The sequence below is a fragment of the Pantoea sp. Ae19-2 genome, assembly GCF_059801205.1.
Map to the genome: position 1 here is coordinate 1841268 of NZ_JBCHWE010000001.1, position 57671 is coordinate 1898938.

Genomic DNA, 57671 nt, shown 5'->3' on the forward strand with positions numbered 1-57671 from the left:
TCATCGGCGGCGTTCACGATCGCTTCCGCCCGCTCGGCCGGTAATAAGCCCAGATCCCGGTTAACGCTCGCGGCGGCGCGCTTGGTCATTGCCAGCGCATGAACCAGCGCGACAGGCATTTTTTCTGTCGAGATGCGGAAGTGCTCCAGTGAGCGCTGTGTCTGAGCGCCCCAAAGTTTCTCAGCCGGTACATCAATTGGCCCCATTGAATCTTTTTCAACGCGATTGGCTGCCATGATTCTCTCCTTAGCACAGTTTTAGATAAGACTTAGCGTCATCGGTTGTCGATTAGCCCCTGTCTGACGCGGTTAAACTTACACAATTTTTTAACATCCTCCGAGCTTAGCATCCTTCTTGCGCGGGATATGTATTTTCCATGGCGGTTTCTGGTTTAATAAGCGCAGTCTTTTTCCGCCAGTAAGGCAATTAAAAAAATGAAAAAAATGATTAACTCCCTGCAAAATTATGCATGGGGCAGTAAAACCGCTTTAACCTCGCTGTATGGCATAGCCAATCCAAAGCAGTTACCGATGGCTGAATTGTGGATGGGTGCGCACCCTAAAAGCCCATCGACTGTGGAAGAACATGGCAAGCCCCGTTCGTTACGTGATGTGATTGCGGCCAATCCGCAGCAGATGCTGGGCGATGCCGTTGCTAAGCGCTTTGGTGAGCTGCCTTTTTTGTTTAAAGTGCTTTGTGCCGATCAGCCGCTGTCCATTCAGGTGCATCCCAGCAAACGCGCCGCCGAAGAGGGGTTTGCGCGTGAAAATGCCGCGTCAGTCCCTCTCAATTCCGCAGAACGCAATTATAAAGACGCTAACCACAAGCCCGAACTGGTCTATGCGCTGACGCCCTTCAAAGCCATCAACGGCTTTCGCGAACTGAACGAAATGGTTTCGCTGCTGAAGCCGGTAGCCGAGGCACATCCGCAGATCGCCCAGTTCCTGCGCCAGCCCACTTTGGCGAATCTTGCCCAGCTGTTTTCCTCCCTGCTTTCCCTTGAGGATGATGAAAAAACGCAGGCGTTGCGCGTACTGATGACCGCCGCACAGCAGCATCATGGCGAGCCATGGCAAACTATTAACGACATTGCGGAAGTGTATCCGCAAGACAGCGGCCTGTTTTCACCGCTGCTGCTTAACGTGATCACGCTGCAACCCGGCGAAGCTATGTTCCTGTTTGCCGAAACCCCGCACGCCTACCTGCACGGCGTCGCGCTGGAAGTCATGGCCAACTCTGATAACGTGTTACGTGCGGGCCTGACGCCGAAATATATCGATATCCCAGAATTGATGGCTAACCTTGCATTTAAAGAAAAGCCGGCCAGTCAACTGCTCACGCAACCCGAGCAGCACGAAAACAGCCTGCATTTCCCCGTACCCGTGGAGGATTTTTCGTTCTCTATTCATGCGCTTACTGATGAGCCGCTTTCTGTCCATCAGGACAGCGCTGCGTTGCTGTTTTGCGTTGAAGGCGAGGCGACGCTCGTCTGTGGTCAGCAGCAGCTGGTGCTCAAACCTGGCGAATCCTGTTTCGTGGCAGCCAGCGATCCGTCTCTGACCATTGCAGGTCACGGCCGTGTTGCACGCGTATTTAATGAGTTAAGCTGAGACGGCTGACGTCACCGCGCTTAACTGCTATTATTTCAATCTATTAGCTAAAAATGCCTGTGGGCGCTTTTTCATCCGCCGTTTGGCGCGGTCTGTCAGGCGGGTGAAATCAAGGATAAGGACGATTCAGCAATGAAAAAGACTCAAGTTGCCGTTGGTGTGGTAGTTGCTCTGGGCGTAGTCTGGACAGGTGCGGCATGGTTTACCGGCAAAAAGCTGGAAAGCAATATGGATCAGATGATCCAGAACGCCAATGCCCAGTTAACGGCGATGGCCCCGAACAGTCGTCTTAAAGTGAGCTATCAGGATTATCAACGCGGCATTTTCAGCAGTAAAATGAATGTGGTTATCCAGGCGAGCTCGCAGACGGAAGACAACCCGCTGCTAAAACCCGGCCAGAGCATCATTCTGAATGAACAGATCGATCACGGTCCTTTCCCGTTTGCCCAGCTGAAAAAATTCAACCTCATTCCCAGCATGGCCTCTGTTCACACCACGCTGGCAAACACCGATGCGGTAAAAAAACTGTTTGAGCTGACCAACAACCAGTCGTTTATCAATGCTGAAACGCGCGTGGGATACAGTGGAAGCACCGATACCGCGGTAAATATTCTGCCCATCGATTATCAAAATGCACAAACGGCGCAGCGCGCGGCCACCAGCGGCGGCACGGTGAATATCAGCGCAGATAACAAAGGCGATAAAGTTTCGCTGGACAGCGACATCGACAGTATTGCGATCACCAGCAAAAACCAGGTCGATCAGCCGGTCATGTTTACGTTAAACGGACTGAAGCTTAAAGCTGATACGCACCTGACCAGCGAAGGCGTTCGCATTGGCGATCAGTCAATCAGCGTGGATAAACTGGCTGCCGCCGTTAACGGACAGGACGCGGTGATCCTGAATAAGATGGTCGGTGATTCTGCTTTTGATAATAAAGCGGGCAAAATCAGTGGCGACATCAACTATAAAATTGATGGCGTGGAAGTGCAGAAACAAAATCTGGGCCAGTTCGCATTAAAAATGAAGCTGTCTCAGTTCGATGCGCAAAGCGTAAAAACCTTCTCTGACAACTACAACGCACAGCTGACCACGCTGATGAATCAGCCGGGCGTGGAAGATGATCCGGTTCGTTTCCAGAACGGTGTTCGTGCCATTCTGCTGAATAATCTGCCTACCCTGTTAAAAGGTGCGCCTACCGTTAGCGTTGCACCGCTGAGCTGGAAGAACGATAAAGGCGAAAGCACCTTTAATCTGAACGTTAATTTTAACGATCCGTCGACGGTAACGGGCGAGCCGCAGACGCTGGCCGCATCGGTTGATCGCGTGCTGAAAACGCTGGATTTAAAACTCTCTGTGAATATGCCAATGGCAACCGAAACCATGCGCCATATTGGCCTGGCTGAGGGCTATCAGGCGGACGACGCGCAGAAGCTGGCGGATCAGCAGGTCAAAGGCCTGGCAGCGATGGGACAGATGTTCCGTCTGACACAAACCCAGGACAACAATATCGTTACCAGCCTGCAGTATGCTAACGGCCAGGTAAATATGAACGGCGACAAAATGACGCTGGAACAGTTTATGTCGCGTTACATGCTGGGCGTGCCAACCAACGAAGGCATGCCAGAATAAGCGTTATCTTCTGGAATCAGGCGGCCTTTGGCCGCCTTTTTTATGCCAATGCCTGGCGGGTGTGCCGCTGCTGGTAAATTCATTCAGTGCCCATCACGCAACTTTGCGCAATTTATCAGCACCTGACTCACTTGTTGCGCAAATTGCTGGCGTTGTTGCGCAAGATATTTTTATAATGCTCTGCACTTTACAGATACTCGGACGAGTGCACTCCATGATTGATTCAAAACTTCCGCTTACCGACATTCATCGCCACCTTGATGGCAACATCCGTGCACAAACCATTCTTGATTTAGGCCGCCAGTTTAACCTGTCCTTGCCCGCCACTACGCTTGAAGCCCTGCGCCCGCATGTGCAGGTAACGGAAACACAGCCGGATCTGGTGAGCTTTCTGCAAAAGCTGGACTGGGGCGTAAAAGTGCTGGGCGATCTTGACGCCTGCCAGCGCGTGGCGCGGGAGAACGTGGAAGATGCCGCCAGAGCAGGCATTCATTACACCGAGCTGCGTTTCTCGCCGGGCTACATGGCGATGACCCATAATCTGCCGATTGCAGGCGTGGTCGAGGCGGTCATTGATGGCATAAAAGCCGGATGCCAGCAGCATGATATCGACGTGCGTTTAACCGGCATCATGAGCCGTACGTTTGGCGAACAGGCCTGTCTGGATGAGCTCAACGGTTTACTGGCCTTCCGCGACCATATCACCGCCGTCGACTTAGCCGGTGACGAGCTGGGTGCGCCGGGGAGTCAATTCCTCAGCCACTTTGCCCGCGCGCGTGATGCCGGTTTTCGCATTACGGTTCATGCTGGTGAAGCAGCAGGCCCGGAAAGCATCTGGCAAGCCATTCGCGAATTAGGCGCTGAACGTATCGGTCACGGCGTGAAAGCAATTGAAGATCGCGCGCTGATGGATTACCTGGCGGAGCACGCGATCGGCATCGAATCCTGCCTGACCTCCAATATTCAAACCAGTACCGTGTCCTCGCTGGCCCAGCACCCGCTGAAAGTCTTCCTGGAGCACGGCGTTCTGGCTACGATTAACACCGACGATCCTGCGGTACAAGGCATTGAGCTGGCCCATGAATACCTGCATGCCGCCCCGGCGGCAGGGTTAAGCCAGGCACAGATGCGACAGGCCCAGGAAAATGGCCTGACGATTGCCTTCCTGAATGAGGCGGAAAAAGCGGCCATTCGGGCGAAGGTGCAGTAAACAACAAGGCCGCTGATTCAGCGGCCTTTTTTTTGCGTATTGACTATTTTAAAGACAACGTCTGGCGTTTTTCTGCCGACTGTAGCCCTCGCTCAATCAGCTCCATCACCTGAATTGCCTCTTCAGCAGTGACCGGGTTCGCGCCTCGTCCGTTAATAGCATCACGGATCCCCGCATAGTAGGCCGGATAGTTGCCGGGCTGTGTCAGGCAGGTTTTCTCGGTCATGCTATCACCCTCAACCTGCGTTAGCGTGCCATCGCGCATGTCGTAGCCCCACTCTTCGCTCGGCGGAAAATCACCGGCTTTGAGACGATCTTCCTGCGGGTCCAGACCGTATTTCACGTAGCTACCTCGCGTACCGTGAACCGTATAGCGCGGTGACTCTGCCGCCGCTAACATGCTGGCATGGAGTACCACGCGTCGCTGCGGATAGGTTAACGTGGCGTGGAAGTAGTCGGTCGTTTGTGCGCCGGGACGCAGTTCAGCTAAATCCACATTGATCGCCACCGGTGGTCCAAACAGCTGCAGCGCCTGGTCCAACAGATGCGGGCCTAAATCGAACCAGATGCCGCTGCCCGGCCCTTTCATTTCACGCCAGCGTTGGCGAACCTCCAGCCGGAAGCGGTCAAAGTGCGATTCAAAATAGCGCACCTCCCCCAGCTCGCCCTCGGCAAGTAAGGCTTTTAGCGTCAGGAAATCGCTGTCCCAGCGGCGGTTGTGGAACACAGACAGCAACAACCCTTTGGCTTTGGCTAGCGCATCCAGCTCGCGCGCCTGTGACAACGTCACGGTAAAGGGCTTATCAACGACCACGTGCTTGCCCGCATTCAGTGCCGCTTTGGCCAGGGGAAAATGCGTATCGTTGGGGGTGGGGATGACAATCAGTTGTAGGGTGGGATCGTCCAACAGCGCCTGAGGATCGGCCACCACCTTTATGGAGGGCCAGTCGGCATTGACTTTGCTGGCATCGCTGCTGGAAATGGCTGCCAGCTCAACATCCGGCGTTCCCGCAATCAGCGGGGCATGAAATGTTTTACTGGCAAAGCCATATCCAATGAGTCCAACTCGCAGTTTCTCGCTCATTCCTTTTCCTCTCTATTCGCTAACCAGACTGATTTAAGACTAATAGTCTCGTCAGGACAAGGAGGATTCCCCTTAAAATCAGGAGACTGTGCTGCGGGCGACCGTCCAGGCGTGCTGACTGGCTAAATTATCGTGCACGTCCTGATTACGTCGACGAAAATCACTGGGGCTGACGCCCACACGTTTACGGAAGACGCGCGAGAAATAAAGCTGATCGTCATAGCCCACTTCGCGACCAATGCTGGCAATCGGCTCCTGCGTGGTCTGCAGCAGCAACTTGGCCCGTATCACCCGCTGATCTTCACGCCAGCGAAGCAAATTCACGCCCATCTGCTCACGGAACAGGTGCGCCAGCCGCGAAGGCGATAAGCAGACGTGGCGAGCCACTTCTTCAATTTTCACCTCGCTGGCGAGATGATTGTTCACATACTGGCAGGCTTCGATGATGCGCGGATCGCGAATTTGCTGGTGATTCCGCGGATCTTCCTCCACCGCACGCAGCAACAGGCGCTCCAGCAAATTCATCGCCAGTTCTTCGGCAAAGCGGCGTGAGGAGTTATGGGTTTGTTCAATGGTGGCAAACAGGCGATCGAATTCGCCACGCAGGGATTCGGGCAACCGCAGGCGCCCTACACCTTCCTGCTCATCCTGCCAGCGCAGCCAGTCATGCCAGTAAGCGCGCGGCCGGAAATAGACCCAGCGGTGAAACCACTGCGGGCTGTCGGGGGCACGACCGTAATAGTGGGCGGTTTTCGGCTGAAACAGCAGCATTTCACCGGGTTCACAATCAAAGGCTTTTTCGCCATCGAATACCCGGCCTTTGCCTTTGATGGTCAGGTTAAGAATATAGCCCTTCATGCCGTGCGGGCGATCGATAAAGAAATCCAGCGGACCATCCGCGGTGATAGGCGTTAAACCCGCCACCAGCCAGGCATTAAACGCGTATCCGGGCAGCAGGGGATTTTGCTGCTCTGCCGGTAATTCACGGTGATACATAATGTCCTCACTTCGTCGTTGAGTGATCACCAGCGGACGCCTTTCGCGTCCGCGGGAAGGTTTCACGCCAAATCAGACTTTATTTTTTTGTTTGTAGCGGTCAAATATCACCGCGGCTAACAGTATCAAACCACGCACAACATACTGTGAGAATGGCGAGATATTTAACAAATTCATCGCATTCTCGACGGTGCCAAGAATAAGCACGCCCGCCACCACGTAGGAAATTTTACCGATTCCGCCCTTAAGGGATACGCCGCCCAGGACGCAGGCAGAAATGACCACCAGCTCATAACCGATGGAGGTCATCGGCTGTCCGCTGGTCATACGGGATGCCAGAATGATGCCCGCCGCGGCGGAAACCAGACCTGAAAGGATAAAAATAATGATACGGGTCCGCACTACCGGCACGCCTGCCAGTCGCGCGGCTTCTTCATTGCCGCCGATAGCCAGCGTGTTGCGTCCAAACGTGGTTTTATTCAGCAGGAAGGCAAAAATCACCATGGTGGCCAGGGTGATCCAGATGGGGGCAGGCACGCCCAGCCAGTTGGCGAAGCCCAGTACAAAGAAGCGCTCGTCTTCGATGCCGACCGCTTTACCATCGGAGAAGATGTAGGCCAGACCACGCACGATCTGCATTGTCGCCAGGGTCGTAATCAGGGCGTTAATCTTCAGTCGTGCAATCACGAAACCGTTGATAAAGCCGGTCGCCATTCCAAGCAGCAGCCCGGCCCCCACGCCAATCCACAGGCTTTCGGTCATGTTGATGACCACCGCCGTTACTACGCCTGCACAGGCGATAACGGAGGCAACCGAGAGGTCGAAATCGCCGGATGCCAGACAGAACAGCATGCCGCAGGCGACCATGCCGGACATCGACATGGCCAGCCCCAGGCCTTTCATATTGATAAAGGAGCCGAAGTTGGGCACAAACACAGCACAGGCAATAAACAGCAGTGCAAAGACCACCAGCATGCCGAAATTGTCCCAGATGCGACCAAAATGCAGACCACGGCGTGGCGCTGCTGGCGGCGTATTAGATGTCGTGGATGAAGTCACGGTACTCTCCTGTCAGGCCACGGCGGCCGCTTGTGTCGTTTTAGGCATAGCCAGGCTCAGCGTCTGCTGCTCCGTAGCCTCGTCATGCAGTATTTCTCCGGCGATAGCCCCTTCACGCATGACCACAATGCGGTCAGCAAGGCCCATCACTTCCGGAAGATCGCTGGAAGCAAACAGCACCGCAATGCCCTTGTTTGCCAGCGCATAAATCAGGTTATAAATTTCGTGCTTGGCCCCAACGTCAATGCCGCGCGTGGGCTCATCCAGCAGGATCACTTTCATCTCCTCTGACAGCCAGCGCCCCAGAATGGCTTTTTGCTGGTTGCCGCCAGAGAGGTTCATGATCAGCTGATCGGCACTCGGGGTTTTGATGTTGAGCGAACGAATATGACGGTCAGCGTTCGTGGCTTCCCAGCCGTTTTTAATCAGGCATCCGGCGGTCAGGTTATGGCGACGGGCGCTGATGTTGATATTGTCGCGGACCGAATGTACCGGAATGATGCCTTCGGCTTTGCGATCTTCCGGGCAGAGCATCACGCCAGCACGGATAGCATCGATTGGGGCGCTGAGCTTCAGCGGTGTGCCATCCAGCAGCACCTGACCGCCACGCAGTCGTGTTGCGCCAAACAGCCCTTTCAGCAGCTCGCTGCGCCCTGCGCCAACCAGGCCAAATAAGCCAACAATTTCGCCCGCGTGCACATTGAGCGAAATCGGCGTTCTGACGCCCTTCGCTTCCACATTCTGCAGTTCGAGCCGCACGGCGCCTTTTTCACGCAGCGAATATCCATAAATGTCGCCCAGATTACGCCCGACCATCGCCTGAACCAGATCGTCGTGATGCGTGTTGGCCATGTCGGTAAAGGTTCGAACATAGCGGCCATCTTTAAAAACGGTGATGGCGTCGCTGAGGGCAAAGATCTCTTCCATACGATGCGAAACGTAGAGCACCACGCGCCCTTCTGCACGCAGCTGACGGATAACCCGGAACAGGTTATCGATTTCCCGTGCAGACAGTGAACTGGTGGGCTCATCAAACGCGATGATGCGCGCATTGCGCGCCAGCGCTTTGGCAATTTCCACCATCTGCCATTGCCCCAGAGACAGGTATTTCAGCGGCATGTCGGGATCAACGTCCATGCCTAAGTTTTTCAGTTGCAGTCCGGCTTCGTAACGCAGCAGTTTTCGGTTGACCAGCCCGTGCTTGTGCGGCAACTGACCGAGATAAATATTTTCTGCCACGCTCATTTCGGGGACTAAATGCAGTTCCTGGTAGATAATCGCCACGCCCGCGTCCAGCGCGTCAGTGGTGTGCTGAAAATTAACCGGCTTTCCTTTGATACGAATTTCACCGCCGCTCGGCAGATAGCTACCACTGAGGATTTTAAGCAGTGTCGATTTACCGGCACCGTTTTCTCCCATCAGCGCATGCACCTGACCACCGTGGCACTCAAAAGAGATGTCCTGTAACGCTTTGACGCCGGGAAAGGTTTTACTGATGCCATGAAACGACAGAAAGGCTGAATCAGTGTTCATGGTTTCTCCAAAAAATGGCGTTGATGATTCGGGCCACCGGCAGTTAAGGATTTATCCTGTTACCCCATTGGGTAACGCTGTAAACCCCCTGCTTTCTCTGTGGCCCGATAATGACTTTACCTGTGCTGCCTCAGCAGCCTGCTGTTACATCAACCCTTTCTTCGCCAGCTCGGCTTTAAAGTTGTCGCGGGTGATTAACACCACGTCGGTGACTTCAGTGAATTTCGGCGGTTCCTGACCTTTGCTCACCCAGTTGTAGAGCATCTGGCTGCTCTTATAACCGTGGATATCCGGGCTTGGCAGCAGAGATCCATAGAAGCCGGTTGCGTTGGCCTTCGACAGTTCACTCACCGCATCCACACCGTTAATACCGATACCGATGACGTCAGCGGCTTTAAAGCCCTGTCCTTCGGTTGCGCGCACGCCGCCCAGCACGGTGTTGTCGTTCATGCCGACAATCAACCAGTGTTTCACTTCCGGGTGCTGAACCAGCAGAGAGTTACCCGCATCGAATGCACCAGGGATATCATTGGACTTGGTCGGCACCTGGTAGATCTGTTTTTCCGGGAATCCTGCAGCTTTTAGCGCATCCATCGAACCCCCGGTACGACGACGGGCGGTATCCAGCTCGTTCGCCGTAATCGCCATCACCGCCGTGTCTTTTGCGTCCCAGCCGCGTTTTTGCATTTCTTTATAGAGTTCCTGACCCTGACGCTCACCAATCTTGGTCGCCGCCATCATTACTAACGGCACGCTATCCATGGGTTTGCCTTTGGCGTTGACGAACTGGTCATCCACCGCAATCACTTTCAGTCCGTAGCCCCGTGCTTTTGCCATAATGGCCGAGCCCAGCTTGGGATCCGGTGTACAGATAACAAAACCTTTCGCGCCGCTTGCCGCAAGGCTGTCTATCGCATTGAGGGTTTTCTCGCCGTCCGGAACGGCAATTTTGATGACCTCAAAGCCCAGATCTTTTCCGGCCTTATCGGCAAATTTCCATTCCGTCTGGAACCACGGCTCCTCGGGTTGCTTGACCAGAAAACCCAGCTTCATGGTCTCGGCGATAGCTGATTGTGACATAACCGCTGCCAGCCCAATGGCTGCCAACGCTTTAGTGAATTTATGCATGATGCTCTCCGGCGCTAGTTGTTTTATCGCTGTTAAAAACGAATTGGTGTAAACGCTACCAGTTAACTTTCTTTTAGGGGTACAGAAGTAAATCAGGACGTTAGCGCGAGCCGCGATGGTAGCCTGCTTAAACGTTGGCCTATTTTTAGCGGGAATGGAGAAGAAAAATGTAGAGCGGTATCACATCTTAAAATCACGACAGAATGATCCATATATTCAGCGAATTTAACCGTCTCTTAACTTTTGCAATGGATCACAATTTCACTGCTGATGGCAGAAAAGTGCATATTCTCAGCCAGCCGTGACTAACCGTTATTTCTTACACATCACAGGATAAGGAGGTTTATTCATAACAGGAGATTCAAATGCGTACTGAAGCCATCACCCTGGGACTGGACTTTGGTAGTGATTCGGTGCGTGCGCTGGCGGTGGATTGTCACTCTGGTCAGGAGCTGCAAAGTGCCGTGGCAAACTATGCACGCTGGCAGCAAGGCCTTTACAGCGATCCTCACAGCAACCGCTTCCGTCACCATCCACAAGACTATATTGATGCCATGGAGCAGGCCATGCTCGAGGTGTTAAATGCGTTGAGTGAAGAACAACGCGCTGCCGTCGTCGGTATCGGCGTTGACAGTACCGGCTCCACACCCGCGCCTGTTGACCGTGACGGCAAGGTTCTGGCGCTGCGGCCTGAGTTTGCTGAAAATCCAAACGCGATGTTTGTGCTGTGGAAAGATCATACGGCAATTGAAGAAGCCGAAGAGATCAATCAGCTGTGCCGTAGCGGCCGCTTTACCGACTACAGCCGTTACATTGGCGGCATTTACTCTTCTGAATGGTTCTGGGCAAAAATCCTTCACGTGACGCGTCACGATGCAGCGGTGCGCGAGGCCGCAGTCTCCTGGATTGAACTGTGCGACTGGGTACCGGCATTGCTCAGCGATACCGTTGCCCCAGAAAAACTGCGCCGTGGACGCTGCGCCGCAGGTCATAAAGCACTGTGGCACGGCGACTGGAACGGCTTGCCGGATGTGGAATTTCTGAATGCGCTCGATCCCCATCTTACTCAGCAGCTTGACTCTCCCCTGTTTAAAGACACCTGGACCGCGGATTTGCCGGTGGGCACGTTGAGTCCCGAGTGGTCACAGCGCCTGGGATTATCCCAGAAGGTGACGATTTCAGGCGGTGCCTTTGACTGTCATATGGGTGCAGTGGGCGCAGGCGCACGGCCCTACACGCTGGTGAAAGTGATTGGCACCTCCACCTGCGACATTCTGATTGCGGATACTGAGAAGGTGGGCGACCGCGCGATCAAAGGCATTTGCGGACAGGTCGATGGCAGCGTGGTGCCGGGCGCAATGGGTCTGGAAGCCGGACAGTCGGCGTTTGGCGATATTTATGCCTGGTTCAGTCGCCTGCTCGGCTGGCCGTTACAGCAGGCGGCGCAGCACCATCCTGAACTAAAACCGCAACTGGCAGAGATGCAAAAGTCGCTGATCAAAAACCTGACTGACGCCTGGGCCGCCAATCCGCAATTGGATCATTTGCCGGTGGTGCTGGACTGGTTCAATGGCCGCCGCACACCGAACGCCAATCAGCGCCTTAAAGGTGTGATCACCGATCTTAATCTCGGCACCGATGCGCCTGCCCTGTTTGGCGGCCTGATTGCGGCGACCGCATTTGGCGCCCGCGCCATCATGGAGTGCTTCGAGCAGCAGGATATTCCGGTTGAGAACATTTTGACCCTGGGCGGCATTGCCCGTAAGTCTCCCGCCATTATGCAGGCCTGCTGCGACGTGATGAATCGCCCGCTGGATATCGTCTCTTCAGATGAATGCTGCGCCCTGGGCGCCGCCATCTTCGCCGCCGTGGCCGCCGGTGTTCACCGCGACGTCGAGCAGGCACAGAAGGTGATGGCCAGCCCGATTGACGTCACGCTGCAGCCCGATCCGCAGCGCGTCGCGCGCTATCAGGAACTTTATCAACGCTATCAACAATGGTGCGTGACGGCAGAACCTCATTATGCCGCACGTTCCGCTTCCGCTAAGTAAAGGAGTGGTTTATGCAACAGTTCAACGTGTGGTTTGTCATTGGTACACAGCACCTCTACGGAGCGGAAACGTTACGTCAGGTTGAGCAGAATGCCCGTCAGGTGGTGGAAGGTCTGAATCAGGCGGGGCTGCCTGTGCGCCTGGCACTCAAACCGCTGGTGAAATCGCCAGATGAAGCGCTGTCGCTGTGCCGTGACGCCAGTCACGATCAAAACTGTGTGGGCATCATTACCTGGCTTCATACTTTTTCGCCGGCCAAAATGTGGATCGGCGGTTTAAACGTATTAACGAAACCGTTATTGCAGTTTCATACCCAGTTCAATGCCGAAATTCCGTGGGACAGCATGGACATGGACTTCATGAACCTGAACCAGACCGCTCACGGCGGTCGTGAGTTTGGCTTTATCGGCGCACGTATGGGCCTGCAGCACAGCGTGGTGACCGGCCACTGGCAGGATAAACACAGCCAACAGCGCGTGGCCAACTGGATGCGCGCCGCGCTGGCCAAACAGGCCAGTCAGCACCTGAAAGTGGCCCGTTTCGGCGATAACATGCGTGAAGTGGCCGTAACGGAAGGCGATAAGGTCGCGGCACAAATCAAATTTGGCTATGCCGTCAATGGCTGGGGCGTGGGCGATTTGGTCGAAGTGATTAACGGCGTCAGCGATGGCGATGTTAATGCACTGGTCGATGAGTATGAGAGCCAGTACCGCTTTACCGATGTCGCCGCCGTCGGCGGTGAAAAGCGGCAAAACGTTCTGGATGCCGCGCGCATTGAGCTGGGCCTTAAGCGTTTTCTGGACGATGAAGGCTGTATGGCATTCACCACCAACTTCCAGACGCTGCATGGCATGACCCAGCTACCCGGCCTGGCGGTACAGCGCCTGATGGGCCAGGGCTATGGTTTTGCAGGCGAAGGCGACTGGAAAACGGCCGCCCTGCTGCGCATTTTCAAAGTGCTGGCGGGCGATCGTCCCGGCGGAACCTCCTTTATGGAGGATTACACTTACCACTTCTCACCGGGCAACGATTTAGTACTGGGTTCACATATGCTGGAGGTGTGCCCGTCCATCGCGCTGGAAGAGAAGCCGCTGATTGACGTTCAGTTCCTGGGCATTGGCAACAAAGCCGATCCGGCACGACTGATCTTCTCAACACCGGCAGGCCGTGCCATCAATGCCAGCGTGATCGATATGGGTGACCGCTTCCGTCTGCTGGTGAACGTAGTGGACGCCATTGAGCAGCCCAAACCTCTGCCAAAACTGCCCGTGGCCCGTGCGCTGTGGAAAGCTCAGCCATCGCTGGCAACGGCCTCTGAAGCCTGGATCCTGGCGGGCGGCGCTCACCATACCGTGTTCAGTCAGGCACTGAGCCTGGATGATATGTATCTGTACGGTGAGATGCACGGCATTGAGGTGCTGGTGATTGACGAACATACCCAGTTGCCTGCGTTTAAGGATGCCCTGCGCTGGAACGATGCTTACTACCATATGAAGCGTTAAGACGGATAAGCCGATACGTGCGGGCCAGCTTGCTGGCCCGTTTTTTTTATGGCTTGCCGCCGACCTTATCAACTCAGGCGGTAAACCGTGAATCACCTGAGGTAATACAATCGGATCAGTATGCCTTGAGTCACGGCTTTGCTCTTCTTTCGTCTCTGTCTCGTTATGAGGTTCTGCGTCAATTCGAGCCTGTTTCTGTGCAGTCAGTAGGCTGATGCAAAAGGGTTATCTGGCAGCAGAAATTAACATACGGGCAAGACGTTCTTTGTACAAAAGGCACAGGCCTGGATCACTCATTGCCTGCCACGTAACAGCGGCAGGCAGATCTGGCATTTATTTTTTCAATAAACGTGGCAGTTGATTATCAAGCTCAAGAACACAGGCATCCATCATCTTTTGCGTTTCCTGGGTCACTTTTGCGTAATTGTTGGCCTTCCAGTCACTGAGCGGTGCTGTCGCCGGTTTCGGTGCACACTCTGATACTACATAGGCGCTGAGAATATTGCCGCCTTCCGGACGTTTATAGAACAGCACGCGGTAAGTTAAATCGTAGTTGCTGTTATTAGCCGACATATCGCTATAAACCAGTGACCATTGCGCCGCGGCAATGAACAGCGGCTGTGTATAAGCATATCCGTTGCCATTTTTATCGAGCCAGCTTTTTATTTTCACTACGGCTTTTGGGGTAAAATAGTGCGCCGTAGGTTCGGGCAGCGCATCAACAGAGGTGCCTTTATAACTGTTTTTGTCAAAGGAGCCGGTGCTGATTCCCCCACCTAACACTGCCGTTAGCACAGACATGCCCACACCCGCACCGGTACTCACCGGTGTGACTTCGCGCAGTTTTACGTCTGAGTAATGATTGTTATTCATATCCACTGGCGCATAAATCGTCTCAACAGTCAGCGTGCTGCCGTTATCGGCCTTAACGACCTGAGCATTATTTTTACCTGCGCATCCCACCAGAAAGACTAATGACAACGTACCCGTTATTAATAACTTGCTCATATTTATCGCATTCCCTTTACGTAAAAAGCCCTTGTTTCCGATTGTCTCTTTAAGGATTTCCAACCGGATTCCAGCTTCTATAACGGGTAAAAGGGAAAAAGCTTTAGGATTTTTTCATTAATTTTTGATGAATACTCATGGCTTAGTGTCGGTTAAGCATGATGGTGCGCGGGAACCTTCAGGCAGCTGACGGGCACCTGTGGTTCAGCAGTGCCCACGGATGCCCTCACAGAAGAGGCCTGAATATCACCCTTTCCATCACTGAATGACGGTTTACCACGTCACCGGCTTGCCAAAGCGATCCAGATACTCCAGCCCCGGTCGGCCCCGCTTGTGCTCGATGACGTTCACGATATCAGGCAGGGTTTCCTCAAGGCTAAAGGCCCCCTGTTCACCGCCCAGAGCCGTGCGAATCCAGCCCGGTGCCAGCAGTAATAAAGCCCGGTCCGGATGAGAGCGCGCCTGCCGTGCCGCATAGCTTCGCATATATTGATTCAGCGCGGCTTTAGAGCCGCGATACACTTCTCTTCCCCCTTTCACATTATCCCCCACGCTACCTTGACCGGATGACATGACGCCAATCAGTCCGTTGGCTCTGACCCGATCCTGACAGGTTTCAACAACCCGCATTGGCGAAAGCGCATTCGTTACCATGACGTGAATAAAATCTTCGGTACTGACCTCTCCAATCGTCTCACTCTGGTTGGGATTCGCCGTGCCGGCATTCACAAAAAGCGCGTCATAGCAACGATGCTGCAACCGCGATTTAAGCTGAGCGATTTGATCGGTATCGTTGATGTCCAGTTGTTCAATGGTAAGTGCATGCGGATAACGTGCAGACAAATCCTGCATAGCCTCGGGATGGCTGTTACGCACCGTTGCCGTCACTTCCCAGCCGCGGCTGAGCAGCTCACTGGTCATGGCCAACCCGATACCTCGTGAGGCACCTATTAATAACATTTTGGGCTTGTCGGCCTGAGATGATTGAAGCGTCATAAGAGTTACTCCTGCTGGTTGCGGAAATAACGACTTTAATGCGCAAAGAACAGTTGAGCCAGACGCACAGGATGCAATAATAGATTGCGTCTGATGCAAGGGTCTGACTCTATGCCTGATATTGATCTGAATTTACTCACTGCGCTGGATGCTTTGCTGACAGAGTGCAGCGTGACACGCGCAGCGAAACGGTTGGGGCTCAGTACCTCAGCCATGAGCCGCACATTAGGCCGCTTACGCCTGGCGACCGGCGATCCGCTTCTGGTTCAGGCCGGGCATAATATGGTACCAACGCCCTATGCCACTGAACTGGCCACGCGCGTCCATGAGACGACTATGGACGCGTTCGCCCTGCTGCGCCCCGCAGATAAACGCCTCGATCTTTCTACAACCGCGCGCAGCATCGTTATACGGGCGAATGAAGGATTTATCGATTTAACCGCCGCCGCGCTGCTTAACGAGCTTCGCCAGACCGCGCCCAGGCTACGACTCATTTTCGTCAATAAATCAGATAAAGCGCCGCAGGCGTTGCGTGAAGGCAAGATTGATCTTGAAATTGGTGTGCTGGGTACGGATGCGCCGGAACTCAAAACCAGGCTGCTATTCAGCGACCACTTTGTGGGCATCTGCCGACGCGATCATCCGCTGCTGGATAACCCAGGCGTGACGGCAGAGCGCTATGCCAGCTTTTCGCATATCGTCATGTCCAGAAATAATGCCCGCTCTGGGCCTGTTGACGCCGCGCTTGATGCGCTTCAACTGCGCCGGGACATTCTGATGTCCGTTCCGACTTACAGCAGCGCCATCAATATTGTTTGCCAGACAGACCTCATTGGGCTGGTACCGTCATCCGCGCTGGTCGGGCCCAATCGGCGCGCCGACCTGGTGCATTTCGACCTGCCTGTGGCTACACCGGTGATAAAGGTGCTGGCTATCTGGCATCCAAGACTGCACGCGGACCCGGTGCACCGCTGGCTTCGTGATACGATCGTCGCCGTTTGCCGCCGGGAGCAGGGTAAAAACCAGATGAATAGCGCGATGTGATACCGGGTCGACACAGAGACTCGCGATCTTGCAAGCCGGTATCAGACTTTTTTCCTTTCCGGGCTGACGCTTATAGCGCCCCATTCGCCTGGGGGGTGAAAATTCGTTATCATCAGCGCCTGTTCACGCCTCAGGCCCACTGATGTCTACGATCGTTGATACTTTTATTGCCCCGCCGTGCCATGAGGAGATACGCATTCTCTATCAGGACGACCATCTGGTGCTGATCGACAAGCCCAGTGGGCTGTTGAGCCTGTCAGGCAAAAACCCCCAAAACCTGGACTCGGTACACTATCGCCTGGTGACGATCTTCCCCGGCTGCACACTGGTGCACCGGCTGGATTTTGGCACCTCCGGGTTGATGGTTGTGGCACGTAACAAAACCATTAACGCGGCGCTCAGCCAGCAATTCAGCGCGCGCACGGTGGCTAAGCACTACAGCGCCCTGCTGTGCGGACATTTACCGGATGAAGAAGGCATCATTGATGCTCCAATCGCGAAAGACCCAGCCCGGTTTCCACGGATGTCTATTTGCGCCGAATGGGGCAAGCCTGCCCGTTCCCGTTATCGGGTTGTTGAGCGTTTTAACTTTAAACGGGATGACGCCAGTGTAATTCCCCTGACGCGCGTGACGCTGATCCCAGAAACCGGTCGCACTCATCAGTTACGTATTCACTGCCAACTGCTGGGCCATCCGATTTTAGGCTGTGACCTCTACGGGGGGCTTTTGCTGCCGGGCACGGAACAGACGCCAAGGTTAATGCTTCATGCCAGTGAACTGCAGTTTATTCATCCCGTTACCGGTGAGCCCTTTCACATCGTCAGCCCCAGCCCGTTTTAACGCAACGCCTTCACATGGGCGCCAGGAACACGGCTGACATTGTTGTGCCGGGCCGCTCCAGCCCGCAAACGCCTCTTGTTGTCACGGCTCACGGCACCAGTTTACTTAAGGTGCAGGTTGTTCAGAAAGTCGGTAATAGCCGCAGCGATCGCCAGGCCGTGCGTTTCCAGCGCAAAGTGTCCGGTATCATAGAAGCGAATCTCCGCATCGGGCAGATCCCGTTTCCACGCCTCGGCACCAGCCGGCAGGAAGAAAGGATCGTTTTTCCCCCACACCGCCAGCAAGGGGGGCTGAAACTGACGGAAGTAGTTCTGAAACGCCGGATACAGCGCCACGTTTGATGCGTAATCCAGCAGCAAATCGAGTTGAATCTCCGCGTTACCCGGCCGAAGAATGTGCAAACACTCAAGCGTGTAACCATCGGGTGAGACACGACTTTTATCGGGCACGCCCTCAAGATATTGCCATTTGATCGAAGCTGGCGTTGGGAAGTCTCGTAGCGCGTCACGGTTTTCCTGGCTGGGCTCCTGCCAGTAGCGCTGGATCGGTTTCCAGCCCTCACCCAGTCCTTCCTCATAGGCGTTACCGTTTTGAGAAATAATGGCCGTAATCCGTTCCGGATGACTGACGGCAAGCCGCCAGCCGACGGGGGCGCCATAGTCATGAACCATCAGCGCATAGCGCTCCAGCTTAAGCTGTTGCGTTAACTGTTCAATAGTGATTGCCAGCTGGCTGAAGGCGTAAACGTATTCGCCTCGTGCCGGAGATTCCGTGAAGCCAAACGCAGGCAGGTCGGGTGCAATCACGTGGTAGTGCCCGGCAAGATGCGGGATCAGGTCTCTGAACATAAATGAGGATCCCGCAAAGCCATGTAACAGCAGTATTGTCGGCCTGTTGGGATCGCCCGCTTCGCGGTAAAACACATTGACGTCGCCAACCTGTTCGTAGCGGTATTTTACGCCATCCTGTTGCTGTGCATCGTTAACGTCTTGCGTACGCAAACTGTCTGTCGTCGTAATGGATTTTGAAACCGCCATGATGTTTCCTTATGATGTAACCGTTAAAGTTGTTATTTGAAGGTTACGATCTTATTTGCTAACCTGTCAAATATGTTTTTAACAGTTACAGGCAGCTATGAATCCCGATCTCAACACCCACGACTTCCTTTTCCTGGCGGATAACCTCGCACTGGACTTTATCAATAGTGAATACGGCGTGGACGAGCAGCGACATGACTGTTTCAGCGACGATCGACGCGTGATGCTCTGGCTGGAGATGGCAGGGACCTTGCCGGATGGCGCGCCTTTGCAGGCACCTGATGGGCTGTTACATGAAGCGCGGGCGCTGCGCGACAGTGCACGTGCACTTGTCGATGCTGCGATGAATGGCTTATCTGCGGATCTGACTGTTCTTAACAGGCTCTATAAGGACGGGCGCCCGACGAAGCGACTGGCGTGGGATGATGACGCGCAGCGATACCAGATCGCGGTTAGCCACGAGGAGATAAGCATAGCCATCCTGCTTTGGCCGGTGGTCAACGCACTGGTCGAGCTTGTTGTCAGTGACAGCTTTACCTACGTGCGCCAGTGTGAAGCACATGACTGTATCCTGCTTTTCCATGACCTCAGTAAATCGCACCGCCGCCGCTGGTGCAGCATGGCGACCTGTGGCAATCGCATGAAAGTCGCGGCGTTTCGATCCCGAAAGCGATCGGATCAGGTTTGATTATTGCTGCAAACGGCGCGAGCCCTGCGGCGAGAGTGCGCAGCACTTTGCAGCAAGGCTCAGCGGTTATCCCGACTGATTGCAATCATTACCACATCAGATCATCGGGTACTTTGAAATCGGCATAGGGATCGTCTTCATCCTGGGCTTCCTGACTCAGCGCACTGTTTAAGACAATACTGTTGGCATCACGTTGGGCAATTTTATCAGCAACGCTCGCGGGAATAATGGCGTAATGGCTCTCTTCGCTGTTATCCACCTGCAAACGTGCGATCGCCAGACGGCCGTTGATAAGTTGTGCCTGGGTGGGCTTATCCACCATGATTTTTTTAATCAGGTTGTTATCTGTGAAGTTAAAACCGATATCACCCCGGGAAATGTCGATTTTGTTCATGTCAATCAGCTGCTTCACCTGCGCCTTGTACTCTTTTGAAAGCACAGCCTGCCGTTGTTGTTCATTGAGCTGCTTGTCACGCTCTTGCTGGGCTTTTTTGTTCTCTTCTACAGCTTCGCGCGCCTCGCGGGCCTGAACACGCGATTTTTTGGCCGTTCTCTGGACCTTGTCCATTTTCTTACTGGTGACTAATCCTGCTTTTAACAGCTGCTCTTGTAAGGTGAGTTTTGCCATCTTGTTCTCTGAATCTGATGAGGAATGGGCGGGATTATACCTGAGGCGATAGCAGATTGCAGACGCTGATGTAGTGCGCACTTAAGACTCGAGCGGACGTTGTATGCGCGAAGTCGTGAGGTTCCCCACGTCGGGTCCGGTATCCGTCAGTCGCTCATCCCCGGGTTAGCGTCCTGCAGATGCTGGCTGAGAGGGAGCCGGTGGTTCGCTAACACAATCGGCTATGCGCAACAGAGACGACGTTGAAGGAAGTCTGTAAGCTCATTAAGAGGCGCACTGGAATATATAACAAACCTGTTAGTCACAGGCGGGAAGGCGCGAAGAGAGATAAAAAGAAGGCATAAACGCCGCCAGCGCCCTGTCAGGCGAGGCACTGGCAGACAGGTCTGATGATGTCAGACCTTGAGCATTTTTACCGTGGCATCAATGTCTATCTCATCTTCAGAGAAGATTAGGGTTGCGCCCTGAAAGGTGGTGATGGCCAGTTTTTTCAACGTACGCATCTCATCGGCCTGGGCTGCGGATTTAGGTTTGATATTGTTCATCAAGATGCCCACAGACAGCACCGTATTTTCTTTATCGATACGGCTGCTGGCAGGCACTTCCTCGCTGAAGACCACATAAGACTTGATGGCAGTGAGCTTGATTCGCTCACCCGCGATAAAAATGTATTTGCTCTCTGGCAGGACTTTCACCGCAAAGGCCGACAGCCCTTTATTGTTGGTGGTGGGTTCAAACGTCACCGCCGCATCTTTCTTAATCAGATCAGGGTTGGCGACCTTAATCACGTGAAAATACCGGTTATCACCGTTTTCATCTTTGATAAAGCCAAAGCCTTTATCCTGAAACCAGGTTGTGATTGTTCCATTCATCGCCATTACCGCCTACCTAATCGTTTATCTACTCAATTTTTTCAGCGCGCAGTGTAAAACACAATGCGGGTGCAAACTACGTCTTTGGGCTAAGTGTGGCCGATAAATTTCGGCTCTGCACCTAAGCGTTACGGGCAGAGAGGTCGGGAAGACCATGAGGGCGTGGCTGGCGGCAGATGAATAATGCCGCCCTCCGCTGTGAATTGAGCAAAAACCACTCCGTTACCGGGTCAATAAGAAATTATCTGTTCGGTCACAGCGATATACTTCTTTAAAACAAATCAAAGAGGTTAATTGCATGATTTATCAGCCAAAATTTATCAGCTTCGACTGCTACGGAACGCTCATAAACTTTGAAATGGGGCCGACCGCTAAGGGGCTTTTTGCCGACCGGATTGCAGAACAGCGAATGCCTGCGTTTCTGGACAGCTTCCGTTTCTACCGGCTTGATGAAGTGCTGGGTGACTGGAAGCCGTTTTTTCAGGTCGTTGAAAACGCTATTCAGCGGGCCTGTAAAGCGCATGATGTGGCGTACCGCGATTCTGATGCACTCACTCTCTATAACGCGGTGCCGACCTGGCAGCCACATCCTCACGTTGTGGAAACGCTGGAATTGATCTCTCAACATATTCCGTTAGTGATTTTGTCGAATTCCATGGTGGATCTTATTCCCCACAGCGTCGCCCATCTTAAAGCGCCTTTTCATGCGGTCTACACCGCTGAAGCGGCTCAGGCTTATAAGCCGCGTGCACAGATTTTCGAATACATGTTTGACCAGTTGGGCTGCGGACCCGAGCAGATGATGCACTGCTCCTCCAGCTTCCGTTATGACCTGATGACGGCATCCGACCTTGGCTTTATGGCCAAAGCGTTTATCGATCGTGGGCATGAACCCGCCTTAGAAGGTTATGGCGTTGATCGGCTCACCGACTTCCGCCAGCTTGCCGGCCTGCTTGGTCTTTAATGCGTCTCTGGGTGCGGAGAAACGAGGAAATATGATGCCTGATGAACAGAGGCCCAAGGCGGTCGCACTCAGCACAGCTGCGCCAGCGCTTTCGCTGCCGGCTATCCAATCTTTAGTGTCTGAAAAATATGGCATTGAGGGCACCGTCCTGCCGCTGGCCAGTGAGCGCGATCAGAACTGTTGCATCGAGCAGGCCGACGGCACGCGCTATGTGTTAAAGATCAGTAATCCCTCTGAAGCGCTGTCCATCGTGGATTTTCAGATTGCCGCGCTTAATCACATCGCCGAGTCCGCGCCCGGGCTGTCCACGCCGCGCGTCGTGCGAACGCTAGAGGGCTCCCTGCGTGACAACGTCACTCTTGACGGAGGAGAAATAACGACCGTCAGAATGCTGACCTATCTAGACGGTATACAGGTTAAGGATACGGAGAGAACCCCAGCACAGCGTTGCGCGATGGGCACCTGTCTGGCCCGGCTTGACCTGGCTTTACAGGCATTCAGCCATCCCGCTGCCAGCCACGATCTTCTCTGGAACGTTTCAGCCGCGCATCGCCTGATGGATAAGCTGGAAGACCTCGTGGATCCCACCCGTCGCAGGCTGGCTGAAAAATTTATGACACGTTTTATCACCCATATCCTGCCGCGCCTTCCGGCGCTGAGGGCGCAGGTTATCCATAACGACTTCCATCTCTACAACGTGATGGTTGCGCCAGAGGCGCAGGATCGTATTACGGGCATTATCGATTTTGGCGACATGCTTTATGCCCCCCTGGTCGGCGAAGTCGCAACCGCGGCGGCCTTTCAGATGACAGGCAGCGTCGATCCTTTTGCCGGCGCCGCCCAGTTTGTCGGCGCCTACCACCAGACGCTCCCGCTTACCGATCTGGAGCAGGCGGTCGTGACCGATCTGATGGCGACCCGTCATCTGATTACCGTTTTGATTACCGAGTGGCGCGCGGTTCGCTATCCACACAATCGCGCCTATATCATGCGGCACAATCCAGCCGCGTGGGAGGCGCTGTCTTTAATGGCGGATCTGTCTCGCGATACGGCACGTGACCGACTGCTGGCTGAACTCTGAAACCGGAGAATTGTATGAAAAGCACGACAGATCTCAATATGGTAAACGCCTATATCCCCGGCCAGGTCGACGTGGGGCCGGTCACCGCCGCGATGATTCAACGGCGCGATGCGCTGCTCGGCCCAGCCTATCGCCTGATGTACGAGCATCCCTTACATATCGTGCGCGGTGAAGGCGTGTGGCTCATCGATCCTGAGGGCCGTCGCTATCTGGATATTTATAATAATGTCACCTCGCTTGGGCACTGCCATCCTGCCGTCACCGAGGCCATCTGTCAGCAGGTTCAGACGCTGGCAACAAATACCCGCTACCTGCACGACACCATTCTGGAACTGGCCGAACGCCTGCTGGCCACCGTGCCGGAAACCGCGCTTGCGCATCTGATGCTGACCTGCACAGGCAGTGAGGCCAATGACCTGGCTTACCGTATTGCCAAAGTTCGTACCGGGGGCACCGGCATTATTGTGACCGAGACGGCCTATCACGGCATCACGGACGCGGTGTCTCAGTTCTCGCCCTCTTTAGGCACGTCGGTGGATCTTGGCGCCCATGTGCGCCTGATTCCTGCCCCACGGCTTTATCATGCTGAGGGAGCCGATCTTAGCGAGCGCTTCACGCGCGACGTGGAAAGCGCAATCGCCGACCTGCAGCGTCACGGCATCAAACCCGCCGCGCTGATCGTCGATTCCTTGTTCACCAGCGATGGCATCTTGCCTGGTCCGGTGGGCTTTATGAAAGGTGCAGTTGAAGCCATCAAGCGGGCCGGTGGCGTGTTTATTGCCGATGAAGTTCAGCCCGGCTTTGGGCGCACAGGCGAGACAATGTGGGGCTTCCAGCGCCACGGCGTTATTCCGGACATGGTGACGCTGGGCAAGCCGATGGGCAACGGTCAGCCGATTGCCGGTCTGCTGGCCACCGCTGATGTGCTGGCGGAGTTTGGTCAACGCTCACGGTATTTCAATACTTTTGCGGGCAATACCGTTTCCTGCGCAGCCGCACTGGCCGTTCTGAAAACCATTGAAAGGGATGGCCTGGTTGCCCATGCGCGCGATGTAGGCAAACAGCTGCTTGATGGCATAACCGCGCTGGGTAAAAAGCATGAGGCGATCGGTGATGTTCGCGGTGCCGGCCTCTTCGTTGGCGTGGAACTGGTTTCCGATCGTCTGTCGCGCACCCCGGATCGCTGGCTGACCAGTCAGGTGGTGAACAGAATGCGTCAAAAAGGCGTGCTGCTGAGCGCATGCGCAATGGGCCACAACGTGCTGAAAATTCGCCCACCGCTGGTCTTGACGGCAGATCAGGCGGGAATGATAATCGATGTCCTCGATCAGTCGCTGACAGAAGCGACGGCCGCCAGGGCTTCCCAGTCTGTTCTGAGGTAATCACCTGACCATGACGCACACTAAACCCCTCGATCGTACCGATATCAGAATACTTGAGCATCTTCAGCGCGAGGGGCGGTGTTCGATAGTGGAACTGGCTGAGGCGATCAGCCTCAGCCCCAGTCCCTGCCTGGCGCGCACCCGACGCCTGGAGCAGAGCGGAATTATTTCGGGTTACGCCGCCAGGGTTACGCTGAACAAACTGGGTAATAACCTGGTTGTGTTCTCCGAAATCACCCTGAACAGTCATTACCCGTCCGATTTTATCAAATTCGAATCCGGCGCCTGTAAGTACCGGGAGATTGTAGAGTGCTACAACATCAGCGGAGGCTATGACTATCTGTTGAAAATCATCGCCCCGAATCTTCACAGGTTTCAGGACCTGATGGATCGTTTGCTGGACGATGAGATCGGTATTGCCAAATTCGCCAGCCGGGTCGTTCTTCGGCAACCCTGGCAGTGGCGCGAAGAGCCACTGAGCGAGATTGCAACCGGGCAGGCAAGCTGGTCGTAAGGCCTTGTGCAGTCTGACGGCACGTCAAATCACAGGAAATGCGCCTGACCGTTACCCGCCTGTCGATAAGACCCGAGTTCAGGCCAAAAGCGCGATTTGCCCCTCATCAGGGGCGGACATTTCTGTGAGGGGTGCCGACTGTACTGGACGGTTGTTCCCCCTTCCCGGTCCGGCTTTGAAAACATCCTGTATGTCCACGTGCCCCTGGTGTAAGCCAACTGCCAGGCACTGCGAAACAGCGCGCCAGCAGCAGAACGGCGTTGCGACCTGTCCATGTGGTAATGCGATCAAAGACATTGCCGTACGGCGCCTTGAAGCATCCAAAAACACCACCATGCAACGCATCTTTTCTGACAGCACGCCGATGCATCACACCGTCTCACGAGGCTTAAGGCCAGCATCGCCAACGGGATCACCGCGCCCGGTTTCTACGCCGTTTTTGGCTGATAAGAGCCCCTGTTGGAAGAGGGAGTGCAGTGCTATAGTGCCCTTTACGCTCAGCGCGCAGCAGAGACTGACGTAAAGGCGCTGATCGGCTTTCTGCACCCTGTTAACCCCGGCTTTTCGACCGTAGCTGAGGGTGACTTTAGGGATGAGCCTGATGCAGCGGTATTATCCGCAATAAACCAGGCCGAACGTTAAGGCTTTGAGCGGTGAAAATGATCATGCGATATCAGATGGCTGTCTTGTTGTTTGCAGGAACAACCGCTGCGCTGGCAGCGCCCCCCGTTGCCAATGTCTGGCAGATCTATCAGGCTGAACTCGCTCGCCAGTGCCCAGCTAAACATCTTGAATGGCTCGCACCGGCTGACATTCGTGATGCGCTTGATGACTATCAATCCCATCTGAGTACCGGTTTACAAAGTGCGATGACGACCGCCGAACGTCACAGCTGCCGCGATGTGTCGGCAGGTGTGACATGTGACAATGTCGGTGACCTGGATATTGCCTGGAAAAACGACTTAATGCCCGCTGTTGCGGCCTCTTTTTGTCGCCGTTTTACGATGTGCCGAAAACAGTCGGACTGCGACAACCTTGCTGCACCTTAGCGCTCGCCTACCCGCCACCGACGCGAAACCTAAGCGCATGCCGGAATCCGCAGAAGCCTTGCGATCCTTTTTAAGACAATCAATAACTGCGCGCAACGGCGCAGACATCAACCGGCGGGGAAAATAGCGCCAGGGGCAGGCAAAAAAGGCCCACCACGCGTCAGGCAGCGGCATGAGTTCGCCTGTCTTAACGTGAGGCAGCCGTCCGTTTTCGAACGTCGCGGTCACGCCCTGGCCTTTTAGGGTCAGATCGCTCGCACCAGATACACCGTTAACCCCAATAAACAGTCAGGCGTCCGGGCGCATCCATGCGAACCGTTTCTCCGTTGCGCGCGAACGTGGGGAAATCCTAGATTGATGCCGCCTGCCCCGGCACCGCCATTCAACGCGGGGCGCACTGAGGTCAGGCAAGGATGACAACGTGAGATAACCCAACCGGCTCAGACAAAACGCCATTCAAAGCCGTTTGCCGTTTTATTGATATAACCGGCGGAACTTCGGGCAAAGTGAGCGCTGAACCATAGCGCCTGATTCTCGACAGCCCATTCCATCGCCCAGCGGCGTTGAACTTCAGCCTGCTCTGCATTGGCACAAAAGCGTGAGGCCAGATGAGGCTGCCTGACCTGAAGCTCATTATGCATCAGGTCACCGCTGAATAAGGCATATTCCCCCGCACTGTGCAGGATAATCGACGCATGATCGTGGCTGTGCCCCGGCGTCGGGACAACGCGTAACACTTCTGCGAAATGCGGCGTTTGACTCACATCGAACGTCTCAAGTAAACCGGCATCGATCACCGGGTTAAAGCTGTCTTCTAAAACCGTTTTTCTTGCCGGATCGTTTTGCCAGCTTTTCAGGCCAATAGCGGAACAGTGATAGCGCGCATTTTTGAAAAATGGCGTCCACTTGCCTTCAACCTGATGAGTATTCCAGCCAACATGGTCGCCATGCAGATGGGTGAGCAAAACGATGTCCACCTCATCGGGATCAATGCCTGTCTCGCGAAAACGTTGTTCATAAGGCGTATCCAGTTGGTGGGAAAGCGGAGAGCCGGGACGCTCACGTCCATTACCACTCGCTGTATCAATGACAATGACGTTATCCGGCGTCCGGACAATCCAGCTATGCACCGAAAGCGCGATATTTTCAGGAGAAAGGCCGTCCAGCTGCTGGTCTGGATACAGCATGCTCACAGATAATGACGCCTCAAGTTCCGAAACCTTGAAGACGTCACAGTCACCCACGCGATAGTTCGATTTCTGTTTCACAGTAGCCCCTAAGACAGGATGAAATGATGCTTTTGATGAATATGATTGAATCGTATCAGCTGGAAGAGGTTATCCCTGCAAAAATCTCATCGCCCCGCCCTCTGTGCTAATCAGTCACCAGCCGGGCTATGTTTTCGCCCAAATCTAAAAGAAAGGCCTCTCGCGACGGATGTGAATCGGTTACCTGCGGAGGCAAGGTATTCATGAAGGTAAAATGCCCGGCCTCTTCCATCACACAGAGATAAGTCTGCGTGTAACCCTCCAGTGCCTGTTTAAGAAAGCAGGCCTGGGACGGGGGCGTCAGGCTGTCCTTTTCACCTGCCCAGATGTGAACAGGTACGTTCACCGCTGCCAGCGCAGACGGAACCTGGAAAAAATCGGCGGGCGGTGCCAGTAAAATAAGTCGATGCAACATCCGGTCGCCTGCGAAAACAACCGATTCCCCTGTGCTTGTCATCGCTACAGCCCCGGCATTCAGCAATAAAATCACGCTACCCAGGGAGTGGCCAACACCGGTAACCGACGCATAACCGCTACAAAATTCATTCTGAGCCCGCGCAAGCCGCTGGCAGCGTTCCAGTAATTCAGCTCTGGTGGGCACGGGTGAGGTCAACCGTTCAAAGTGTGGCGCGACAACGGAAACGCCATGGCGGGCAAAGGTCTGGAGAAGTTCAAGATGGCGCAGCGGACTGCCGCCCAGCCCCGCAGCAAAAAGGATACAGCGCGTCGCCCCCTTAACCTGCAATAAGGTGACGTCAAACGCCTCTTCCCCATGTTTGATCCGAGACGTTTCAGTAAGATCACTTTTGTCCATCAAAACGCATCCCGCTTAACCGATTGTCAAAAATATTAACAGGCTCTCGCCACCTTTACGCGTTGGATGCCGTTCTGCCACACAGTAAACCCCGGCTTCGTGAATTATGACTGGTCAGGACATTGGGATGAAACGTCATTGAGCCCCTCTGCATCCTGAGTAAATGATTTGAAATGCTGGCGATCGTCAATTTTTACTACATAAATTGAATCAAAATCCGCTGACGGCCAGTCAGGTACAAGCCCCGCATCTCCGCCCGTTTTTTCAACAAGTGTCCGGGCAGCAATGACCAGATTTTTATGCTCCCAGGCGATCATGGTCAGCGGAACGCGTTTCTCATTGAGAAGGTCAGAGACCAGTTTACGGGGTTTATCCGCGTGAAAGCGCAGTATTACAGGCCTGGAAACCTGCACCGCCAGAGGGATCAGAGTGGAGAGTGGCCGCAGCGAACTCCCTGTTTTATCCTCTTTTGGTGCAGAGGCGTAAAGCGCATCCGGGTTTCCATAGCGGTTCAGCAACACTGCAGGAAGTTTCAAGGCCCGATTAAGACCTTTGCAGGTCAGTTGACCACTTGCATTGTCGGGTTTTTCGCCATGACGAAAAAAAACATAGGTACTGTCGGCCTCAGCACTCAAGGGGACAAAGACAGTACACGCAAACATTAAAGCCAAAAATTTCTTCATCATAACGTCCTGTGAGTCATAAATTCGCCAGCAAGGGCCTGATTTCAGAGCAGTTCACTAACAACAGATAAACGATCGATGAACGAATGAATCTGCAGACTGGCTGCACAAGTGCGCCAGACACAGGCACAATAGCGCTTATGCCCCGTCCAGCGCATCTGTATTCTGTGCGCTGTCACCCAAGCGAACCCGGTTGCGACCTGGCCTCCTGGCCGTTCATCTCCGAATCGGTCAGCGTCGCTCTGACATGCGGCAAACTCTGCGGATAATGTTGCTGGATAAACTCAATCATTTTCTCACGTACGTAACAGCGTAAATCCCAGGCCGTGGGAGAGTTCTGTGCGGTCATTAACAACCTGATGGTCATGGTTTTTTCGCTGGTATCGGTGACCTGGAGCACCTGCGTCTGCTGATCCCAAAGCCTCGTTTCACTGAGTACTTTTTCAAAATGCTGGCGGAGAGGTTCCAGCGGCATGGAATAATCCACGTAAAGAAAAACCGAGCCGAGTATTTGCGCGTTATTCCGCGTCCAGTTCTGAAAGGCATTTTCGGTAAAGTAGGTAATGGGCAGAACCAGTCGGCGCAGGTCCCAGATACGCACGACAACGTAGGTCAGATTGATCTCCTCAATCCAGCCCCACTCTTTTTCCACGACCACGGCATCGTCAATTTTTATCGGTTGCGTGAAGGCAATTTGGATTCCGGCAAACAGATTCACCAGCGACTTCTGCAGTGCAAAGCCAATGATGATTCCGGCTACGCCAGCACCCGCCAGAATCGTCGTGCCAAATTTACGCACACCCGGAAAGCTCAGCAGAATCATGGACAGACAGAATAACACCAGGATGACGATGGCGACCTTTTTGACATACATTAATTGCGTACGAATCTTGCGGGCGCGAAGGTTATTCGACAGATTAATGTCATAACGGATGAAGAGCATATCCTGCGCCACATTCGTCAACCGAATTAATACCGAGCAGACCGACAGGATAATAAAAATATTGGCGGTGGCGGTGATAAAATTCAGGGATTTTGGGGGGATATTAATATAATTCACCCCGATATTGATGAGCAGTAGGGGAATAAATAGAAACAGGGATCCACGTAGATGCTTTTCAAGCGATTTGAACAGTTTTCTGTCGCGATTTTGCCAGTAGCGAATAAACACAAAAAGAACAAATCGGGACAGAAAGCCCACAATTAACGAAAAGATAACCAGTAAAACCGCAGGCACCCAGGTTGGCACCCCAGAGAACTCATCAAAGATCAACGACATCATTTTCCCTTCTCAAGCAATCGACAGCCTTAGGCTGTATGAAAGGTCACTAAAATCAGTAACCGCTGTTTTCTCGGTTATCTGCGAACGACGTGATTACGTATAGTAGTCTATGAAAAATTTGACCCACTGCCTCTTTAATCAGATAAAAACCGTTAAAGGCGGCCAGTTTTAGCGGCGCTGTGTTCATAACCGACTGAAAATAAGACTTATTTACTTTCGGGCAAGTAAGATATCGCCATCGGTTTCACTCAACCGACATGCTCTGCTGGTAGCGGGGGAAATACGCGAAAGCGCAGCAAGGCCTGGCTTCGGTGCAAAAGCATTGCCGAGCGAGACAGGCACGATTGCCGCACAACCGCCACGTCAAACGCAAAGCCGTCATCTTGCAGAAGGCAAACACTCCTACCCGTCAGTGGAAAAAGGGGTTTTCCCGGGGGAAAGCATACTCCCGGCGCATCACTCACGCCTGCGGTGGGCGACGGGCAGAACGATGTCGCTTTGGCAGGGCATATTACGTTGAGCAGGTCCACTTAGGGTGCAGCGGACCTGGCAGAGCAGTGTCGTTATCCCGTTAACGCAGACGAACCTGCTCAAGGTCAGCCAGTAAGCCGGGCCCCTGTGGCTTCCAGCCCAGATCCCTGCGGGTGATTGCAGCCGAAGCAGACATGTCCTCTGCAACAAATTTGCTCAACGCGCCAAAGTGTGCTGATGCTTCACTCGCCTCAATGCGTACCACTGGCACATCAAGCACCTGTCCAATCGTTTCGGCAATGCTGCACAGGGGAATACCTTCTTCTGCTACGGCATGATAGCGCCTGCCCGCCAGATTTTTTTCAAGGGCGAGGACATAAAGCCGTGCAGCATCACTGATATGTACTGCCGACCAGCGGTTCTGACCCTCGCCCACCCAGGCCGAGACGCCCTTTTGCCGGGCCGTTTCAATCAATGAGGTCACTAGCCCTTGTTTCAAGGGATTATGCACCTGAGAGAGCCGGATGACGGCAACATTGATCCCTTTTTCTAAGACCGCCATTGCGCCCCGTTCTGTCGCCTTACGCGGATTGCGGTGTTCAACGTTAACGTGGTTTTCAACTGCCAGGCTGCCAGGCCCTGCTGAGCCCAGCGCGACGGCGGACGTGACGATCAGCGGCCGCTGCGTTCCCGCCAGGGCTTCACCCAGCGCCTCAACCACCAGCCTGTCTTTTTCGCATTGGGCGACAAACGTGGAAAAATCATGATTAAACGCTGTGTGAATAACCCCGTCGCTTAGTGACGCGCCGCGCCGCAGGCATTGAAGGTCGTTAATGTCGCCAAAAAAGGGTTCGACACCCGCAGCAGCCAGCACTTCCGCGCCTTTTTGGCTTCGGGTCAGCCCTGAAACCTGGTAGCCGGAGGCAATAAGCTGAGCGGCAACCGCGGTGCCGATAAATCCCGTCGCGCCGGTAAGAAAAATTCGCATCCTGTTCGTCCTTACTGTGAATCAGCCATCATTTAACAACCCGATGCAGCTAATTTAGACGGGAGGCGTAATACATTCTATGCTGGAACGTCGCTGTTTTATGTCCGATCGTCCGGAGCAGACTATGGACCCGCTATCACAGTTGTTATCGCTACTCAAAACTGAAAGTTACGTTTCAGGCGGTGTTGTTCTTGATCCTGCACAGGCAGTCCAGTGGCCCGCTCATGACGGGGTCAAATGCTATGCCGTCGTGTTTGGATCCTGCTGGCTGTCCGTTGAGGGACTGGCAGAGCCCGTCAGGCTCACCGCTGGAGAGTGTTATCTTTTACCTCCCGGCCCCCCTTTCAGACTGGCAACAGACTTAACGCAAAAACCGGTCGATTTTCAGACCGTCCGGACTGAAATGATTTCCGATATCGCAACCAAAACGCACGAAACGTCAGGTTGTTTTCTGGTAGGCGGGCATTTTTTACTGGCTGGCCGCGCTGCACGCCTGCTTTTGCATTCCTTATCACCCGTGGTGCATGTTCACAGAGACGCAGATAAAAAGGCGATGTATTGGGCACTTGAACGGATGGCTCAGGAAGTGCGCGACCCTCAGCCGGGCAGCGAGCTTATCGTGCAGCAACTGGCTTTTATGCTGGTCATACAGGCCCTGCGATTGCACGCCGATGACAGCACAACTCCCCGCACTGGCTGGCTCTTTGCTCTCCGCGATAAAAAGCTGAGCGCGGCGATAGCCTGTATGCACGATGCCCCCGGACAGGGCTGGACAGTGGAAACGCTCGCCACGCAAGTGGGAATGTCACGTTCGGCGTTCGCACAACACTTTAGCCAAACCGTGGGTATGGCTCCTGCTGCCTATCTCACCCAGTGGCGAATGCTGTTGGCCTGCGACCGCTTACAACAGACTGATGACTCTGTACTGCATATTGCCACCTCGCTGGGATACGAGTCAGAAAGTGCATTCAGAAAAGCCTTTAAGCGCGTCATCGGCTGCACACCTGGAAAATTCCCCGCAGGGTAACAGGTTCAAGCCTGCCCTGGCAGACGGCAACAGACGGGAATGTTGGACATGATGCGAGACGATCGCCGCGGTTGGCGATCGTCTCGCGGTTATTTGGCCGGGCAGACAGACGCTTCAAGTTTGCCCCGCCGATCCCACCGGCAGGCAAGCAGCCACAGCAGCGCCGTCACAATCCAGCCGATGATCCACGAGATGTCGTTGCCGGCAAAGATCCAGGTCAGCGAACCATGATAAAGCGGGTTATCGATAAACGGCAGTTGCACCAGCACGCCCAGAAAGTAGACCGAAATACCGGCCCCGTTCCAGCGCCCATAGCGCCCGTCTGGCTGCGACAGCGCCGGGATATCTACTTTGCCATGGGTGATGAGATAAAAATCAGTCAGGCTTATCGCGCTCCAGGGCACAAAGAAAGCCAGCAGAAACAGCAGGAAGTGCGTAAAGGATTTCAGGAAAGCCGGTTCACTCAGCAGGGCAATAACGCAGGCCAGCGTCACCATTGAGGTGACAAACATAACGCGCCCCGCCCGACTGAGCGAGGTTTGCTGGCGAAAACCCGACACAATGGTCGTCAGAGACATAAAACTGCCATAGGCATTTAACGTGGTGAACGTAATTTTGCCAAAGCAGATGGCGAAATAGATCACCATCGCCATGGTGGCGCTGCTGCCCAGACTCACAATATAGCCAACCTCATTGCCTGAAAAGGCCTTACCGGCGATCGCGGCAACGATCACGCCCAGGGTCATTGATGCCTGGGTGCCGGTCATGCTGCCAAAGAACACCGAGCAGAACAGCGTCCTTGCGGAAACATCGGCGGGAAGATAGCGCGAATAGTCAGAGACATAGGGGCAAAACGCAATTTGCCAGGAGGAAGACAGCGAGATCGCCAGCAGAAAGTTAGCCAGCGTAAAATGGCGATTCTGCCATACCGCCGATAAATCGTGAGTGGAGAGCAGCGTGATGAATAAATAGGCAAAGGCCAGGACGCCGATCACGCTCGCCAGTTTCCCCAGTTGATGAATCACACGATAGCCCAGCACCGCAATCACCACAATAAGGGCGCTAAACACCACCATTCCGGTCGCGTTGCTGACGTGAATAAGCTTCGCCAGCGCCTGTCCCGCCAGCACCGTACCACTGGCAGAAAAGCCGACGTACATTATACAGACCAGCACCAGGGGAATGACCGCACCGAATACACCAAACTGCATGCGGCTGGTGATCATCTGCGGTAACCCCAGGCGCGGGCCCTGAATGGCATGTAACGACATGATGCCCGCCCCGATGATTTGGCCGACCAGCAGCCCAACCAGCGACCACACCACATCGCCGCCCAGAACCACAGCCAGCGCGCCCGTGACAATGGCGGTGATTTGCAGATTACCGCCAAACCAGAGGGTAAACTGGCTGAAAGGCTGCCCGTGACGTTCGCGCGGCGGGATATAATCAATCGAACGGGTTTCTGACAGGCGCGGTTTCTCTGCGCCTGAATAATCTGCTGCAGGTGATTCAGCTGGCATAGTTTCCTCACTGGAACACAGCATACGCGGTGTGTTGAGACCTATTGTTGAACGGATGGATGCGTAAACGGTAGTACATGTATATACATGTAACGATACTGTCACGCGAGTTGAGAAGTTACAAGATGAGGCGTCATTGGAAAATGTGATGGTGCAGGCAAGCCTGACAGGTGACCACGCATCGCTTGCTAGCATGTCGGGCGTGAAAACGAACAATCGCGCTGGCTCCTGCCCTCAACCCGTCAGATTGACGTATTGAAGGCAAAGCCGAGTACAGGAGAAACGCGCCACATGCCTTACCAGGTGTTAAATCCACAACAGCCAACACGGGAAAATTGCGATATGAATCGCCGTCTGGCTCCGTTCACAAACTGACAGGAGCCCTTATAAGGAGTCAGCCTAAACATAACGTTTGCCCGTTAGACGCCCACCCAGCATACTGCCTCTGCGTGACTGGCGTCGGTAACAGCCCGATGCTCAAAGTCGCTGCCTGACCTTGAGTTGATGATCCCTTCAATCGATGGCCTTTGGGCGATACTGTTCGTTAAGCGCCTGAGCAATTGCCTCTGTTTCCGCATCAGGTATGCCGTTATCAAGCGCCGGTCTGAAGTGCATTTGAAACGCCTGAATGGTTTTTATAGTCTCCTCGTCCAGCACACCCGTTTGTGGAATAGCATCATATCCATAGGTTTTAAGTAGCACCTGCATTTCATGAACATTCACAGGTGCGGTTGGCAGACGACCGTTGAGATATTTTTTTATTTTCTCTGCTTCCGGCCAGGCCCCGATCCCCTGAGCAGCCAGTTGTTTCCAGGGAAACAGCTTACCGGGGTCTTGTTTTCGCAGGGGGGCGATATCACTATGACCGACTACGTTATCAGGGGTAATATTATAACGCTGGATAATGCGCCTGGACAACGCGACAAGCGCCTTGATTTGTTTTTCATCGTAGGGATACCAGGTTTTATGTCCCAACATATTTTCTGAAAAACCACGATTAACAATCTCAATACCGACAGAAGAATCATTGAGATTGACACGCCCATTCCAGTTACTGACACCGGCGTGCCAGGCGCGCTTATCTTCATGGACCAGTTGATAGATGAGGGGTTTATCTGCTGTATTGTCAGGCGACTCGGGAATAATGTAATGGGCGCTGACATTATTACCTGTAAGAAGTTTTAACGATGTCGCGTTATCAGCGGCCGTGTAATGAAAAACCAGGAAACGAATACGTTCGTTTTGGGCGAGTGAAGAATAATCATGGCTCAGCGTATAGTCTTGCCTGTTTGCTTTTGACGAAATGCTATGGCTACAACCTGTAAGTGATAACAGTAAAAACAGGCTGGTAAGGATGCATCTTGCATTCTTTTTAATTCCCATATCAATTAAATCTTTTTGCAACATTTACTTTATCCTGATCGCTCTTTTATTCTGACGGAGGATAGAAAATTCAATCTCGCTCCTCTGATAAGAAAGCCTGTTTTCCAAAAACCACATAATGAATTCATTATCATTCTTCACGCCGATTTTTTTCATCACTCTCCGTTTATAATAACTGACTGCTTTCTCCGGCAGATTCATCCATTCGGCTATTTGCCTTACTGTCATCCCGGTCATAAAAAACCAGGTAACCGCTACTTCATTTTCAGTAAATGTCAGACAACGTTTTGCATTATCCATAAAAGTCACAACCCCTCCACTGGAGCAATAATTTTTTATCTCTCCACAAATAACCAAAAAAAACATTTAATTAACAATCAACTTCAAATTCCAACCTGTCATTCATCATCCCAACGCCATATAAAAATGCCACCTTCCCTAACCTGGTGGCATTCAGTGAACGACTAGCTAAGATAATTCCGGATTGTACGTGCCGGATTAACATGCCCCCCTCAACCCGGCATCATAATTTCTAAAAACGCCGCATTTAATTGATAGAAACCCTAAGCACGAAGCCACACAGAACAGATTTCCATTCTCAGAATATCGGATGTACTTTTTTTATTCGCCTCTCGCTATTTTCATATTCAATAAAGCGTTCAGCTCAGAACATTGAGATAACAATTTTAGGACGTTACACAACCAGAAAGGGTATTCTGCGCCTGTCTGTAACTCATCCCCGCCAGTTACAGAAAGGCGCAGAATCCTCCGGCAATATCTTTACTCCTACAGCGGCCAAAAGCCCCCTTTTCCTCGCAACGTTTTGCCAGCACCGCCTCCAACGCCATAAACCTTCCCTGCACCTGCCCACTTACATTGCGGAGAGGAAGGCATATCGCCGGCACAGTGCCGAGAGCGTTCGCCAAAATATTCAAACCACGTACACCCATTGGTTATTAATTGGATGAATCCTCGTTTTGCACTAACCATCCCTCTCCTCAAGACTAAAAGAGGGACGGTTGGCGATGAACCAGAGAATAAGTTCCTTATTGTTTTTCACACCTAATTTACGCATCACCCTGCGTTTGTGGTAACGAATTTTCAGCACATCCATGCCTGTCCGGCACGCAATCTGCTGTAATTTCATTCCGGTCATGTAAAACCCTATTACGGCAATTTCTTTGTCCGTTAAAAAAACATTTTCTCCATGTTTCCCGATAACCCTAAGCACATGTTATCTCCATAGCGAATCAGTAAACCTCAAAGGCGCGCCTGCAATAAACTACAGGGTGACTTTGTTTGTTTTTAACTGATAATTATAATCACTGACGCTGGTGATGCTCAGATGCATACCCTTTGAAAGTGGATGAGAAGGTGTAGCGCACAACGTCTCCTGCGGAAGAACATAAGGCTTCGTAAAAGTGATTTTCGATCCGCCTTCATCTGTATTAACCAAAGGTGAGAAACGGAACACTTTAGCGCTGGGATTACTTATACAGAGATCGCCGCGGACTAACTGATATTGTACGCGCTGCCACATATCTTTTTGCTCGATATCTTTTCTGACGTTAACTACGACCGGCAGATCTTGCCCAATGAGAATTTTCACCTTTCCATCGCTGACCTCATCCTTAGGTGGTAATCCTGTAAATACGACGCGCGCGATATGCTCTTTTACATCCGGCGTATTGGTACGGTAAATTACCCGAATGCTCTGGATGTCGCCTGGACCTATTACAATAGCCTGAGGTTCAGTATACAGTGTGCCACCGGCAAGATTATCGTCTGGTAGACGCCGGATTTTGCTGTAAAGCAGCACACTTTTATCGCCATTATTCTTAATATCAATAGTCGACTCCTGCTTACCTGACTCGATCAACACCGCTGATGATGAAGGTAGAATTTCGGCACTGGCATCATGAATAAGACCTGTAAATATGAAAACACTCATAGAAACGTTACGAAGCATGGCAGTTGAAAATAACATTTTTAATACTCTCCTGTTGATTCAGACGACGAGATGAAAGTTTACATTGCATATTTAAATGCGTAGGTGACGACATACCTTCTGATTCCAGCTTTCCGATATCTTTTTCATCGATTAAAAGAATATCTTTGTCGATGAAACGGGCAATTAATTTTCCAGAACCGTCATAAAAAAGATCACTCTGATGAATGTCAGAAGGTTTGTGGCTCCATTTCAACAGCATTGAACGGTTATCCGCTATGCCAAATTTAAAGAACGGCACCGATCCGCGAACAGCTGAAAAATCTCTGACGTTGTTTTTAATGATTACACCTGATGGCAGACCTTCCGGGCTAACGCGAATAAAATCATTTCGTCCTTCAGCGACAGGCGTAATTATGGCTTTTCCATCATGATTGGTGACCGCACTACTTTGTAATGAGGCGACATCAAGATAATGATGGACGCCTGTGTCGACCACCGCCCAGGTATTGCCAATACGGTTTGGTGAGAAAATAACGCCTTCTTTACTAATGGCAACAGCACCGGATAAATATGCCGCGGTGGTCTGCGATACGCCTCCGGCATCTCGTCCCTGGGAGAGCGAGACATCCGCAGTGGTGTAAGGTGTAATGACGGCATTATCCAGCGAGTAGCTTTCTGAACGACCCGCGCCCGACGTACGCATCTGGCTGGCAGTCACGGTATAGTTTTTAGATACCGGCGCACTGAGCGAATTCGACAGGCGCGCTCTGTTACCGTACGTGTAATACTGACTTCGCCAGTTAGCGCTGTGTTTGTTGAAACTTAGTGGAAGGCTCAAGAAAAGATTGAGGCTGATCTTATCTTTTTGCGTTTGTCCGGGGCTTAATGACATGTAGGAGACACCTACGCCCAACGAAGCTTTTCCCACAGGTAAGTTCAGACTGCCTGACAATGAATTGAAACCGGGCGCATCATAGAAACGATAATGTGTTAACGAGATACTTCCTGTCACGCCATAGGAAAACTGCTGCGTCTGCGTCAAACCAATGCTGCTCCGCTGTGCATTGTCGTTTCCGAGTTGTGCCTGACCAATGTAGCTAAAATGCCGGCTATTACGACTAAAATTAAGGCTGGTATTTTTATAGCTGCCTGAAACATCCAAACTCAGGCCCTTCTGGTTTTTCTCATTTTGTACGCTTGTCAGGCTGGAGCGAAAGCGAAAATCTTTTTCGAAAGCCGTATTGCTGACCGTAAGCCCGCGATAGCCTGACGCAGTGACCATAGCGACCGATGGGGCAAAGATTGAATTTAGCGTTCTGGAGAAACCGGCGCCGCTTACCGTGCTTCTGCTGCCGCTAACGGTACGTCCCGTAAAAGCATAATAGCCCGCGTTACCATCCTGGTCAGAGGTGATTTGCGCGCGTGAGATGATGCGCGAGTCAACGATCTGCCCGTCTCGCTTAATTAATACCCTGACGTCATCAGTAAAGCCGGCTACCGGAATATTACGCAGTTCCGCATGGCCTTTCTGAATGATTTGTTTCCAGAGAAGTAAGTTATTTTGCCAGAACTCGACAGTCAGCGTTTCTGCAGCTTCATAATTAAAGTTCACAAATGCCGTCGCGTTGCCGTTGGCGGAGGAGATGATGGCACCATCAATATAGCCAGTGCCAAACCCACCATCGCTAACGATTGTTCGTCCTGCGCGGACGCGAACATTTTGATAGTCTCGCTCAATATAGCCATCACGTATCGTGTTAACCGCCGTACGTGCGTTACGGTTGCTAAAGGAACTGTAGTAACCATGTGAGCGAATAATCGTATTGTTCATATTAATTCCGGCTTCATAATCTGTATTGATACTGTTGAGGGAGGTTTCTCCTCCTGAAAAGCGATAGGCATAGGTATTGTAATTTATAAATGCCCCGTTCCCGCCACTCAACCTTTGCTTCCCCTCTGGATTAATCAGATATTTTACAGGGACTAATAACCGTAAGGTATTATTAGCGCGATCAAATTTAGCCTGAATCTGTTTATCCAGATAAAAATATTTACTGCCGTTTCTCGCTTTGTAGGGCGTCCATGCTAACGCTTTTATTCCTGCTTTTGATTTTATGTCTTGCGAATAAACCGCTGCATTTTTAACCGAAAAAACCCTTCCTGATAAAATATATTTTCCATTGATGTAAATATCAGATTCCGTTTCTCGCTCTGGCATAACATGCTGATTAAGTGCATTATCAAGCTGCGCAGAAGTGATACCATTCGCAGCCATCAAATTAGAATCAAAATGTAGCGTTTCACTCCGCACTGGTGCTATAAAATTTAAAAAGAAAATAACAGTAACAATATAATATATTTTTTGCATGTCAAAATCAGGCACCTCATAGTGAGATGCCTGCTGTCGCTCTCAAAAAAATAAATTAGAAATAACGTACGTTAATCTGTGCAGTACCCTGCCAGTCAACCCGTTGCGCATTGGTTATCATATTTCCGGCGTTTAATTGCGGTTCGACGTCAAATACCCATGAAATAACTTTTCCTGAGGCTGGTGCACTGGTCGTTTCATTCCAAGGTGTCCAGTCTTCCGATATCTTATAACTCCAATCGGCATTTAACACACGACTAAACGCAGTACTGTTATGCGCACCACCATTCTGGTAACCGAAAGAGGTCGTATTGGTCACGCCGTCTACCGTTGATGAAACAGGGCTGATGGTAAAATTCCCCAATTTATTTCCCGTTACCGGATCCATCCCTAAACCAAAAATACGCGTACTATCTGCATGCCCTTTTCTGTTATTGGTATTCACACCCAACAGAGCACTACTTGCATTGGGATCGGTCGCCCAGAATGCCACTTTCTGCTCTGAGGGACAACTTACCTGTAATGTCACTTGTTTCGCTGCAAATGTATTGAGCTCAGTTTGATTAAGATCTTCGTGCTGAGTAATCCCCCAGTCAAGAGCCTCACCGCCTACAACATTTGCTGTACAGGCGTTCGGCGCAATGATGCCATGAACATTAATATCCGTTCCTGCCATGGCTGTATGACAAAATAATGCACTGGTGGTGAAACTTAACGCTAATACTGTTTTATTAAAAGACACGTTATTCTTCCTTATCTCTGTATAAAAAAATCGACAGAAGCCGCTCAGGCTTAATGCGGTGAGAAATATAACGTTAAATATTGAAATCGCCATATGAATTAATCTCTTTTTTTATAAAATAATCTTTTGTTTTTTATTTTTAAAGATCAATAAGATAGACATATACTCTATGCCACATTTAAAGCAATATTTTTTTGATTGATTTATAAATAAATTCAGAAAAGAACATACACATCAACTCCCAATATTTACTTATCACTGAGTGAAAACCCGTCTTTTAAAGATTGCAATGGACACCTGCCGGATTAGCCTGCCCTTTCCAGTCCCTTTTCATACTTTTTTCTGTGTCGAAGCGTCAGTACACACAACGCCATGCCGTCACATCTGATTGACGCTGTTTCATTGCCCTACTAATCACGTTTAAAATAGACAAACGTTCAGCCTGACGTTGTCGTTAGTCACTCGACCTGAATGCATTACTTAAGATGTATCATTCCTGACCATTTTCATTCCTTTAGTTCATTCCTGGTTTACATTGACTCACAGCCATATCTTTTAGTCAGATAGTCGTACCAGAAAAGCTTACCGTTTTATCCTACCTCCCCGTTAAATCAGCAATATGTTTGAAAAAGAAAGTGCGGTGCAAACCGTGACGCTCTTAGAACATTGGGCCAGAGGCTTGGGTTGCGCACTTTCGATACTTAACGTCAGGAGATCAGGAAACGACAGACATTCTGTCAGGTCGATGAGAGTGGTGTTTGTTACAGCGGGATATTTATTACATGATATCTACGATGCGTTGCTAAGCCATAATGTCGCAGGTATGGATAAATACAGAATGACACAGGTAAGTGAGGGCAGTTAAAAACATCATCAACGCCCCATTGAAATGCAATACCTTAACGTTAAACGAAGCAACCTAAGATTCTGTGATGCCCACCTGGAATTCTCGCGTGATTTACTTAAACAACGGCTGATGCGTGATCTCAGGCTGCAGTGACGATGAGTATCATTGAGGTAGAGGTTCTTTGAAAATGGAGGGTGTATTCGTTCCGCTCAGTCTGCAATCTGGGCTTAATCTGGTTGGTTTAACAACCCTGCGCATTATTTTCTTGCAGATTTTATCCTCGCCCAACCCCGTGGTCGCATGATGTCTGTCTGCGCGACCTGAGGATTGCGCGCATGCAGCTACGCCTACCTCTGATGTGGATAGCGCTGACGGCTTATTAAAAGACGTATGTATGTGCGTTTTTCATATGAGTGCGTATGCTGACAACAACGTCTGTTTTGAATGATGCCGTGAACGGCAGCAAGCGCGTAAACCAATGAGAGTTCAAATGAATCTGACACCTGCCGCTGACCAGAACGCCTGACTGACAGGGCAAATGAGAATGTATATAATTACTATTAGAGAAATTTTTGAGAAGTTAATTGCGCGTTTTAACATCGTTATCTGCTGTTTTTCGCGTGCGACAGCGGGCTACATAAGAAGCCTAAACCTGCTTCAGGTTCCCTCTAAAAACATTACTATTTTTTATTAAATTAAATTTAAAATTATAAACAATAAAATCAATTACTTACAACTTAAATCATGTATTTTATATTCCACTTAAATTAAAAAAGCCAAAGGCATGCAAATAAAACTCTTTTATTTAATTTGATTTGGAAATTATTCAGCACTATGCTGATGTCGATTCAGATAACAAATTTTTATCTATTAATTCCTTTCAATAGATGGGTATTCATGTCCATTTCTTTTGGTACAGATGGAGAGCACTTTGAGCCGAAAGATTACACTTAATCACTTTCTGGTTTTTGAACCCGAGAAAAAAAGAATTACTGGCAGAGGCAATCCGGCGATCATTAGTGCTTCAGCATCACTATGCTTCGAGTTGCTCATTGAAAATGTCGGTGAGTTAGTCACTCATCAACAGTTTTTTGACTATGCATGGCGTCGTTTTGGCATGGAGCCGACCTCTACGTCCCTCTATCAGAATATATCCAGCCTCAGGCGCGCACTGAGTAAAGCCGGACTGCAGGAAGACATCATTCGAACGATGCCCCGGCGTGGTTTTATCCTGTCACCACAAACCGTGGTGATGAAAGAAAATACCGTTACAGCCTCTTCAGCAGCTGTCTTGAGTGAGAAAAATTATGAACCTCTTTCGTCAGAAGAAAACACAGAATCCCACGAGGGAGCATCTCCAGCCGTGTTACAGCACGCAGATGTCGAAGATGATAAAGATCATAAGACGGTTTTACCCTCAACTCGTCAACGTGATCACTCGCCATGGTTACCCAAAACAGAAATGTTGTTAGCACGACTCTCTTTTAAAAATGTGTTTTTTACCGCCATCACTTTCGTTTCTTTTTGCTGTATTTTTATTTTTATCAAAGTCGAACCGCAATCGGCAGAGCCCGTTTTCGCTCACAGCATGGACTATAAAGGCTGCGTGATTTTTAATAACTCAGACGCCTGGCTCAATAGCGCTGAGTTAAAAAAACGCGTAGATGATTTGGATATCAATTGTAAAGACAGTCAATATATCTATATGACATCTTTTAAAAATGCTGACAGACTCTCTTACTTTCAATGCCAGCACCCCTTGCACGCTACAATTCGAGCAAACTGTCTCTCTCATTATTATGTTAAGAATTTCAACGATGAATAAAATTCTGGTTCTGACAGGGCTATGCTTTATCGCTCTTTTATTGTATCCATTTAGTGGAAACCGGGAACACCGTATATCATGTAAAGCGGATATTTCTTATCAGTGGCAAGATAGCACGCTAAATTTATTCATTTCTCAAAACATCCAGAATGGCAAAGGTATACTGGCTCTCTCTGGTACGCTTCATGAAAAAAATAAAGCCGATGGTTATTTAAGTAAAACCATATCTTTCTCCTATCGAGAACAGGGCTATTATTATCACCTTAACTCAGATTTGGTCATCAACTCGCCACAAATGACCATGAGCGTTCAGGATCAAAGAAAATGGTTACCTGATTTCTTTATTGAAAAAGGGAAGCCTCTGCTGCTGAAAATCAGGCCTTACGGTGATAAAGCCTGGCTTTTTTACTCTGAGACTACGCCACTTTTCGTCTGTGAAAGAAGTAGTTAGCTTTTTTAACGATTTTTCACCCTTGTCCACTGCACGACGCTGAGATCTCAATGTTGATAATCTTGACGTCGTGCAGTGCATTTTTTACGACGAAATCAGTTTACTTCTGGCAGAAACAACTCTGTTTCGCCCCTCATGCTTTGCCTGGTACAACCATTGGTCAACGGAAAGCAATGTTTCCTCAATATCGTTGTTATGGTGAGCTAAACTCTCCACGCCAGCTGATATTGTCATTTTTCCTATTTCGCTAAATTGCGCACATGCGATATGTTCACGGATACGATTTGCAATAGATTCAGCCTCTGAGATTTGTGTATTCGGAAAGAAAACAACAAATTCTTCGCCACCAAACCGACAAACAATATCGTTAGTGCGGCAGCCTTTTTTTAAAAACATCGCGACGGCCACTAACGTTTTATCACCGATATCATGCCCATAGTGATCATTAATGCGCTTAAAGTAATCGATATCGAAAGAGGCAAGACTATGTTCGTTTTTAGCAGAGAGGTAAGGCGCGGTAAGTTGCTCAAATCCACGTCGGTTATACAGTTTGGTCAGATGATCGGTTATTGCATCATCTCGTAATATGGCCAACGTTTTATTAATTGTGTTCGAATAAGCCAAAAAAGATTTTTTCAGCCTGTCAGATTCTTTATACCACGTTTTTATATCCTTTATTTTGGGAGGCAAATCCTTCGTTGTAGTAGACCGGGTCAGGCCAGCGAGTCTTTCGAGCGGTTTGGAAATCTGCGTGGAAACAAAGATGCTCACACCGACCAATAGCAATGCTATCACCAGTCCATAAACCAACACATCTTTAGCGATAAGCGTGAGTGTCGTGGTGACCACGTCAGGCGAAACGCATACGAATACGTGCCAGTTGGTTTTGATAACGTCTGAATAGCCTAACAGGCAGTCACGCTGTTCTAACGTTGTCTTTAATCCACCGCTGCTGGCCTGATTCAGGTGTGTGGTCAGGCTGCCAGGCAAAGGATTGTTTTTTCCTGTCAGCGTCTCATCAGGTGAATAAATGACTTCTCCAGTATCTGAAACAATGCTGATCGTTGTTTTATCAGTGTAAAAATGATGACTCATGAGGCGGCTTAAAATACTTTTTCTTTTCAGGTAGATAGATCCTGCAATATAACCCAGATACGCCCCCGAAGAGGAATAGACCGGGTTCGACAAGAAAATGAGATAGTTACCTGTGTAAGGCGTAAGGGGTTCTGATACGAACGCTCCCTTTTTAACCGCCATCAACTGCTCAGGGGCAACATTTAAAGACGTACCAACAGGCAGTAAACCTGGTGGAGAGGATACCGCAACGTAACCGTCTGGGGTTAGCATCACGACTGAACTGAACATATCCGATTGCAGTCTTAATCTGTCAGCTTCTTGCTGTAATGCCTGTTTGTCATCAAAACGTTTAATCTGAGTGGCACTGTATGCAAGCTCTTTTTGTGCCGTTCCGAATGTGCTGTCGGTCATATCAGCAAGCTTACGGGCATAGGCGGTGTTAGATTCAATGATTCTTTTTTCAGTCAGAACCTTAAGAACAACGCCCACCACCAATATCAGCATGAGTGCAGTAATCACTATGCAACAAACAGAATGCAGGCACAGAAGCCCTTTTAACGAGGGTTTATAGGTTTTATTCATTCCCACAGCAGGTCTCTGTTATTTGCCATCATTATTTCAAAGATATTAGCACTGCCTGGAAAAAACAAAGCGTTTCACGGCTAAACGTCACCCTCTTACTCTCGCTAATCAGCGACATCGCGCTGATAAAGGCGTAAATCCAGCGCTTGCCAGACTGGCAATCCGGTGACGCAGTTATACCGCTGGCACCCTCTTCTCCATCATTAACCTTATTCTGCCGTGAAAAAAGAGGCGGGCCGTCGTTAACGTCTTCTGAAACAGGCCAAATACGTACAGGACAGGCATTCATTGAAAATGCGTTATGACCTGCTAGCAATAATAAACCGACATAACGCAGAGGGAATGGACATACTTTATCCGTGATTGACAAAGCATGCAGGCTGGCATGATGTGATACAACGCATGCACCCGCACGATGAATAATCCCTGTTCAGGCAATGCTTATTCACTCACGCTCTCTCAGCTACCATTACCGATTATGGGTTGCGCCACCTGCTACTCAAAAAAAAAAGCGGCGCATCAGCGCCGCCCTTAGCTTATTGAATCAGCCGTTTCACCGGCGCATTCCGTTGACGATCCCACATTACCGTTAGCAGGCGCTGTAACGCGATAAACGCAAACAGCAGAATGCCAATAGCAATCTTGGTCCACCAGGAACTGAGCGTGCCGTCAAAGTTGATCCAGGTTTGAATAAGCCCCTGAATTAACACGCCGAACAAGGTGCCCAGCACCGTGCCTACGCCACCCGAGAGTAAGGTTCCGCCAATCACTACAGAGGCAATCGCATCCAGTTCCACGCCCAACCCAGCCAGGGCATAGCCCGCCGAGGTATAGATGGAAAACACAATGCCGGCCAGCGTCGCCAGGGTAGTCGACAGCATGTAGATCTTAATGGTGGTGGCGCGGGTTGAAACGCCCATGAGTTGCGCGGAGGTCAGGCTGCCGCCAATCGCATAAACCTGATTACCAAAGCGAGTGCGGTGCGCCAGAATGATCCCGCCCGCCACCACCACCAGCATGATCAACGCCAGCAAACTGAGCCGCCCGCCCCCCGGAACCTTCCATGCCATGCTGGACAGCGTGGCGTAAAGAGGATGATCGATCGGAATAGAATTCTCAGAGACCAGGTAACTGCAGCCGCGCAGAAAAAACATGCCCGCCAGGGTGATAATAAATGCGGGAATTTTCAGCGCATCAATCAGCCAGCCCATCATGGCACCAAACATCGCTCCCATACTCAGGATGAGGGCAAACGCCAGGACGGGGTTGAGGTGATAGTCACCGATAACCTTTGCCAAAAATACACCCGAAAACGCAATGACGGCCCCCACCGAAAGATCGATGCCGCCCGATAAAATCACAAAGGTCATACCGACAGCGATAATGCCGAGGAAGGCGTTATCCGTCAAAATGTTACAGATCACCCGCGTGGAAGCAAAGCCGGGAAACTGGCTCAGGCAAAACAGATAGCCCATGACGAACACCAGTAGGGTGATCATTAGAGGCAGATGACGTTTAATCATGATGGACGTCTCCGTTTAAACATCGCAATAAAGCGCGGGGATTGCAGAAGCAGAACGCACATGACCACTATCGCCTTCACCACCTGATTCAACTCTGGCGGAAAGCCAGAGAGTAGAATACCTGTGTTCATCGACTGAATAATCAGCGCACCTATCAATGACAGCACGATGTTAAATCGGCCGCCCATCAGGGACGCTCCGCCGATGACCACGGCGAGAATCGCATCCAGTTCCAGCCACAATCCGGCATTGTTAGCATCTGCGCCACGAATATCCGCCGCCACAATCAGGCCGGCTACCGCCGCGCAAAGGCCGCTGATGGCATAGGTGGACATCACCACCAGCCAGCCATTCACGCCTGCATTGCGCGCGGCGCGCAGGTTAATGCCCACGGCTTCGATAAACAGCCCCAGGGCGGTTTTACGCGCCAGTAGCCAGACCAGCAACGCAACCGCCACCGTGATCCAGACCGGCACCGGTAACAACCACAGCGCCCCATTCCCAAACCAGCCAAGGCTGTCATTATTAAAGGTTACGATTTGCCCCTGAGTAATAAGCTGAGCAATACCGCGTCCGGCGACCATTAAAATCAGCGTGGCAACAAACGGCTGGATACGGAGCAAGGCCACCAGAATGCCGTTCCATATGCCGCAGGCCAGACCGCTGGCCAGCGTCACCATAATGATAAAGGGTACACCGTGCCCGGCGACGGTCAGCGTAGCGGCGGTGGCGCCGGCAATCGCCATCACGGCGCCGACCGACAGGTCGATCCCGCCGGTGGCGATGACCAGCGTCATGCCGATGGCCAGTAAAGCAACGGGCGCGGCGCGGTTGATAATGTCGATCGGACTGCCAAACAGCCGTCCGTCCTGAAGATGAATCGCAAAAAAGTTATTCGCGACCAGGCTGTCAACTAACAGCACCAGCAACAGGGCAATAATCTGCGGCATGCCGGGCGGCAGCCTGAACTTGCGACGTTGAGGTTTGGTCGCGGTGACCGGGGATTCAAGCATGCTGCGTACCTCCGTCAGCAATAGCGTTAACGATTGCCGCCACTGAAAGCTGCTCCAGTGGAATTTCAGCCACCTGTTTCAGATCACGCATGATCAATACACGATCGGCATAGCCGACCAGCTCTTCCAGCTCTGAAGAGATAACCAGCAGCGCCAGACCATCAGCACACAGCGACTCGATGAGGCGGATAATTTCCGCATGAGCGCCCACATCAATGCCGCGCGTCGGTTCATCCAGGATCAGGAACTGCGGTTTGGTCACCAGCCAGCGTGACAGCAGAACCTTTTGCTGATTGCCGCCCGATAACAGTTCAACGGGCTGCTCTGCATGCGGCGTGCGAATACCCAGACTTTTAATAAAACGTTCGGCAATCGCCTGCTGTTCCCGTTTTTTAATCGGCCGTAACCAGCCGCGCTGCGCCTGCAGGGCCAGAATAATGTTTTCACGCACCGAGGCCGCACCAATGATACCGTCGGTTTTGCGGTCTTCCGGACAGAACCCCATGCCCAGGCGTGAGGCCTGAGCAGGCGTGCGAATGTGTTCAACTTTGCCTTTGATCTTTGCCGTACCGCGATCGGCGCGACGAATACCAAATAACACTTCGGCCGTTTCAGTGCGTCCGGACCCCAGCAGTCCGGCCAGCCCCACCACTTCGCCGGGCCTGACCTGCAGGCTGAAAGGCTCGATGGTGCCTTTCTTGCCGTAATCTTCAAAAGACACGACAGGCTGATTACTGCGTAGCGTGCTGCCCTGACGCTGCAGCGCGGTCGCCATCAGCTCACGGCCAATCATCAGTTTCACCAGTTCAATCTGCGGCAGCGTTGCCGTGTCATGCGTGGCGATGAATTTACCATTGCGCAGTACGGTGATGCGGTCGGTGATGCGATAAACCTGATCCAGAAAATGCGTGACGAAAATCAGGCTCATGCCGCGATTTTTCAGCTGCGTCATGAGGGTAAACAGCATTTCAACTTCGCTGGCATCCAGGCTGGCAGTAGGTTCATCCAGAATCAGGACCTGCGCAGAAAGATCGACAGCCCGGCAGATGGCAATAATCTGCTGCATGGCGACCGAATAGTGGCCAAGGGGCCGGGTGACATCAAGGGCAAAACCGTAATTACGCATCAGGGCATCGGCATCGCGAACCATGCGCTTACGATCGATCATGCCAAAACGACGCGGTTCACGCCCGATATACAGGTTATCTGCCACCGACATGTTGGGCAGCAGGTTAACTTCCTGATAAACCGTACCGATACCGATATCCTGGGCTTCGGCGGTGCTGTGCGGCGAAATCGCCTGGCCGTTTAACGTTACGGTGCCGCTGTCCCGGGTGTAAACGCCGGTCAGGACTTTTATGAGTGTGGATTTTCCGGCGCCGTTTTCACCTAACAGCGCCATGATCTCGCCTTTACGCAGGCTGAAAGACACATCGTCCAGCGCTTTGACGCCGGGGAAGCCTTTACTGACGCCGCTGATGGCTAAAAGAGGTTGTTCGTTGTGTGTGGTCATGCTGTCAACTCCGCCCTACATCATGGAAAACCGCCCCGAAGGGCGGCCTGCGGCTTAGTAACCCATGTTCTTTTTCTTATCTAACTCGGCCTGCGCGTCAGCAGGTAAAAAGAGTTTTGATTGCGTTCTGATAATTTTTGGCGGCAGCGTGCCGTCTTTTTTGAATTTTTCCAGCGCGTCAAACGCTGGGCCTGCCATGTTTGGCGTTAATTCCACGTTTGCGTTGGCTTCGCCTGCCAGCATGGCTTTATAGATATCAGGTACACCGTCAATCGAACCGGTCAGGATGTCTTTACCCGGTTTCAGGCCGGCCTCTTTGATGGCCTGAATGGCACCGATGGCCATGTCATCGTTATGGGCGTAAACCATGCAAATGTTTTTGCCGTTATTCTCTGCTTTGATAAAGCTTTCCATGACTTCTTTACCTTTACTGCGGGTGAAGTCGCCAGACTGAGAACGGATGATTTTGATATTAGGATGACCGCTAATCGCTTCGGCAAAGCCTTTTTTGCGGTCGATGGCGACGCTGGCGCCTACCGTGCCTTGAAGTTCAACGACGTTACACTTCTTGTCGCCTACCGTTTTCACCAGCCAGTCACCGATAAGCTTACCTTCCAGCACGTTATCTGCCGTTACGACAGCCTGGTACAGCGAGTTGTCTTTCACCACAATGGCGCGATCCAGCAGGTAAACCGGGATTTTCGCGTCTTTAGCTTCTTCTAATACCGGCTCCCAGCCCGTCTGAACCACTGGTGCGATAAAGATGGCATCAACGCCCTGCGCAATAAATGAACGCACGGCCTTGATTTGGTTCTCTTGTTTTTGTTGTCCATCGGCAATCTTCAGATTGATGCCGCGTTTTTTGGCTTCGCTTTTTGCCACATTGGTTTCAGCCGAGCGCCAGCCGGATTCCGAACCTACCTGTGAGAATCCCACTGTCATTTCCGCCGCTAACACTGAGCCACTTAATGCGGCGCTGACCAGCGTGGTCAGGAGTAAACGTTTCCACATAGTTTTTATTCCTCTGAAGGGCGTTTGCTGTATAGGGTAAAGTGCCCATTAAGACTGACGTAAAAAAAAGTAAATTAGGGCGACACGCTTCACAAAATCGAGCGATTTAAAGGAGTTACGCGTTTCATGAGGACGAGTTTCATCAGGGGTTATGGACAAAACGCCTGTGTGTTTTTTCAACTTATGATAAATAAATGTAATAAACAGAATCGTTTAAGTGTAGGCCAGTTGAAAACGATTACAGGGAGGCGTACAGAATGAGTTACGGCAATTATTCGGCGACAAAAAGTGCATTTTGTGATTTCCAGCACATCCCTACAGGGCCCTGTATATCGAATGAAACGATTCCGCTATAAGCCTTTGTTGAGGGTTTACTGACGTTCTCTTCATCTGACGCGGGAAACGGGAATTAATGGCAGTCGATTCGTACATATAAACAAATAAAAAGTTACCTGGTCTGATCAACCCAAACAACATGCGCCCTGTACAGCACCTGACCTGATAACGGCGGCGACGTTTACTGTGCACGAAAATGATGAAAAGGGTTGTTTAGCGATCAATCTCTCGTGATTGTCTGATTTTCGCTTTTTTTAAGTGGCAGAACTGGACACGGCCGGGTGTCTCCCTATACTTGGCATTCTTTCCCATCCATCCGTTACGATAAAAATGACTGCGCACGATTATCTTTTAAAATTCCGCAAAGTGAATAACCTCGACAGTCTGGAAAAACTCTACGACCATCTGAATTATTCCCTTTCTGACAACACCGATATCATCAATATGTACCGGGCTGCAGATCATCGTCGCGCAGAGCTGGTATCCGGTGGTCGTCTGTTTGATCTGGGCTGCGTACCTAAATCGGTATGGCGCTACGTGGTATAATTCTGAGGTTCAGAATATTGTCTGAAAGCGCTTAGCCATAATGTTTCCCTTCTGTCTTAACATGCTATTCTGAGCCGCTTCTGACATTGAGACAGGATTAACCGCAATGAACACACAGGATGCCGCACCCCGAATTGGTGGCTGGCTTTTAGTGCCGCTGGCATGGTTGCTGATGACGCTGCTCACCACGGCGCTGGTGATGGCCATGTATCTGACACCGCTGTTTGATACACAATGGCGCGCCACCCTGTTTAATCACAGTTCGCTCGTCACCACCTACTGGGCCATTTCGCTTTTCACCGCCACCGCGCTGTGGGCTTACAGCATGTGGGTTGTGTGGATTTTCTTTAAGCGCTCTTCCCGGCTGCCCCGCCATTATATTGTCTGGTTGCTGATTACCGTGCTGCTGGCCCTGAAAACGTTTGCCTTTACGCCGGTTTCTGACGCCCGGGCGATTCAGACGTTACTGCTGTCTCTGGCGGCAGCGGCAATTTTTGTGCCTTATTTCAAGCGTTCAGCACGGGTAAAAGCGACGTTTACTCAGCGGTGAGGCCAAAATTATCGCCAACAGTTTAATCCTGAGTGCGGTTGTCCGTAGACAATGTTGTGTCACAGTTGTGATACAGCGTTTTATCAATGATAATAAGCCGCTTTCTGGTATTCAGGCGAAAAAATGACCGATTATCTCCTTCTCTTTGTGGGTACTGTGCTGGTGAATAACTTCGTTTTGGTGAAGTTCCTCGGCCTGTGTCCCTTTATGGGCGTTTCCAAAAAGCTGGAAACGGCGATTGGCATGGGCCTCGCCACCACATTTGTTATCACACTGGCCTCTATTTGTGCATGGCTGGTGAACCATCTTATTCTGGTGCCACTGGACTTAGTGTACCTGCGCACCATGGCCTATATTCTGGTGATCGCCGTGGTTGTGCAGTTCACCGAAATGGTGGTGCGCAAAACCAGCCCGTCGCTTTACCGACTGCTGGGTATTTTCCTGCCGCTGATTACCACCAACTGCGCGGTGCTGGGCGTTCCCTTGTTGAGTGTTAACCTCAACCACACCTTCCTGCAGGCGGCGCTGTATGGATTCAGCGCCTCGCTGGGCTTCTCGCTTGTCATGGTGCTGTTTGCCGGTATGCGTGAGCGCCTGGTTCTGGCAAACGTGCCTGCCCCGTTCAAAGGAAACTCGATTGCGCTGATCACCGCAGGCCTGATGGCACTGGCGTTTATGGGCTTTACCGGTTTGGTGAAATTCTGATGAGTGCGATTTGGATAGCGGTTGCGGTATTAAGCGCCCTGAGCCTTGTGTTTGGCGCCCTGCTGGGTTACGCCTCACGACGCTTTGAGGTTGAAGAAGATCCCATTGTTGAGCAGATCGACGCTGTTCTTCCGCAAAGCCAGTGCGGCCAGTGCGGTTATCCTGGCTGTCGTCCTTATGCCGATGCGGTGGGCAATAACGGTGAAGCCATCAACAAATGTGCGCCCGGTGGCGAACAGACCATGCTGAAGCTGGCGGCCCTGCTCAACGTTGAGCCGCAGCCGATTGATGGTGACGAAGAAGCCAAAGCGCCCGTGCGCACCGTGGCATGGATAGATGAAGCGAACTGTATTGGCTGCACGAAATGTATTCAGGCCTGCCCGGTTGATGCCATCGTTGGCGCAACACGCGCCATGCACACCGTGCTGAGCGACGTGTGTACGGGCTGCGACCTGTGTGTCGCGCCTTGTCCTACCGATTGTATTGAGATGCGTCCGGTTGCCACCACCACGGCCAACTGGAAATGGGATCTTGAAACCATTCCTGTTCGGGTGATCCCGGTAGAGAGTCATGCTTAATCTGCTAAATTTTTTTAAAAAAGAGAAAACCTGGGATTTTCAGGGCGGCATTCATCCGCCTGAAATGAAAACCCAGTCTAACGGTACGCCACTGGCCGAGCTGCCGCTGCCGCACCGGTTTATTATTCCGCTGAAACAGCATATTGGTCATGAAGGTGAGATCTGCGTATCGCCGGGCGATCGCGTACTGCGCGGTCAGCCACTGACGTTTGGCCAGGGCAGAATGCTGCCGGTGCACGCACCGACGTCCGGCGTCATCGAGGATATTGCCCAGCACATGACGGCTCACCCTTCGGGCCTGTCAGAGCTGTGTATTTTCCTGACGCCGGATGGTGAGGACCGCTGGATGCCGCTGGAACCGCTGCCGGACTACCGTCAGCATGAACGAGCCGCCATCCTGAAACGCATTCACGATGCCGGCATCGCCGGCCTGGGCGGCGCAGGCTTCCCGACCGCCACTAAGCTGAAAGGCGGCCTGCGGGGCGTTAAAACGCTGATTATCAATGCCGCCGAGTGTGAGCCCTATATCACCGCTGACGATCGGCTGATGCAGGATTACGCAGCCGAAGTGCTGGAAGGCAGCCGGATTCTGGCCTGGGTCTTACAGGCAGATCGCGTTTTAATTGGCATCGAAGATAACAAACCTGAAGCCATCGCCGCTCTGAAGCAGGCGCTGGGCGGTGAGCGCGATCTCCAGATTCGCGTCATTCCCACCAAGTATCCTTCGGGCGGTGCCAAACAGCTCACCAAAATTCTTACCGGTATGGAAGTGCCGCACGGCGGACGCTCGACGGACATTGGCGTGCTGATGCAAAACGTCGGCACGGCCTGGGCGGTTAAGCGCGCCATCATTAATGGCGAGCCCATCACCGAGCGCGTGGTCACGCTGACAGGTGAAGCCATCGCCCAGCCACGTAATGTGTGGAGCCGGTTGGGTACGCCAATCAGTCATCTGCTTCATCAGGTCGGTTTTCATCCCTCGCCACGCCAGATGGTGATTATGGGCGGCCCGCTGATGGGCTTTACCCTGCCGTCACTGGATGTCCCGGTGGTTAAAATCACCAACTGTATTCTGGCACCGTCCAGCACGGAAATGGGCAACGACGAGCAGGAGCAGTCCTGTATTCGCTGCTCTGCCTGTGCTGATGCCTGCCCGGCTAAGCTGCTGCCGCAGCAGCTTTACTGGTACAGCAAGGGCGGCGATCATGATAAAGCCCGTGCGCACCATATTGATGACTGTATTGAATGCGGTGCCTGCGCCTATGTTTGCCCCAGCAACATCCCGCTGGTGCAGTATTACCGCCAGGAAAAAGCCGAGTTGCGGGCTATCGATCTGGAAGCCAAACGGACGCTGGAAGCGAAAGCACGGTTTGAAGCGCGTCAGGCACGACTCGAACGGGAAAAACAGGCACGTGAAGCACGCCATGCAGAGGCGAAGCAGCGCGTAGCGCGCAGCGACAGTGCTGAACTGGCTGCGGCTCAGGCACGCGCGAAAGCAAAACCTGGTGGAAACGAAGAGGCCGTCGCCGAGGCTCGCCATGCTCAGGCTCGCCTGCGCCAGGCTGAAGCCCAGTCGGAAACCCAGGCACTGAGCCGCCAGACGACCGATCCGCGCAAAGCGGCGGTTGAAGCCGCTATTGCGCGTGCTAAAGCAAAAAAATCAGCCGTTCCGGACGCGTCTGAAGAGGTGGCGGAGGATCCACGCAAGGCCGCCGTAGCCGCCGCCGTGGAGCGCGCCAAAGCGAAGAAAGCCGCGCAGGCCGCCAGCGCTGAAGGTACTGAGGATGTGCAGCCCGCCCCACCGGAGGATCCACGCAAGGCCGCCGTAGCCGCCGCCGTGGAGCGCGCCAAAGCGAAGAAAGCCGCGCAGGCCGCCAGCGCTGAAGGTACTGAGGATGTGCAGCCCGCCCCACCGGAGGATCCACGCAAGGCCGCCGTGGCCGCCGCCGTGGAACGTGCCAGAGCGAAGAAAGCCGCGCAGGCCGCCAGCGCTGAAAGTACTGAGGATGTGCCGCCCGCCCCGCCGGAAGACCCGCGCAAGGCCGCCGTGGCCGCCGCCGTGGAACGCGCCAGAGCGAAGAAAGCCGCGCAGGCCGCCGTCGCTGAAAGTACTGAGGATGTGCAGCCCGCTCCGCCGGAAGACCCGCGCAAGGCCGCCGTGGCCGCCGCCGTGGAACGCGCCAAAGCGAAGAAAGCCGCGCAGGCCGCCGTCACTGAAAGTACTGAGGATGTGCAGCCCGCTCCGCCGGAAGACCCGCGCAAGGCCGCCGTGGCCGCCGCTGTGGAACGCGCCAAAGCGAAGAAAGCCGCGCAGGCCGCCGTCGCTGAAAGTACCGAGGATGTGCAGCCCGCTCCGCCGGAAGACCCACGCAAGGCCGCCGTGGCCGCCGCCGTGGAGCGTGCCAAAGCGAAGAAAGCCGCCGCCGCCCTGGCTCGCGCGGAGGACGCTTCTCGCGATGCTGCACTGGCTGCAACAGAGGCGCACCGTGACGTCGAGCAGGCGGAAATGGCGCAAGAACAAGCCAATAATGCGAATGCTGAAGCCGAACAGGCGCCGGAACTTGAGCACCCTACTGACGCGCGCAAAGCCGCTATTGCGGCTGCTATCGAACGTGCCAAAGCGCGTAAAGCGCAATCGACATTGACACCTGAGGACTAAATGGCTTTTCGTATAGCAAGTTCACCTTATACCCACAACCGGCGCAGCACCGGCAACATCATGATGCTGGTGGTGCTGGCTGCACTGCCGGGCTTTGCAGCGCAGTGTTATTTCTTTGGCGTGGGCACGCTGTTGCAGGTGATTCTGGCCTCGGTAACGGCGTTGCTTACCGAAGCGGCCATCCTGCGTTTACGCAAAAGCCCGGTTGCTGCCAACCTTGCGGATAATTCAGCCCTCTTGACGGCCATTCTGCTGGGAATCAGCATCCCCTCTCTGGCGCCCTGGTGGCTGGTAGTGATCGGTACAGTCTTTGCGATCGTGATCGCCAAGCAGCTTTACGGTGGACTGGGACAAAATCCCTTTAATCCGGCGATGGTAGGCTATGTGGTGCTACTGATCTCGTTTCCGGTACAGATGACCAGTTGGATGCCGCCGGACGCGTTACAGATGATTAAACCGGGGATGCTCGATTCACTCAGTATGATTTTTACCGGCCATACTCTTGCGGGCGACACGATGCAGCAGCTGCAGCTCGGTGCCGATGGCGTCAGCCAGGCCACGCCGCTCGATACATTTAAAACCGGCCTGCGCGCGGGCCACAGCGCCGCGCAACTTCTGACCCAGCCCATTTACAGTGGTGTGCTCGCGGGTCTCGGCTGGCAGTGGGTTAACCTGGGTTATCTGGTGGGCGGTCTGTTCCTGCTATGGAAAAACGCCATTCGCTGGCATATCCCGGCTGCCATTTTGCTGTCGCTGGCCTTCTGCGCAACGCTGGGCTGGCTGTTCTCGCCCGCTACGCTCAACAGCCCAGTGATTCATCTGTTCTCAGGTGCCACTATGCTTGGGGCATTTTTTATTGCTACCGATCCGGTCACCGCTTCCACGACCGACCGTGGTCGTTTACTCTACGGTGCGCTGATTGGGCTGCTGATCTGGTTAATTCGCAGCTTCGGCGGATATCCGGACGGCGTTGCTTTCGCTGTATTGCTGGCTAATATATGCGTACCGCTGATTGACTATTACACTCAGCCGCGTGTTTACGGCCATCAAAAGGATTAAATGATGCTGGACACGATACGCAAAAATGGCGTGACGCTGGCGCTGTTTGCCGCCATTACGACCGGCGTGACGGCCATAGTGAATACGGTCACTAAGCCAACCGTTGAGCATCAGACGCAACTGCAGCAGAAAAATTTGCTGGACCAGGTGGTGCCGACCGATATGTACGACAACCACATTCAGCAGGAATGTTACGTTGTCACTGATCCGGCGCTGGGTAACGCCAATCCACACCATCTTTATCTGGCACGTAAAGGCAACCAGCCTGTTGCCGCGGCGCTGGAAACGACGGCACCGGACGGCTATTCCGGCGCGATACAGATGCTGGTCGGGGCTGACTTTAACGGTAAGGTGCTGGGCGTCCGCGTGATTGAACATCATGAAACGCCCGGTTTGGGCGATAAAATAGAACTGCGCATTTCTGACTGGATTAACAACTTTAATGGCAAAGTGGTAACAGGTCCGGATGATAAAGCGTTTGCCGTTAAAAAAGACGGTGGCGAATTCGATCAGTTCACCGGCGCCACGATTACCCCACGAGCCGTCGTGAATGCCACCAAACGTACGGCATTATTAATTGAATCCCTGAAAGGGAAACTCTCTTCGTTACCCGAATGTGGAGACGCAAATGAGTGAAGCTAAAAACCTGCTGGTAGGCGGGCTGTGGAAAAATAACTCGGCGCTGGTGCAGCTGCTGGGCCTGTGTCCGCTGCTGGCGGTGACCGCCACCGCCACCAATGCGTTGGGGCTGGGGCTGGCCACCACGCTGGTGCTGACCCTGACCAACAGCTTTATTTCCGCCTCGCGCCGTTGGGTGCCCTCGGAGATTCGCATCCCCATTTACGTGATGATCATCGCGTCCGTGGTGAGCTGTGTACAGATGCTGATTAATGCTTATGCCTATGGCCTGTATCAGTCGTTGGGCATTTTTATTCCGCTTATCGTGACCAACTGTATCGTGGTAGGCCGTGCCGAGGCCGTCGCATCGAA

The 57671-nt window shown here is 52.3% G+C and carries 52 protein-coding genes (2 of these 52 cut by a window edge); 24 read left to right on the forward strand and 28 right to left on the reverse strand.

All coding sequences use genetic code 11. The annotated features are described in order from the left end of the window. Positions 1-236 carry the beginning of a class II fumarate hydratase gene (fumC, locus tag AAIE03_RS08445; protein WP_013025710.1) on the reverse strand. 1162 nt of this gene lie to the left of the window's left edge, so only the first 236 of its 1398 coding nucleotides appear in the window; its start codon is at positions 234-236; the stop codon falls past the left edge of the window. A gap of 198 nt (positions 237-434) precedes the next feature. On the opposite strand from fumC, the gene manA reads away from it, so the two are divergent. The 3 genes from manA to add all read left to right on the forward strand — a co-directional run bounded on the left by manA (position 435) and on the right by add (position 4452). Continuing rightward, on the forward strand, positions 435-1610 hold the full coding sequence (gene manA / locus AAIE03_RS08450; protein WP_028715106.1) for a mannose-6-phosphate isomerase: 1176 nt from the start codon (positions 435-437) through the stop codon (positions 1608-1610). A gap of 132 nt (positions 1611-1742) precedes the next feature. Further along, positions 1743-3242 (forward strand): YdgA family protein, encoded by a 1500-nt coding sequence (locus AAIE03_RS08455; RefSeq protein ID WP_013025708.1) that lies wholly within the window; start codon positions 1743-1745, stop codon positions 3240-3242. Between the two features lie 214 nt (positions 3243-3456). Beyond that, entirely contained in the window at positions 3457-4452 is a 996-nt protein-coding gene (add, locus tag AAIE03_RS08460; RefSeq protein ID WP_028715104.1) for an adenosine deaminase, read from the forward strand. Between the two features lie 43 nt (positions 4453-4495). Here add and AAIE03_RS08465 read toward each other — a convergent pair whose 3' ends face one another. The 5 genes from AAIE03_RS08465 to AAIE03_RS08485 all read right to left on the reverse strand — a co-directional run bounded on the left by AAIE03_RS08465 (position 4496) and on the right by AAIE03_RS08485 (position 10252). Then, entirely contained in the window at positions 4496-5536 is a 1041-nt protein-coding gene (locus AAIE03_RS08465; protein WP_014593655.1) for an oxidoreductase, read from the reverse strand. 78 nt (positions 5537-5614) lie between these two features. After that, entirely contained in the window at positions 5615-6532 is a 918-nt protein-coding gene (araC, locus tag AAIE03_RS08470) for an arabinose operon transcriptional regulator AraC (RefSeq protein WP_014593654.1), read from the reverse strand. Positions 6533-6604: 72 nt separating this feature from the next. Further along, a complete protein-coding gene (gene araH / locus AAIE03_RS08475; RefSeq protein WP_013025704.1) occupies positions 6605-7591 on the reverse strand; it encodes an L-arabinose ABC transporter permease AraH in 987 nt (328 codons plus the stop codon). 12 nt (positions 7592-7603) lie between these two features. After that, the gene (gene araG, locus AAIE03_RS08480) at positions 7604-9124 is read right to left on the reverse strand and encodes an L-arabinose ABC transporter ATP-binding protein AraG (RefSeq protein WP_498562948.1); all 1521 of its coding nucleotides are present in this window, start codon (positions 9122-9124) and stop codon (positions 7604-7606) included. 144 nt (positions 9125-9268) lie between these two features. After that, positions 9269-10252 (reverse strand): arabinose ABC transporter substrate-binding protein, encoded by a 984-nt coding sequence (locus tag AAIE03_RS08485; RefSeq protein ID WP_013025702.1) that lies wholly within the window; start codon positions 10250-10252, stop codon positions 9269-9271. 365 nt (positions 10253-10617) lie between these two features. Here AAIE03_RS08485 and AAIE03_RS08490 point away from each other — a divergent pair, with 365 nt between their 5' ends. Then, the gene (locus tag AAIE03_RS08490; protein ID WP_498562949.1) at positions 10618-12303 is read left to right on the forward strand and encodes a ribulokinase; all 1686 of its coding nucleotides are present in this window, start codon (positions 10618-10620) and stop codon (positions 12301-12303) included. Positions 12304-12314: 11 nt separating this feature from the next. Beyond that, positions 12315-13805, forward strand: a complete 1491-nt coding sequence (araA, locus tag AAIE03_RS08495; RefSeq protein WP_014593649.1) for an L-arabinose isomerase — start codon at positions 12315-12317, stop codon at positions 13803-13805. A 333-nt stretch (positions 13806-14138) separates the two neighbouring features. Here araA and AAIE03_RS08500 read toward each other — a convergent pair whose 3' ends face one another. Both AAIE03_RS08500 and AAIE03_RS08505 read right to left on the reverse strand, forming a co-directional pair. Beyond that, a complete protein-coding gene (locus AAIE03_RS08500; protein WP_013025699.1) occupies positions 14139-14876 on the reverse strand; it encodes a hypothetical protein in 738 nt (245 codons plus the stop codon). Between the two features lie 210 nt (positions 14877-15086). After that, positions 15087-15809, reverse strand: a complete 723-nt coding sequence (locus AAIE03_RS08505; RefSeq protein WP_498562950.1) for an SDR family oxidoreductase — start codon at positions 15807-15809, stop codon at positions 15087-15089. 93 nt (positions 15810-15902) lie between these two features. Here AAIE03_RS08505 and AAIE03_RS08510 point away from each other — a divergent pair, with 93 nt between their 5' ends. Then, positions 15903-16853 carry a LysR family transcriptional regulator gene (locus AAIE03_RS08510; RefSeq protein ID WP_161611184.1) on the forward strand — a complete coding sequence of 317 codons (951 nt, stop codon included), beginning with the start codon at positions 15903-15905 and terminating at the stop codon, positions 16851-16853. Positions 16854-16995: 142 nt separating this feature from the next. Beyond that, positions 16996-17694, forward strand: coding sequence for an RluA family pseudouridine synthase (locus AAIE03_RS08515; protein WP_161611185.1), 699 nt, complete (start codon positions 16996-16998; stop codon positions 17692-17694). Positions 17695-17795: 101 nt separating this feature from the next. On the opposite strand, the gene AAIE03_RS08520 is transcribed toward AAIE03_RS08515, so the two are convergent. Then, positions 17796-18731 carry an alpha/beta fold hydrolase gene (locus tag AAIE03_RS08520; protein WP_498562951.1) on the reverse strand — a complete coding sequence of 312 codons (936 nt, stop codon included), beginning with the start codon at positions 18729-18731 and terminating at the stop codon, positions 17796-17798. 97 nt (positions 18732-18828) lie between these two features. Here AAIE03_RS08520 and AAIE03_RS08525 point away from each other — a divergent pair, with 97 nt between their 5' ends. Next, positions 18829-19419, forward strand: coding sequence for a CGNR zinc finger domain-containing protein (locus tag AAIE03_RS08525; protein ID WP_015700364.1), 591 nt, complete (start codon positions 18829-18831; stop codon positions 19417-19419). 88 nt (positions 19420-19507) lie between these two features. Here AAIE03_RS08525 and AAIE03_RS08530 read toward each other — a convergent pair whose 3' ends face one another. Both AAIE03_RS08530 and AAIE03_RS08535 read right to left on the reverse strand, forming a co-directional pair. Continuing rightward, positions 19508-20047, reverse strand: coding sequence for a DUF2058 domain-containing protein (locus tag AAIE03_RS08530; RefSeq protein WP_014593642.1), 540 nt, complete (start codon positions 20045-20047; stop codon positions 19508-19510). 395 nt (positions 20048-20442) lie between these two features. After that, positions 20443-20925 carry a cold-shock protein gene (locus tag AAIE03_RS08535; RefSeq protein WP_013025692.1) on the reverse strand — a complete coding sequence of 161 codons (483 nt, stop codon included), beginning with the start codon at positions 20923-20925 and terminating at the stop codon, positions 20443-20445. Positions 20926-21217: 292 nt separating this feature from the next. Here AAIE03_RS08535 and AAIE03_RS08540 point away from each other — a divergent pair, with 292 nt between their 5' ends. The 5 genes from AAIE03_RS08540 (at position 21218) to AAIE03_RS08560 (ending at position 25909) form a co-directional block, all read left to right on the forward strand. Next, on the forward strand, positions 21218-21883 hold the full coding sequence (locus tag AAIE03_RS08540; protein WP_013025691.1) for a haloacid dehalogenase type II: 666 nt from the start codon (positions 21218-21220) through the stop codon (positions 21881-21883). 34 nt (positions 21884-21917) lie between these two features. After that, complete coding sequence (locus tag AAIE03_RS08545) at positions 21918-22964, forward strand: phosphotransferase (protein ID WP_022622737.1); 1047 nt, start codon at positions 21918-21920, stop codon at positions 22962-22964. A 14-nt stretch (positions 22965-22978) separates the two neighbouring features. Beyond that, positions 22979-24346, forward strand: coding sequence for an aspartate aminotransferase family protein (locus AAIE03_RS08550; protein ID WP_498562952.1), 1368 nt, complete (start codon positions 22979-22981; stop codon positions 24344-24346). Between the two features lie 10 nt (positions 24347-24356). After that, positions 24357-24860, forward strand: a complete 504-nt coding sequence (locus AAIE03_RS08555) for an Lrp/AsnC family transcriptional regulator (protein ID WP_014605903.1) — start codon at positions 24357-24359, stop codon at positions 24858-24860. A 677-nt stretch (positions 24861-25537) separates the two neighbouring features. Beyond that, on the forward strand, positions 25538-25909 hold the full coding sequence (locus AAIE03_RS08560) for a hypothetical protein (protein ID WP_234033881.1): 372 nt from the start codon (positions 25538-25540) through the stop codon (positions 25907-25909). A gap of 440 nt (positions 25910-26349) precedes the next feature. Here the strand turns inward: AAIE03_RS08560 and AAIE03_RS08565 are convergent, their stop codons facing one another. From AAIE03_RS08565 to AAIE03_RS08585, 5 genes are all read right to left on the reverse strand, one after another. Continuing rightward, on the reverse strand, positions 26350-27177 hold the full coding sequence (locus AAIE03_RS08565) for an MBL fold metallo-hydrolase (RefSeq protein WP_013025685.1): 828 nt from the start codon (positions 27175-27177) through the stop codon (positions 26350-26352). A 106-nt stretch (positions 27178-27283) separates the two neighbouring features. Next, on the reverse strand, positions 27284-27991 hold the full coding sequence (locus AAIE03_RS08570) for an alpha/beta hydrolase (protein ID WP_498562953.1): 708 nt from the start codon (positions 27989-27991) through the stop codon (positions 27284-27286). A gap of 104 nt (positions 27992-28095) precedes the next feature. Next, entirely contained in the window at positions 28096-28677 is a 582-nt protein-coding gene (locus AAIE03_RS08575; protein ID WP_105082494.1) for a histidine phosphatase family protein, read from the reverse strand. A 172-nt stretch (positions 28678-28849) separates the two neighbouring features. Further along, entirely contained in the window at positions 28850-29953 is a 1104-nt protein-coding gene (locus AAIE03_RS08580) for a mechanosensitive ion channel family protein (protein ID WP_015700371.1), read from the reverse strand. 574 nt (positions 29954-30527) lie between these two features. Beyond that, positions 30528-31415, reverse strand: a complete 888-nt coding sequence (locus AAIE03_RS08585) for an SDR family oxidoreductase (RefSeq protein WP_105078609.1) — start codon at positions 31413-31415, stop codon at positions 30528-30530. A gap of 124 nt (positions 31416-31539) precedes the next feature. On the opposite strand from AAIE03_RS08585, the gene AAIE03_RS08590 reads away from it, so the two are divergent. Next, positions 31540-32442, forward strand: a complete 903-nt coding sequence (locus tag AAIE03_RS08590; RefSeq protein ID WP_421930406.1) for an AraC family transcriptional regulator — start codon at positions 31540-31542, stop codon at positions 32440-32442. Positions 32443-32531: 89 nt separating this feature from the next. On the opposite strand, the gene AAIE03_RS08595 is transcribed toward AAIE03_RS08590, so the two are convergent. From AAIE03_RS08595 to AAIE03_RS08625, 7 genes are all read right to left on the reverse strand, one after another. Continuing rightward, a complete protein-coding gene (locus AAIE03_RS08595; RefSeq protein WP_028715097.1) occupies positions 32532-33962 on the reverse strand; it encodes a purine-cytosine permease family protein in 1431 nt (476 codons plus the stop codon). Between the two features lie 513 nt (positions 33963-34475). Then, complete coding sequence (locus tag AAIE03_RS08600) at positions 34476-35345, reverse strand: N-acetylmuramoyl-L-alanine amidase (protein ID WP_475483674.1); 870 nt, start codon at positions 35343-35345, stop codon at positions 34476-34478. Between the two features lie 24 nt (positions 35346-35369). Next, a complete protein-coding gene (locus AAIE03_RS08605; RefSeq protein WP_029568750.1) occupies positions 35370-35645 on the reverse strand; it encodes a helix-turn-helix transcriptional regulator in 276 nt (91 codons plus the stop codon). Between the two features lie 682 nt (positions 35646-36327). Further along, positions 36328-36576 (reverse strand): helix-turn-helix transcriptional regulator, encoded by a 249-nt coding sequence (locus AAIE03_RS08610; RefSeq protein WP_105078606.1) that lies wholly within the window; start codon positions 36574-36576, stop codon positions 36328-36330. 51 nt (positions 36577-36627) lie between these two features. Further along, positions 36628-37332: a fimbria/pilus periplasmic chaperone gene (locus tag AAIE03_RS08615; RefSeq protein WP_013025675.1), complete on the reverse strand. Its 705-nt coding sequence runs from the start codon at positions 37330-37332 to the stop codon at positions 36628-36630. Beyond that, positions 37304-39664, reverse strand: a complete 2361-nt coding sequence (locus AAIE03_RS08620) for a fimbria/pilus outer membrane usher protein (RefSeq protein ID WP_455935275.1) — start codon at positions 39662-39664, stop codon at positions 37304-37306. The genes AAIE03_RS08615 and AAIE03_RS08620 overlap by 29 nt, the downstream gene beginning before the upstream one ends. A 55-nt stretch (positions 39665-39719) precedes the next feature. Continuing rightward, complete coding sequence (locus AAIE03_RS08625; RefSeq protein WP_233266602.1) at positions 39720-40406, reverse strand: DUF1120 domain-containing protein; 687 nt, start codon at positions 40404-40406, stop codon at positions 39720-39722. 1766 nt (positions 40407-42172) lie between these two features. Here AAIE03_RS08625 and AAIE03_RS08630 point away from each other — a divergent pair. Together AAIE03_RS08630 and AAIE03_RS08635 are read left to right on the forward strand one after the other, a co-directional pair. After that, positions 42173-43078: a winged helix-turn-helix domain-containing protein gene (locus tag AAIE03_RS08630; protein ID WP_370513125.1), complete on the forward strand. Its 906-nt coding sequence runs from the start codon at positions 42173-42175 to the stop codon at positions 43076-43078. After that, a complete protein-coding gene (locus AAIE03_RS08635) occupies positions 43071-43529 on the forward strand; it encodes a YqeJ family protein (RefSeq protein ID WP_019105277.1) in 459 nt (152 codons plus the stop codon). The genes AAIE03_RS08630 and AAIE03_RS08635 overlap by 8 nt, the downstream gene beginning before the upstream one ends. 84 nt (positions 43530-43613) lie before the next feature. On the opposite strand, the gene AAIE03_RS08640 is transcribed toward AAIE03_RS08635, so the two are convergent. The 5 genes from AAIE03_RS08640 to ytfQ all read right to left on the reverse strand — a co-directional run bounded on the left by AAIE03_RS08640 (position 43614) and on the right by ytfQ (position 50248). After that, a complete protein-coding gene (locus AAIE03_RS08640; protein ID WP_104933351.1) occupies positions 43614-45194 on the reverse strand; it encodes a sensor domain-containing diguanylate cyclase in 1581 nt (526 codons plus the stop codon). A 530-nt stretch (positions 45195-45724) separates the two neighbouring features. After that, positions 45725-46711, reverse strand: coding sequence for a galactofuranose ABC transporter, permease protein YjfF (gene yjfF, locus AAIE03_RS08645; RefSeq protein WP_014605917.1), 987 nt, complete (start codon positions 46709-46711; stop codon positions 45725-45727). After that, a complete protein-coding gene (gene ytfT / locus AAIE03_RS08650) occupies positions 46708-47724 on the reverse strand; it encodes a galactofuranose ABC transporter, ATP-binding protein YtfT (protein WP_014593626.1) in 1017 nt (338 codons plus the stop codon). Before ytfT ends, yjfF begins: the two co-directional genes overlap by 4 nt. Next, a complete protein-coding gene (locus tag AAIE03_RS08655) occupies positions 47717-49237 on the reverse strand; it encodes a sugar ABC transporter ATP-binding protein (RefSeq protein WP_019105279.1) in 1521 nt (506 codons plus the stop codon). The genes ytfT and AAIE03_RS08655 overlap by 8 nt, the downstream gene beginning before the upstream one ends. 54 nt (positions 49238-49291) lie before the next feature. Then, entirely contained in the window at positions 49292-50248 is a 957-nt protein-coding gene (ytfQ, locus tag AAIE03_RS08660) for a galactofuranose ABC transporter, galactofuranose-binding protein YtfQ (RefSeq protein ID WP_013025666.1), read from the reverse strand. 666 nt (positions 50249-50914) lie between these two features. On the opposite strand from ytfQ, the gene ydgT reads away from it, so the two are divergent. The 8 genes from ydgT to AAIE03_RS08700 form a co-directional block, all read left to right on the forward strand. Then, positions 50915-51130, forward strand: a complete 216-nt coding sequence (gene ydgT / locus AAIE03_RS08665) for a transcription modulator YdgT (protein ID WP_014605919.1) — start codon at positions 50915-50917, stop codon at positions 51128-51130. A gap of 106 nt (positions 51131-51236) precedes the next feature. After that, on the forward strand, positions 51237-51680 hold the full coding sequence (locus AAIE03_RS08670) for a DUF2569 domain-containing protein (RefSeq protein WP_013025664.1): 444 nt from the start codon (positions 51237-51239) through the stop codon (positions 51678-51680). A 123-nt stretch (positions 51681-51803) separates the two neighbouring features. Further along, the gene (gene rsxA, locus AAIE03_RS08675; RefSeq protein WP_013025663.1) at positions 51804-52385 is read left to right on the forward strand and encodes an electron transport complex subunit RsxA; all 582 of its coding nucleotides are present in this window, start codon (positions 51804-51806) and stop codon (positions 52383-52385) included. Beyond that, the gene (rsxB, locus tag AAIE03_RS08680) at positions 52385-52963 is read left to right on the forward strand and encodes an electron transport complex subunit RsxB (protein ID WP_013025662.1); all 579 of its coding nucleotides are present in this window, start codon (positions 52385-52387) and stop codon (positions 52961-52963) included. Before rsxA ends, rsxB begins: the two co-directional genes overlap by 1 nt. Further along, entirely contained in the window at positions 52956-55622 is a 2667-nt protein-coding gene (rsxC, locus tag AAIE03_RS08685) for an electron transport complex subunit RsxC (RefSeq protein WP_491652626.1), read from the forward strand. Before rsxB ends, rsxC begins: the two co-directional genes overlap by 8 nt. Then, the gene (gene rsxD / locus AAIE03_RS08690; protein WP_455935270.1) at positions 55623-56681 is read left to right on the forward strand and encodes an electron transport complex subunit RsxD; all 1059 of its coding nucleotides are present in this window, start codon (positions 55623-55625) and stop codon (positions 56679-56681) included. Between the two features lie 3 nt (positions 56682-56684). Continuing rightward, on the forward strand, positions 56685-57317 hold the full coding sequence (gene rsxG, locus AAIE03_RS08695; RefSeq protein WP_491653135.1) for an electron transport complex subunit RsxG: 633 nt from the start codon (positions 56685-56687) through the stop codon (positions 57315-57317). Continuing rightward, positions 57310-57671, forward strand: the 5' portion of a protein-coding gene (locus AAIE03_RS08700; protein ID WP_014605923.1) for an electron transport complex subunit E. Its footprint extends 343 nt past the window's final position; the window shows 362 of its 705 coding nt (coding positions 1-362); its start codon is at positions 57310-57312; the stop codon falls past the right edge of the window. Before rsxG ends, AAIE03_RS08700 begins: the two co-directional genes overlap by 8 nt.

Bases quoted from the DNA above. Each gene is read 5' to 3' on its own strand.
- rsxD (WP_455935270.1), top strand. From the start codon at position 55,623: ATGGCTTTTCGTATAGCAAGTTCACCTTATACCCACAACCGGCGCAGC.
- AAIE03_RS08455 (WP_013025708.1), top strand. From the start codon at position 1,743: ATGAAAAAGACTCAAGTTGCCGTTGGTGTGGTAGTTGCTCTGGGCGTA.
- AAIE03_RS08485 (WP_013025702.1), bottom strand. From the start codon at position 10,252: ATGCATAAATTCACTAAAGCGTTGGCAGCCATTGGGCTGGCAGCGGTT.
- araA (WP_014593649.1), top strand. From the start codon at position 12,315: ATGCAACAGTTCAACGTGTGGTTTGTCATTGGTACACAGCACCTCTAC.
- AAIE03_RS08550 (WP_498562952.1), top strand. From the start codon at position 22,979: ATGAAAAGCACGACAGATCTCAATATGGTAAACGCCTATATCCCCGGC.
- AAIE03_RS08575 (WP_105082494.1), bottom strand. From the start codon at position 28,677: ATGATGAAGAAATTTTTGGCTTTAATGTTTGCGTGTACTGTCTTTGTC.
- AAIE03_RS08580 (WP_015700371.1), bottom strand. From the start codon at position 29,953: ATGTCGTTGATCTTTGATGAGTTCTCTGGGGTGCCAACCTGGGTGCCT.
- araG (WP_498562948.1), bottom strand. From the start codon at position 9,124: ATGAACACTGATTCAGCCTTTCTGTCGTTTCATGGCATCAGTAAAACC.
- AAIE03_RS08655 (WP_019105279.1), bottom strand. From the start codon at position 49,237: ATGACCACACACAACGAACAACCTCTTTTAGCCATCAGCGGCGTCAGT.
- rsxG (WP_491653135.1), top strand. From the start codon at position 56,685: ATGCTGGACACGATACGCAAAAATGGCGTGACGCTGGCGCTGTTTGCC.
- AAIE03_RS08635 (WP_019105277.1), top strand. From the start codon at position 43,071: ATGAATAAAATTCTGGTTCTGACAGGGCTATGCTTTATCGCTCTTTTA.
- AAIE03_RS08630 (WP_370513125.1), top strand. From the start codon at position 42,173: ATGGAGAGCACTTTGAGCCGAAAGATTACACTTAATCACTTTCTGGTT.
- rsxB (WP_013025662.1), top strand. From the start codon at position 52,385: ATGAGTGCGATTTGGATAGCGGTTGCGGTATTAAGCGCCCTGAGCCTT.
- ytfQ (WP_013025666.1), bottom strand. From the start codon at position 50,248: ATGTGGAAACGTTTACTCCTGACCACGCTGGTCAGCGCCGCATTAAGT.
- AAIE03_RS08515 (WP_161611185.1), top strand. From the start codon at position 16,996: ATGTCTACGATCGTTGATACTTTTATTGCCCCGCCGTGCCATGAGGAG.
- manA (WP_028715106.1), top strand. From the start codon at position 435: ATGAAAAAAATGATTAACTCCCTGCAAAATTATGCATGGGGCAGTAAA.
- AAIE03_RS08585 (WP_105078609.1), bottom strand. From the start codon at position 31,415: ATGCGAATTTTTCTTACCGGCGCGACGGGATTTATCGGCACCGCGGTT.
- AAIE03_RS08615 (WP_013025675.1), bottom strand. From the start codon at position 37,332: ATGTTATTTTCAACTGCCATGCTTCGTAACGTTTCTATGAGTGTTTTC.
- rsxA (WP_013025663.1), top strand. From the start codon at position 51,804: ATGACCGATTATCTCCTTCTCTTTGTGGGTACTGTGCTGGTGAATAAC.
- AAIE03_RS08545 (WP_022622737.1), top strand. From the start codon at position 21,918: ATGCCTGATGAACAGAGGCCCAAGGCGGTCGCACTCAGCACAGCTGCG.
- AAIE03_RS08510 (WP_161611184.1), top strand. From the start codon at position 15,903: ATGCAAGGGTCTGACTCTATGCCTGATATTGATCTGAATTTACTCACT.
- AAIE03_RS08605 (WP_029568750.1), bottom strand. From the start codon at position 35,645: ATGGATAATGCAAAACGTTGTCTGACATTTACTGAAAATGAAGTAGCG.
- AAIE03_RS08535 (WP_013025692.1), bottom strand. From the start codon at position 20,925: ATGGCGATGAATGGAACAATCACAACCTGGTTTCAGGATAAAGGCTTT.
- AAIE03_RS08530 (WP_014593642.1), bottom strand. From the start codon at position 20,047: ATGGCAAAACTCACCTTACAAGAGCAGCTGTTAAAAGCAGGATTAGTC.
- yjfF (WP_014605917.1), bottom strand. From the start codon at position 46,711: ATGATTAAACGTCATCTGCCTCTAATGATCACCCTACTGGTGTTCGTC.
- ydgT (WP_014605919.1), top strand. From the start codon at position 50,915: ATGACTGCGCACGATTATCTTTTAAAATTCCGCAAAGTGAATAACCTC.
- AAIE03_RS08525 (WP_015700364.1), top strand. From the start codon at position 18,829: ATGAATCCCGATCTCAACACCCACGACTTCCTTTTCCTGGCGGATAAC.
- AAIE03_RS08590 (WP_421930406.1), top strand. From the start codon at position 31,540: ATGGACCCGCTATCACAGTTGTTATCGCTACTCAAAACTGAAAGTTAC.
- AAIE03_RS08560 (WP_234033881.1), top strand. From the start codon at position 25,538: ATGGCTGTCTTGTTGTTTGCAGGAACAACCGCTGCGCTGGCAGCGCCC.
- AAIE03_RS08540 (WP_013025691.1), top strand. From the start codon at position 21,218: ATGATTTATCAGCCAAAATTTATCAGCTTCGACTGCTACGGAACGCTC.
- rsxC (WP_491652626.1), top strand. From the start codon at position 52,956: ATGCTTAATCTGCTAAATTTTTTTAAAAAAGAGAAAACCTGGGATTTT.
- AAIE03_RS08465 (WP_014593655.1), bottom strand. From the start codon at position 5,536: ATGAGCGAGAAACTGCGAGTTGGACTCATTGGATATGGCTTTGCCAGT.
- AAIE03_RS08490 (WP_498562949.1), top strand. From the start codon at position 10,618: ATGCGTACTGAAGCCATCACCCTGGGACTGGACTTTGGTAGTGATTCG.
- AAIE03_RS08620 (WP_455935275.1), bottom strand. From the start codon at position 39,664: ATGCAAAAAATATATTATATTGTTACTGTTATTTTCTTTTTAAATTTT.
- ytfT (WP_014593626.1), bottom strand. From the start codon at position 47,724: ATGCTTGAATCCCCGGTCACCGCGACCAAACCTCAACGTCGCAAGTTC.
- AAIE03_RS08600 (WP_475483674.1), bottom strand. From the start codon at position 35,345: ATGGGAATTAAAAAGAATGCAAGATGCATCCTTACCAGCCTGTTTTTA.
- add (WP_028715104.1), top strand. From the start codon at position 3,457: ATGATTGATTCAAAACTTCCGCTTACCGACATTCATCGCCACCTTGAT.
- AAIE03_RS08555 (WP_014605903.1), top strand. From the start codon at position 24,357: ATGACGCACACTAAACCCCTCGATCGTACCGATATCAGAATACTTGAG.
- AAIE03_RS08505 (WP_498562950.1), bottom strand. From the start codon at position 15,809: ATGACGCTTCAATCATCTCAGGCCGACAAGCCCAAAATGTTATTAATA.
- AAIE03_RS08570 (WP_498562953.1), bottom strand. From the start codon at position 27,991: ATGGACAAAAGTGATCTTACTGAAACGTCTCGGATCAAACATGGGGAA.
- AAIE03_RS08670 (WP_013025664.1), top strand. From the start codon at position 51,237: ATGAACACACAGGATGCCGCACCCCGAATTGGTGGCTGGCTTTTAGTG.
- AAIE03_RS08595 (WP_028715097.1), bottom strand. From the start codon at position 33,962: ATGCCAGCTGAATCACCTGCAGCAGATTATTCAGGCGCAGAGAAACCG.
- AAIE03_RS08520 (WP_498562951.1), bottom strand. From the start codon at position 18,731: ATGGCGGTTTCAAAATCCATTACGACGACAGACAGTTTGCGTACGCAA.
- araC (WP_014593654.1), bottom strand. From the start codon at position 6,532: ATGTATCACCGTGAATTACCGGCAGAGCAGCAAAATCCCCTGCTGCCC.